47 protein-coding genes and 2 pseudogenes are annotated in these 47,694 nt (G+C 59.8%); 32 read left to right on the top strand and 17 right to left on the bottom strand.

What is annotated here, in order from left to right; all coding sequences use genetic code 11:
• The first annotated feature begins 198 nt into the window (after positions 1-198).
• The 4 genes from CWI66_RS11160 to CWI66_RS11145 all read left to right on the top strand — a co-directional run bounded on the left by CWI66_RS11160 (position 199) and on the right by CWI66_RS11145 (position 1,258).
• Positions 199-444: a type II toxin-antitoxin system CcdA family antitoxin gene (locus CWI66_RS11160; RefSeq protein WP_039180207.1), complete on the top strand. Its 246-nt coding sequence runs from the start codon at positions 199-201 to the stop codon at positions 442-444.
• Positions 444-743 (top strand): CcdB family protein, encoded by a 300-nt coding sequence (locus CWI66_RS11155; RefSeq protein ID WP_100731690.1) that lies wholly within the window; start codon positions 444-446, stop codon positions 741-743. Before CWI66_RS11160 ends, CWI66_RS11155 begins: the two co-directional genes overlap by 1 nt.
• A 75-nt stretch (positions 744-818) precedes the next feature.
• Positions 819-965: a type II toxin-antitoxin system RelE/ParE family toxin gene (locus CWI66_RS11150; protein ID WP_100731689.1), complete on the top strand. Its 147-nt coding sequence runs from the start codon at positions 819-821 to the stop codon at positions 963-965.
• Entirely contained in the window at positions 965-1,258 is a 294-nt protein-coding gene (locus tag CWI66_RS11145) for a HigA family addiction module antitoxin (RefSeq protein ID WP_096922277.1), read from the top strand. The genes CWI66_RS11150 and CWI66_RS11145 overlap by 1 nt, the downstream gene beginning before the upstream one ends.
• Positions 1,259-1,312: 54 nt before the next feature.
• Here the strand turns inward: CWI66_RS11145 and CWI66_RS11140 are convergent, their stop codons facing one another.
• Both CWI66_RS11140 and CWI66_RS11135 read right to left on the bottom strand, forming a co-directional pair.
• Positions 1,313-1,630, bottom strand: coding sequence for a CcdB family protein (locus tag CWI66_RS11140; protein ID WP_100731688.1), 318 nt, complete (start codon positions 1,628-1,630; stop codon positions 1,313-1,315).
• Entirely contained in the window at positions 1,630-1,875 is a 246-nt protein-coding gene (locus CWI66_RS11135; RefSeq protein ID WP_100731687.1) for a type II toxin-antitoxin system CcdA family antitoxin, read from the bottom strand. Before CWI66_RS11135 ends, CWI66_RS11140 begins: the two co-directional genes overlap by 1 nt.
• Positions 1,876-1,998: 123 nt before the next feature.
• Between CWI66_RS11135 and CWI66_RS11130 the strand changes: the two genes are divergently transcribed.
• The 8 genes from CWI66_RS11130 to brnA all read left to right on the top strand — a co-directional run bounded on the left by CWI66_RS11130 (position 1,999) and on the right by brnA (position 7,465).
• The gene (locus tag CWI66_RS11130; protein WP_100731686.1) at positions 1,999-2,970 is read left to right on the top strand and encodes a ribonuclease Z; all 972 of its coding nucleotides are present in this window, start codon (positions 1,999-2,001) and stop codon (positions 2,968-2,970) included.
• 137 nt (positions 2,971-3,107) lie between these two features.
• Positions 3,108-3,731 (top strand): PAS domain-containing protein, encoded by a 624-nt coding sequence (locus CWI66_RS18585; RefSeq protein ID WP_269799702.1) that lies wholly within the window; start codon positions 3,108-3,110, stop codon positions 3,729-3,731.
• A gap of 46 nt (positions 3,732-3,777) precedes the next feature.
• Complete coding sequence (locus CWI66_RS11120) at positions 3,778-4,719, top strand: cation diffusion facilitator family transporter (RefSeq protein ID WP_100731684.1); 942 nt, start codon at positions 3,778-3,780, stop codon at positions 4,717-4,719.
• A 64-nt stretch (positions 4,720-4,783) separates the two neighbouring features.
• Complete coding sequence (locus tag CWI66_RS11115) at positions 4,784-5,437, top strand: DsbA family oxidoreductase (protein WP_100731683.1); 654 nt, start codon at positions 4,784-4,786, stop codon at positions 5,435-5,437.
• Between the two features lie 165 nt (positions 5,438-5,602).
• Positions 5,603-6,076 carry a hypothetical protein gene (locus CWI66_RS11110; protein ID WP_232710860.1) on the top strand — a complete coding sequence of 158 codons (474 nt, stop codon included), beginning with the start codon at positions 5,603-5,605 and terminating at the stop codon, positions 6,074-6,076.
• An 89-nt stretch (positions 6,077-6,165) separates the two neighbouring features.
• Complete coding sequence (locus CWI66_RS11105) at positions 6,166-6,867, top strand: aspartate/glutamate racemase family protein (protein WP_058578260.1); 702 nt, start codon at positions 6,166-6,168, stop codon at positions 6,865-6,867.
• Between the two features lie 75 nt (positions 6,868-6,942).
• Positions 6,943-7,206, top strand: a complete 264-nt coding sequence (locus CWI66_RS11100; protein WP_058578261.1) for a BrnT family toxin — start codon at positions 6,943-6,945, stop codon at positions 7,204-7,206.
• Positions 7,196-7,465 carry a type II toxin-antitoxin system BrnA family antitoxin gene (gene brnA, locus CWI66_RS11095; RefSeq protein WP_058578262.1) on the top strand — a complete coding sequence of 90 codons (270 nt, stop codon included), beginning with the start codon at positions 7,196-7,198 and terminating at the stop codon, positions 7,463-7,465. Before CWI66_RS11100 ends, brnA begins: the two co-directional genes overlap by 11 nt.
• A gap of 32 nt (positions 7,466-7,497) precedes the next feature.
• Here the strand turns inward: brnA and CWI66_RS18380 are convergent, their stop codons facing one another.
• The 3 genes from CWI66_RS18380 to CWI66_RS11085 form a co-directional block, all read right to left on the bottom strand.
• Entirely contained in the window at positions 7,498-7,935 is a 438-nt protein-coding gene (locus CWI66_RS18380; RefSeq protein WP_232710859.1) for a hypothetical protein, read from the bottom strand.
• Positions 7,936-7,978: 43 nt separating this feature from the next.
• Positions 7,979-8,251, bottom strand: a complete 273-nt coding sequence (locus tag CWI66_RS18375; protein ID WP_232710857.1) for a hypothetical protein — start codon at positions 8,249-8,251, stop codon at positions 7,979-7,981.
• 76 nt (positions 8,252-8,327) lie between these two features.
• Positions 8,328-9,500, bottom strand: coding sequence for a UbiH/UbiF/VisC/COQ6 family ubiquinone biosynthesis hydroxylase (locus CWI66_RS11085; protein ID WP_016914877.1), 1,173 nt, complete (start codon positions 9,498-9,500; stop codon positions 8,328-8,330).
• 96 nt (positions 9,501-9,596) lie between these two features.
• Here CWI66_RS11085 and CWI66_RS11080 point away from each other — a divergent pair, with 96 nt between their 5' ends.
• The 5 genes from CWI66_RS11080 to CWI66_RS11060 all read left to right on the top strand — a co-directional run bounded on the left by CWI66_RS11080 (position 9,597) and on the right by CWI66_RS11060 (position 14,398).
• Entirely contained in the window at positions 9,597-10,463 is an 867-nt protein-coding gene (locus CWI66_RS11080) for an NAD-dependent protein deacetylase (RefSeq protein ID WP_100731681.1), read from the top strand.
• 124 nt (positions 10,464-10,587) lie between these two features.
• Positions 10,588-12,081, top strand: a complete 1,494-nt coding sequence (locus CWI66_RS11075; protein ID WP_100731691.1) for a protein adenylyltransferase SelO — start codon at positions 10,588-10,590, stop codon at positions 12,079-12,081.
• A gap of 63 nt (positions 12,082-12,144) precedes the next feature.
• Positions 12,145-13,191 carry a DNA polymerase IV gene (dinB, locus tag CWI66_RS11070; RefSeq protein WP_016914873.1) on the top strand — a complete coding sequence of 349 codons (1,047 nt, stop codon included), beginning with the start codon at positions 12,145-12,147 and terminating at the stop codon, positions 13,189-13,191.
• Positions 13,192-13,318: 127 nt separating this feature from the next.
• Positions 13,319-14,131 (top strand): alpha/beta fold hydrolase, encoded by an 813-nt coding sequence (locus CWI66_RS11065; protein ID WP_100731680.1) that lies wholly within the window; start codon positions 13,319-13,321, stop codon positions 14,129-14,131.
• Between the two features lie 18 nt (positions 14,132-14,149).
• Complete coding sequence (locus CWI66_RS11060) at positions 14,150-14,398, top strand: YkoF family thiamine/hydroxymethylpyrimidine-binding protein (RefSeq protein ID WP_081136504.1); 249 nt, start codon at positions 14,150-14,152, stop codon at positions 14,396-14,398.
• A gap of 189 nt (positions 14,399-14,587) precedes the next feature.
• Here CWI66_RS11060 and CWI66_RS11055 read toward each other — a convergent pair whose 3' ends face one another.
• The 4 genes from CWI66_RS11055 to CWI66_RS11040 all read right to left on the bottom strand — a co-directional run bounded on the left by CWI66_RS11055 (position 14,588) and on the right by CWI66_RS11040 (position 20,016).
• Positions 14,588-16,297, bottom strand: coding sequence for an ABC transporter permease (locus CWI66_RS11055; protein ID WP_198517545.1), 1,710 nt, complete (start codon positions 16,295-16,297; stop codon positions 14,588-14,590).
• Positions 16,297-17,262, bottom strand: coding sequence for an ABC transporter substrate-binding protein (locus CWI66_RS11050; RefSeq protein WP_081195319.1), 966 nt, complete (start codon positions 17,260-17,262; stop codon positions 16,297-16,299). Before CWI66_RS11050 ends, CWI66_RS11055 begins: the two co-directional genes overlap by 1 nt.
• Positions 17,263-17,330: 68 nt before the next feature.
• A complete protein-coding gene (locus tag CWI66_RS11045; RefSeq protein WP_081195321.1) occupies positions 17,331-18,431 on the bottom strand; it encodes an ABC transporter ATP-binding protein in 1,101 nt (366 codons plus the stop codon).
• Positions 18,432-18,549: 118 nt separating this feature from the next.
• Positions 18,550-20,016 carry an OprO/OprP family phosphate-selective porin gene (locus CWI66_RS11040; RefSeq protein ID WP_198517543.1) on the bottom strand — a complete coding sequence of 489 codons (1,467 nt, stop codon included), beginning with the start codon at positions 20,014-20,016 and terminating at the stop codon, positions 18,550-18,552.
• A gap of 194 nt (positions 20,017-20,210) precedes the next feature.
• Here CWI66_RS11040 and CWI66_RS18690 point away from each other — a divergent pair.
• A pseudogene (locus CWI66_RS18690) lies at positions 20,211-20,363 on the top strand (C4-dicarboxylate ABC transporter permease); the annotation flags it as partial.
• 246 nt (positions 20,364-20,609) lie between these two features.
• The gene (gene dksA, locus CWI66_RS11030; RefSeq protein WP_081195323.1) at positions 20,610-21,038 is read left to right on the top strand and encodes an RNA polymerase-binding protein DksA; all 429 of its coding nucleotides are present in this window, start codon (positions 20,610-20,612) and stop codon (positions 21,036-21,038) included.
• Positions 21,039-21,154: 116 nt separating this feature from the next.
• Here dksA and CWI66_RS18370 read toward each other — a convergent pair whose 3' ends face one another.
• The 6 genes from CWI66_RS18370 to csiR all read right to left on the bottom strand — a co-directional run bounded on the left by CWI66_RS18370 (position 21,155) and on the right by csiR (position 26,690).
• Entirely contained in the window at positions 21,155-21,268 is a 114-nt protein-coding gene (locus CWI66_RS18370; protein ID WP_232710864.1) for a ZinT/AdcA family metal-binding protein, read from the bottom strand.
• 368 nt (positions 21,269-21,636) lie between these two features.
• A complete protein-coding gene (gabT, locus tag CWI66_RS11020; protein ID WP_100731679.1) occupies positions 21,637-22,911 on the bottom strand; it encodes a 4-aminobutyrate--2-oxoglutarate transaminase in 1,275 nt (424 codons plus the stop codon).
• An 84-nt stretch (positions 22,912-22,995) separates the two neighbouring features.
• Entirely contained in the window at positions 22,996-23,130 is a 135-nt protein-coding gene (locus tag CWI66_RS11015; protein WP_232710856.1) for a diguanylate cyclase domain-containing protein, read from the bottom strand.
• 349 nt (positions 23,131-23,479) lie between these two features.
• On the bottom strand, positions 23,480-24,694 hold the full coding sequence (locus CWI66_RS11010; RefSeq protein ID WP_100731678.1) for a CaiB/BaiF CoA transferase family protein: 1,215 nt from the start codon (positions 24,692-24,694) through the stop codon (positions 23,480-23,482).
• 27 nt (positions 24,695-24,721) lie between these two features.
• Entirely contained in the window at positions 24,722-25,900 is a 1,179-nt protein-coding gene (locus tag CWI66_RS11005) for an acyl-CoA dehydrogenase (RefSeq protein WP_016914863.1), read from the bottom strand.
• A 100-nt stretch (positions 25,901-26,000) separates the two neighbouring features.
• A complete protein-coding gene (gene csiR / locus CWI66_RS11000; protein ID WP_016914862.1) occupies positions 26,001-26,690 on the bottom strand; it encodes a DNA-binding transcriptional regulator CsiR in 690 nt (229 codons plus the stop codon).
• Between the two features lie 111 nt (positions 26,691-26,801).
• Here csiR and lhgO point away from each other — a divergent pair, with 111 nt between their 5' ends.
• The 4 genes from lhgO (at position 26,802) to CWI66_RS10980 (ending at position 31,726) form a co-directional block, all read left to right on the top strand.
• Entirely contained in the window at positions 26,802-27,995 is a 1,194-nt protein-coding gene (gene lhgO / locus CWI66_RS10995; protein ID WP_081136494.1) for an L-2-hydroxyglutarate oxidase, read from the top strand.
• 131 nt (positions 27,996-28,126) lie between these two features.
• Positions 28,127-29,086 (top strand): TAXI family TRAP transporter solute-binding subunit, encoded by a 960-nt coding sequence (locus tag CWI66_RS10990; protein ID WP_081195331.1) that lies wholly within the window; start codon positions 28,127-28,129, stop codon positions 29,084-29,086.
• A gap of 13 nt (positions 29,087-29,099) precedes the next feature.
• A complete protein-coding gene (locus CWI66_RS10985) occupies positions 29,100-29,621 on the top strand; it encodes a DUF1850 domain-containing protein (protein WP_100731677.1) in 522 nt (173 codons plus the stop codon).
• A 92-nt stretch (positions 29,622-29,713) separates the two neighbouring features.
• Positions 29,714-31,726, top strand: a complete 2,013-nt coding sequence (locus tag CWI66_RS10980; RefSeq protein WP_100731676.1) for a TRAP transporter permease — start codon at positions 29,714-29,716, stop codon at positions 31,724-31,726.
• Positions 31,727-31,829: 103 nt separating this feature from the next.
• Here the strand turns inward: CWI66_RS10980 and CWI66_RS10975 are convergent, their stop codons facing one another.
• Complete coding sequence (locus tag CWI66_RS10975) at positions 31,830-34,358, bottom strand: penicillin-binding protein 1A (protein ID WP_100731675.1); 2,529 nt, start codon at positions 34,356-34,358, stop codon at positions 31,830-31,832.
• Positions 34,359-34,549: 191 nt separating this feature from the next.
• On the opposite strand from CWI66_RS10975, the gene pilM reads away from it, so the two are divergent.
• The 9 genes from pilM to CWI66_RS10930 all read left to right on the top strand — a co-directional run bounded on the left by pilM (position 34,550) and on the right by CWI66_RS10930 (position 47,431).
• Positions 34,550-35,611 (top strand): type IV pilus assembly protein PilM, encoded by a 1,062-nt coding sequence (gene pilM, locus CWI66_RS10970; protein WP_100731674.1) that lies wholly within the window; start codon positions 34,550-34,552, stop codon positions 35,609-35,611.
• Positions 35,608-36,168, top strand: a complete 561-nt coding sequence (locus CWI66_RS10965; protein ID WP_100731673.1) for a PilN domain-containing protein — start codon at positions 35,608-35,610, stop codon at positions 36,166-36,168. Before pilM ends, CWI66_RS10965 begins: the two co-directional genes overlap by 4 nt.
• On the top strand, positions 36,165-36,809 hold the full coding sequence (locus tag CWI66_RS10960) for a type 4a pilus biogenesis protein PilO (RefSeq protein WP_081136480.1): 645 nt from the start codon (positions 36,165-36,167) through the stop codon (positions 36,807-36,809). The genes CWI66_RS10965 and CWI66_RS10960 overlap by 4 nt, the downstream gene beginning before the upstream one ends.
• Positions 36,806-37,324 (top strand): pilus assembly protein PilP, encoded by a 519-nt coding sequence (locus CWI66_RS10955; RefSeq protein ID WP_232710855.1) that lies wholly within the window; start codon positions 36,806-36,808, stop codon positions 37,322-37,324. Before CWI66_RS10960 ends, CWI66_RS10955 begins: the two co-directional genes overlap by 4 nt.
• A gap of 75 nt (positions 37,325-37,399) precedes the next feature.
• Positions 37,400-39,415: a type IV pilus secretin family protein gene (gene pilQ / locus CWI66_RS10950; protein WP_081136476.1), complete on the top strand. Its 2,016-nt coding sequence runs from the start codon at positions 37,400-37,402 to the stop codon at positions 39,413-39,415.
• Positions 39,415-39,981 (top strand): shikimate kinase AroK, encoded by a 567-nt coding sequence (aroK, locus tag CWI66_RS10945; protein WP_100731672.1) that lies wholly within the window; start codon positions 39,415-39,417, stop codon positions 39,979-39,981. Before pilQ ends, aroK begins: the two co-directional genes overlap by 1 nt.
• On the top strand, positions 39,978-41,084 hold the full coding sequence (gene aroB, locus CWI66_RS10940) for a 3-dehydroquinate synthase (RefSeq protein WP_100731671.1): 1,107 nt from the start codon (positions 39,978-39,980) through the stop codon (positions 41,082-41,084). Before aroK ends, aroB begins: the two co-directional genes overlap by 4 nt.
• A 453-nt stretch (positions 41,085-41,537) precedes the next feature.
• Entirely contained in the window at positions 41,538-45,980 is a 4,443-nt protein-coding gene (gltB, locus tag CWI66_RS10935; RefSeq protein WP_100731670.1) for a glutamate synthase large subunit, read from the top strand.
• A gap of 32 nt (positions 45,981-46,012) precedes the next feature.
• Positions 46,013-47,431: an FAD-dependent oxidoreductase gene (locus CWI66_RS10930; protein WP_039180089.1), complete on the top strand. Its 1,419-nt coding sequence runs from the start codon at positions 46,013-46,015 to the stop codon at positions 47,429-47,431.
• 136 nt (positions 47,432-47,567) lie between these two features.
• On the opposite strand, the pseudogene CWI66_RS10925 reads toward CWI66_RS10930, so the two are convergent.
• Positions 47,568-47,694: pseudogene (locus CWI66_RS10925) on the bottom strand (transposase); the annotation flags it as partial.

Genomic DNA, 47,694 nt, shown 5'->3' with positions numbered 1-47,694 from the left:
AGCATCAACAGTTAACAATCGGCTGCACAGCGACCGATTTTCCGCCGCTTCGCGGCTCCAAACCGGCGCATGAGCCGAGCGTTATGCCGCCGCCGTATCATGGGCCCTATAGCGCGAAAAGTCTTACCGTCGCTCAGGCTTGATGTGCAAGTGGTATGCGCATATTGTAGATGCATTGTTCTCCAAGAGGACTGAGCCATGCCTGCTCCTGAAGTGACGAAATCCCTCCGAAAGCCAACCAACCTGTCGCTAGATAGTGCCCTTCTCAAAGAGGCAAAAGCTTTGGGTATCAATGTCTCACGGTCCGCAGAGGCGGGGATTGCGGAGGCTGTGAAACGGCATAAACAGGAGAAGTGGCTGACAGAGAATGCCAAAGCTCTGGCAAGCTCGAACGCATACGTTGAAGCTAACGGTTTGCCTCTCGCGCGGCACCGTCAATTCTGATGGCCCGCTTCGACATCTTCGATAATGAGGGTGGGGGCGGCTATCTGCTGGACGTTCAATCCGACCTTCTCAGCGGCTTGAATACTCGGGTTGTTGTGCCTCTGTTGCCCCAATCTTCTGCGCCGTCCCCAGCCCAGCGGCTGAATCCCGTCTTTAGCATTGAAGGTCAGGGTTTCGTCATGGCCACTCAATACATGGCTGCTGTACCCAAGAGCGAATTGCGTTCTCGTGTTGGTACCCTTGCTGAGCAGCAGGACGAAATCTCCGCAGCGTTGGACATGCTGTTTTTGGGCTTTTGATGCAAGAAAGTGATCATTTTCAGTATGTCCACGGCTTCGCGGTACAGGTAGACCTTCAAGTCAGAGTCTGGGCGAATCATTGACATCCCTGGCTTTAGGCTTCACTCATTGAAAGAGAAAGACAAAGGGCGATGGTCGATTTGGGTGAACGGAAATTGGCGTATGACGTTCGAATTTCAGGACGGCAACGCCTACATTCTTGATTATGAGGATTATCACTAATGACGATGCATAATCCGCCGCATCCTGGTGAATTTATTCGGGAAGTGTATCTGGAACCCTTTGGCATTAGCTCGCGTCAGCTTGCTTCGAGTCTGGGCGTTTCACCGTCCACGTTGTCCCGGCTGCTCAAAGGAGAAAGTGGCATTAGCCCGGAAATGTCGCTGCGCCTTTCCAAAGTGCTGGGGCGTAGCCCTGAGAGCTGGTTGGCGATGCAGGATATGCATGATCTTTGGGTGGCGCGGAGTACGGTCAATCTGGATGGCCTCCATCCACTGGAATTTAACGCCGCTTGATAAGCGTTTGACATGGCGGCTTTGCCTCCATGAGGTTGCCGCACCCTACCAGTGTTAAAAGCCGGTGATCGCCAGGTCCAGAGCCCCGACAATTTGGTCTCTAACATGCGAGAGAGAGCCGATGGGATTCTGTAGATGTTTTTCAGGTACCGACGAAATCTGTGGCGTTAACAGCAATAGCGCCTGATCGCCAAAGCTGATTTCTGGAGTGAGTCCTTGCAGGGTGTCGTTGCCGAAGGTGGAACGGTTGCCCAGCGGGATGACGATGCGAGTGGTCAGTTCGCTTAGCAAACTGCTTTGCACATCCACAAGGTAGGGGTAGTGCGCTTTGCTGGTTTTGCTTGGATTGGGGTATACATCGAACTGTGCCATTAAAATTCCCTGAATTCGTCGCCAAAGCATCCGTGTTGTTCGACAAAATTGTTATAACTTTTTATCGCAGCTCGATTTTCTTCGACCCATCGTTGTGCTTCGCATTTGGCAAGCTCTTCTTTCAGCGCTCGCTCCAGGGTGGCAGACAAGTTAATGTTCAATTCACGTGTCCTGCGCAGCAGGTCGCTATTGATGGAGAGATTCGCTGCTTTTTTGGGTGCGGCTGCATCGTAGAGTTCGGCCATCGTCGTCTCCTGGTGGCTCTTGATGTATCGTCTGATTTTATGCGCATGGTAATGCGCATTCAAGCATGCCTCGTTGCTTCGAACGTCATCCCTTCACGCTCATTGTTGACTCGCCAATAAGATATGAATCTACTCTTCCTCGGCACTTCCGCCGGTGTGCCCACCAAACAACGCAACGTCTCCGCCATCGCCTTGCAAGAGAGCAAGGGCAAGGGCTGGTATCTGGTCGATTGCGGGGAGGGCACTCAGCACCAGGTTTTGCACACCAGGCTGTCGTTTCATTCGCTGAAGGCCATTTTGATTACCCATGTGCACGGCGACCACTGCTACGGGCTGCCGGGCATTCTGGCCAGTGCGGCCATGGGTGGGCGCACGGCGCCGCTGACCCTTGTGGCACCCAAGGGTATCCAAACCTGGCTGGAAGCCACCTGTGCGGTCACCCAACTCTGCCTGCTCTTCGCGCTGGAGTTCATCTGCGCCGATGACCTGCCCAGCATCGAGTTCGAGAACATGGCGGTTGAAACGTGCGAGCTTTCCCATCGCGTGTCGTGCTACGCCTATGCGTTCACCGAGCGCAACGTGGAGGCCGCCCTGGATGTGGATAAATTGGATCGGCACGGCATTCCCAGAGGGCCGTTGTGGGGGCAGTTGAAGCAGGGGAGGGAGGTAGCGTTTGAGGGCAAGCAACTGCGCAGCCAGGATTACCTGCTGTTCAAACACGCCGCCAGAAAAGTGGTGATTGCCGGAGACAACGACCAACCCGGGCTGTTGGCGCAAGCCTGCGCCGGGGCGCAGGTGCTGGTGCACGAAGCCACTTACACCGAAGCGATGGCCGAGAAAGCCGGTGAGGTAGGGCATAGCTACGGCAGGCAGGTGGCGGCGTTTGCCGAGCAGGTCGGCTTGCCCCACCTGGTGCTGACCCACTTCAGCCCTCGCTACCCGCTCATTTCCCATACCGTGCCCTCCATCGCGGACATCCAACGCGAGGCGCAAAGCGTTTTCTCAGGCGCGCTCTTCCTGGCGCAGGACTTTAGCGAGTACCACCTGGATAAAGCGGGCCATGTCTCCGAGCAGACCCGCGAGCCGCCTTGTTAAGCGTTGAGCGGTGGTGAGTTTGGCGTTGGACTTGGCGGTGCGGTCTCGGCATAGTGCTGTGCAGATACGTACGACTTAAGTCGCCGGTGAACAGGCGGGCGTACCCTAGCATTCCACTTTGAAAGGCCATGACCAGCATGTCTGAGCAAGACAGTATCTATGAAAGCATTGCGTCGCGCATGAATGGGTTTCTGTACCGCTGCCGCAACGATGAGCACTACACCATGCTGAACCTGAGTGGCAGGGTTCAGGAACTGACCGGCTATGCCATCGACGATTTGATCGACAACCGCCTGCAATCCTACGTGGCGTTGATCTACGCTGAGGATGCGCCGGGGCTGGATCAGGCCATCGAGCGGGCCATCGCCTCCGACAAGAACTGGCACGCCGATTATCGGGTGCGCTGTAAAGATGGCCGCCTGCGTTGGGTGAGCGAGTACGGCGGTGCCGTGAAAGATGACGAGGGCAACGTCATCTGCCTGGAAGGGGTGGTCACCGACATTCAGCAGCGGCGGCAAAGCGAGGAGCAGCTGAGTGCCATCAGCCGCGACATTGCCACCGAAACCGAGAAAATTGCCCATTCACTGAAGATGCTGCAACTGCTCAGCATCAACGCGGGGATCGAGGCAGGGCGGGCAGGCGAGGCCGGCAAAGGCTTCGCGGTGGTTGCCGAACACGTGCGCCGCCTGGCGGATGACACCAGCAGCTCGGCAAAAGTGATTACGGGATTGATGAAGCAATTGAGAGAGCTGCAGGGTTGAGAGAACGGAAGGATGAGCGGATTTTCGCACTGAAAGGGATAACGTCATGCGTAGTTTCGATCTGAGCGACGAGAGCGGCGTACTGAGAACGTCCATCGCCGTCACGCTGGTGATTGCGGGGCTGGGCATCGGCTTTGGCCTGATGTCCGGGTCGTTTTCGATCATGTTCGATGGCATCTATGCCCTGGTGGATGCCAGCATGAGCCTGCTCTCGCTGCTGGTGGTGAACCTGATTACCTCGTTCGTGTCGTCGAAAGGGCTGTCGCGCAAGCTGAGAGAGCGCTTTTCCGTGGGCTTCTGGCACCTGGAGCCCATGGTGCTGGGGGTCAACGGCACGCTGCTGATTGGCGTGGCGGTGTATGCCCTGGTCAACGCCATCAGCAGCCTGCTGGAAGGCGGGCGCGAGCTGGAGTTTGGCTGGGCAATCGTCTATGCGGTGATCACCCTGGTGGCGTGTGTTGCCACCGCTATCGTGGAGGCCCGTGCCAATCGCCGTATCGGGTCGGACTTCGTGCGCCTGGACGTGCGGGGCTGGATCATGTCGGCAGGCATCACGGCGGCGCTGCTGGTGGCGTTCTCGCTGGGCTATCTGGTGCAGGGCACGTCGTGGGAGTGGATCTCGCCCTACATCGACCCGGCGGTGCTGGCGGTGGTGTGCGTCATCATCATTCCGCTGCCGATTTCCACCGTGCGCCGCGCGCTGGCGGATATCTTTCTGGTCACCCCGAGCGCCTTGAAGCAGCATGTGGATCAGGTAGCACAGGCTTTCGTGCAACAGCACGGGTTTACCACCTACCGCGCCTATATTGCGCGGGTGGGTCGCTCCAGGGAAATCGAGCTCTACTTTATCGTCCCCGCCGATGCGCCCCCGCGCACCATTGGCGAATGGGATGCCCTGCGTAACGAAGTCAGTGACTTGCTGGGCGACGAAGGGCCGCACCGCTGGCTGACGGTCGTGTTTACCGGAGACCTGGAGTGGGCGGATTGAGGCAGTGGCATGGCCATAACTGCCGGATGTTACCCATGATGAATGAACCCAAAGGAGACACCCCATGCAAAAGGTAAGAATCGATCTGGTATCCGATGTGGCCTGCCCGTGGTGTGCGGTTGGCTATCGGCGCCTGGAGCAGGCGTTGGAGGTGCTCGCTGGCGAGATCGAGGTCGAGCTGGTCTGGCAGCCTTTCGAACTGAACCGGGACATGCCGCCCGAGGGCGAGCCGATTCTGGAGCACCTGTGCCGCAAGTACGGCAAGGATGCGGCCACCATGGAACAGTCCCAGCGCGAGATCATGGCCGCCGCCGAAGCGCTTGGCCTGAATTTCCGTGGCGCGCTGGAGCGCCGGGCGAACAACACCTTCGCCGCGCACCGTGTGCTGGCCTGGGCCGGCACGCAGCACCAGGAAACGGCGCTTCAACTGGCGCTGTTCGAGGCCTACTTTGGCGAGGCGAAAAATCCCGCCGATCCCTTGGTGCTTCGCGAAAAAGCTATCGAGGTGGGGCTGGACGGCGACACCGCCGAGGCCATCGCCCGCTCCGACCAATACACCGAAGAAGTGCGTGAAGCCGAGCAGCGCTTCATGGACATGGGCGTCAGTGCCGTGCCGGGCTTCATTCTCGATGGACGCTACCTGATTTCCGGCGCCCAGCCCACCGATGTGCTGGTCGATGCGCTGCGTCAGGTGGCCGAGGAAAACGCCAGCGGCTAATGTGTGGGAAGCGCTGCCTGAAGTATGTGGCATCGGAATCTTGTGGACGACGAAGGTCTGCGCCGCTGGCTGACCGTCGTGTTTACCGGAGATCTGGAGTAGCCAGGTTGAGCTTTCACAACCAACAATGCAACGAGTAAGGGAGTCATGATGCCAAGGATGCAAATGCGCCCGCTGATGGCCAGCTTGTTGGCGCTCTTGGGGCTATGGATGGCGCTACGTCCATTACCGGATGCCGCCGTTTCTCTGTCGATCGCTCTGGCTGGTCAAGAGGACATTTCTTCAAGCGTATTGATGGCTCAATTTGTGCATTTTTTTAGCAATACTCTGATCGGACTGAGCCTTATTCTGTGGCGTGAGGCATTGAGCCGATGGCTGGTGCCGCAAGGGTCAGGTGTATTGGTAAGCCCCCGAGCCTGCATGGCGGTGGGGACAGCGCTCATGGGTATTTATTTTATCGCTGCTGGCACGGTGTTGTTGGGGGAGTTTCTCGCGCAACAGCGGCCAAACGCTAGCGCTTACTTATTAGGGCGTGGGGGGACCTCCGTGGTCGTGGGAGCCGTTTTGCTTTTAAGCTCAGCGGGGGGCAGCCGGTTACGGGCGCTACTGTTAAAACTGCGAAGTGCCGGATGGCGGTAAGCATGTGAGCCTATGATAGCGTCCGAAGCCTTGTCTGCTGCCTTCGCAATACACTCTCTTTCTTGTAACCAAAAGGTGGAAGTGCATCCATGAAAACCATCGGCTTGATCGGCGGCATGAGCTGGGAGTCCACCCAAACCTACTACCGCCTCGTCAACCAGCATGTGCGCATGGCGCTGGGTGGGCTGCACTCTGCCAGGGTGGTGCTGTACAGCGTGGATTTTGCCGACATCGAGGCGCTGCAGCATCAGGGCAACTGGGAGGCGACTGCCGAGATATTGGCAGCGGCGGGCAGCGCGGTGGAGGCCGCGGGGGCCGATTGTCTGGTGCTGTGTACCAACACCATGCACAAGGTTGCCGAGCCGCTGGAAGCGGCGGTCTCCATTCCGCTATTGCATATCGCCGATGCCACGGCCCGGGTGCTGCAACGCCAGGGCATTGCCTGCGTAGGTTTGCTGGGCACCCGGTTCACCATGGAGCAGGCGTTTTATATCGAGCGTTTGCAGCGCCACGGTATCGAGGTGGTGGTGCCTACCGAACCACAGCGCGAGCGTGTGCACACGGTGATCTACCAGGAGCTGTGCCTGGGTGTGGTGAAAGCAGAGGCCAAAGCCGACTACCTGGAGATCATCGAGGCGCTTGCCGAGCGCGGCGCGCAGGGGGTGATTCTAGGCTGCACCGAAATCGGCCTGCTGGTTCAACAGGCCGACACTCCCGTGCCGCTCTTCGATACGACCGAGATCCATGCAGAGCAGGCGGTGCAGTGGGCGCTGGGGCATGGTTTTGTATAAAGCCTGCTGCAGTAACGGCGTTGCTTTCGGCTTTAGAATCTTGTTGAGTGAGTAAAAAAGGAATAATTTATACTCATGAACGAGTTCGAGTTTGACGTCAACAAAAGTCAGGCCAACCTGACAAAGCACGGTATTGATTTTGAAGCGGCACAAGCGCTGTGGAAGGATCCATATCTGCTAGAAATTCGCGCAAAATCCGAGGGCGAACCAAGGTTTTTACTAATCGGTATGATCAGTGAAAAACATTGGTCGGCAGTCGTCACCTACCGAGAAGAGCGTATTCGGCTGATTTCTGTTAGACGCTCCCGCAAGAAGGAGGTAGACATCTATGAAAGCTAAAGAGTTCGATAAAAAATTCGATGAAAATCAAGATGATGTTCTCGATGATCTAGACTTTTCCACTGCTCGACGGGTGAATCAGGAGCAAAAGCGGATTAACGTAGATTTTCCTGCATGGGTAGTGGAGTCACTAGACCGTGAGGCTGCGAGAATGGGTGTTACCCGCCAGTCGATTATCAAGGTTTGGTTAGTGGAGCGTCTGCAAGCTGAAGCGGCTCATAAACCTCATGGCCATAACTCAGTAGGGGGACCTCACTAGCGCTGGCCTCTTGGAGGCCAGCGCTCCACCGCTTACTCCAAAAACGCCCGCAGCGTATCGCTGGCTTGCTCGATGGCCACCACGCCATCCAGGTGACCTCGGTTGCCTTCCAGCGTTTCTAGCGTCACCTCAGTGCCGTCGGCTTCGATCAGCTCGGCGGTGCGGCGTACGCCCTCGGGGGCGAAGACCAAGTCGTTCTCGCTATACAGCATCAATGTGGGGGCTTCGATGGCGGCCAGCCCCGCTTCCAGCGAGTCACCGTAGCCAGCCATGAAGGTCTGGTTGGCGCGCACCAGGTAGAGCAGGTGGTTGGCATCGGAAAGCGCCGCACGGGCGGCGGCGATGTCATCCAGGGTTTGTTCGATGGCATAGCGGGCGGTGATGTCCTGGGCGGGGTCGCGCGCGTCGTCGGCCCAATCGCGGTTGAACGCTTTGTTGGCCCACTGCCAGTGGTTGGCATTGAGCGTCACCAGCTTCAGCGCCTCTTTTAGCCCCTCGGTGGGCGGCTCACCATCAGCCCCATAGCGGCCTGCCGCATGGCTGGTGCCGGAGAAAAAAGTGGGTAATCAGAATGGCGTTATCACGCGCTTCGTTCAGCTCGCCGTAGGCTTCCCAGCCTACCGTCACGTTGGGAATCGTCTCGCCGCCCTGGGTGGTAAAGCTCTCGATCTCGAACCGCTGCTTCTCGACCACGCCATCCCATGCCCATAAGGGCATGGCCAACAGTAGGCCAAGGCCGGTAAACGAGGCGGCCGCCACGAGCGTATCGGGTTGCTTGCATCGCATGCGCTTTCCTTATTTGAGGGTTATTGTGATTGTTTTAGGGCTGCTTTCCGCAGCCACTCCCTCAGCATAGTCAGCTTTAGCCCACCTTGAACGGATTCAACCCATTGGCCTGCTGCATCATCATGCGTTTGGCAAACGGCACTCGCTCGGCGAGGTGCAGGCTGAGATCACCCAGTTGGCGGAGCGGCTTGGCCCCGGTGAAGAGGTGGTGGAAGCTATCGGTGGCGGCGATCATTGCCTGGTTGGCCAGACGCCGGTGGCACTCGAAACGGTGCAGGCTGATATGGTCGCCAGGGTCACGGCCTTTGATGATCAGCTCGGCCAGGGTGTCGGCGTCGTGCAGGCCGATGTTCAAGCCTTGACCTGCCAGCGGGTGCACCACGTGGGCGGCGTCGCCGATCAGCGCGAGCCGTTTGCCGATGTAGCGTTTGGCGTGCTGGCGCTTGATGGGGAAACTGGCCCGTGCCACCACCCGGGTCAATTTGCCCAGCCGTTTGGGGAAGGTGGTTTCTATGGCGTGTTGCAGGGCGTCGTTGGAAAGTTGTTCGCGGGCCTTGGTGGCCTCATCGCTGTCGTACCACACCAACGAGGCGCGGTGGCCGGGCAGCGGCAGCATGGCCAGCGGGCCTTTGGGGGTAAAGTACTGCCAGCTGACATCCTGCTGGGGAAGCTCGGTCTCGACGTTGATGATCATCGCCCGCTGGTGGTAGTCGTAGCTGCTGGTGGAGATGCCTGCCAGCTCACGCAGGGTTGAACGTGCGCCATCTGCGGCCACCATCAACCGGGCGCTGAGGGTCTTGCCGTTGTCCAGCTCCAGCAGCCGATGGGTGCTGGCGGCCAGCGTACTCACCGGGGCACACTGGGTGTAGCAGGTGACGCTGGGAAGCTGCTCCAGGCGTTGCCAAAGGGCGTACTGCAGGGCGCGGTTTTCGATGAAAATACCGAAATCGTTCATGCCGCTGTCGTGGGCCGAGAACAGCGAGTGACCGCTGCCATCCAGGTTGGAGACATCGATGTGCCGGAACGGGCAGCAGCGCTCTCCCGGCAGGACCGCACCGCTGGCTTTCACGAACGCCAGCGAGCGGGCGTTGAGTGATGAAATACGCAGGTCGTAATCGCCGCTGGGGGGCGTGGGAGCGCTGGCGCGCTCGACCAGGCCAACCGACATGCCCGCCTGGCCCAGCCTGGCCGCCAGGGCCGCGCCCACCATGCCGCCGCCAACAATGACAATCTCGTGATCCCACTGCATGAGAGGCTCCTTAATCCGCTATCGAGGGCACATTGCATGTGCTTATATTGTCCTACAGTATCGTTGACTTGTCGCAGTATTGCCTAGGGTGATCCATTGACGCAGGCCGTGGAAAGTGTCGAAAAACGAGAGAGCAGCCAGGTGGCCGGGGAAGCACTGGCCGCCTTTATCAAGCGCTACCCCAAACTCTGGGTGATTACCGGGGCGGGCGTCAGTACCGACAGCGGCATCCCCGATTACCGCGATGCCGATGGCCAGTGGAAGCGCCCGCCGCCGGTGCAGCACGGCGATTTCATGAGTTCCTTCGCCGTTCGTCAGCGCTACTGGGCGCGAGCGCTGGTAGGCTTCAAGGCCATGCGTGAAGCCCAGGTGAGCGGCGCGCATCGGGCGTTGGCGAAGCTCGAGGCCATGGGCCATGTGGAGCTTCTCGTCACACAAAACGTTGACCGGCTGCACCAGCGGGCGGGCTCGAAAAAGGTGATCGATCTGCACGGCAGGGCAGACGTGGTCGCCTGTATGGCCTGTGGCTACCAGATGATGCGCCACGCCATGCACAGTGAAATGGCCCGCATGAACCCCGCCTTCGCCGCGCTGGAGGCCCGCCACGCGCCGGACGGCGATGCGGATCTGGAAACCGATTTCTCCAACTTTAAAGTATTGGACTGCCCGCGCTGCCGGGGCATCCTCAAACCGCAGGTGGTCTACTACGGCGATGTGGTTCCTCCGGCGCGGCGCCTGGCAGCTCAGGAGGCGCTGCAACGTGCCGACGCGGTGCTGGCAGTGGGTACGTCCTTGATGGTCTATTCCGGCTACCGGTTCTGTCGCGATGCCCACGCCATGGGCTTGCCCGTGGCCTCGCTGTCGTTGGGCGTGACCCGCGCCGATGCATTGCTGACCCACCAGTGGCGCGCACCGCTGACGCCGGCATTGGAGCAGGCAGTGGCCTGCTTGCAGCAGGGGTAACACGTGGGCGCCCATGGATTGCCACGCTCACCATGGGGCAAGGCATCGTGCGCCAGGTGATCGCCCATTACTTGAGTAGGCTTAGGGTATTCTGTAGGCCATTCATTGAACAGCGGAGTTGCCCGTGCTGACTTTCGAACACCAGTTCGCCACCTTGCCAGAACCGCTCTGGGCGGACTGCCAGCCCACGCCCGTGGCGCAACCCACCCTGATCGCATTCAACGAACCCTTGGCCGTGGCGCTAGGCATGCAAACGCGGCCCGACGATGCCACGCTGGCCCAATGGTTCAGCGGTAATCGGCTACCGCCAGGGGCCGAGCCTAGAGCGCTGGGCTATGCCGGGCATCAATTCGGTAATTTCGTGCCTCAGTTGGGAGATGGTCGGGCGCTGCTGCTGGGGGAAGTGGTGGATCAGCAGGGCCAGCGGCAGGACGTGCAGCTCAAGGGCAGTGGCCGCACGCCGTTTTCACGGGGCGGGGATGGACGCTCGCCGCTTGGCCCGGTGCTGCGGGAATATCTGGTGAGTGAGTTCATGGCCGCCGTGGGCGTGCCCACCACTCGGGCGCTGGCGGCCGTGACCACGGGGGAGCGCGTGGTACGCCAGATGGCCGAGCCGGGGGCCATCCTGACCCGCGTGGCTCGCAGCCATATCCGCGTGGGCACGTTCCAGTTTGCTGCCGTGCGTCGCGATGAAGCCGCGCTGAAAGCGCTGGCCGACCATGTGATTGCTCGCCACTACCCAGAAACGGCCAATGCTGACGATCCGTACCTTGCCCTGCTGGAAGCCGTTACCGCCCGTCAGGCGGCGCTGGTGGCACGCTGGATGAGCCTGGGCTTTATTCATGGCGTGATGAATACCGACAACTGCAGCATTGCTGGCGACACCATCGATTACGGCCCCTGCGCGTTTATGGAACAGTTCGACCCGCAAAAGGTCTTCAGCTCCATCGATCAGGGCGGGCGCTACGCTTTTAACCACCAGCCGGGCATCGCCCAGTGGAACCTGGCCCGCTTTGCCGAAACCCTGCTGCCGCTGATGGGGGAAGAGGGCGAGGCCGTTGTAGAGCAGGCCACCGAGGTGCTTCGCGGCTTTACCGCTCGTTTTGGCGCCGAACAGCGCCGCCTGCATGCCGACAAGCTGGGCCTTGCCCCGGAAAGCGATCACGCCGTGGCGCTGATGGAGGCATTGGAAACCCAGATGCATCAGGGCCGCATGGACATGACCGCGACGTTCGACGCGCTGACGCACTATGCCAAAACGCTGGGTGCCCAAGCCTTGAGCACGGACACGCCAGCCCACTCCCAAAAAGAGGCGCTGCTGGCGCTGACCACTCAGCCAGATGGCCTTGCGGCTTGGCTGGCCGACTGGGAGAACGCCCAGCAAGCCAGCCGAAAGAATGAGCGCCTGGAGGCCATGCGCCGCGCCAACCCGGTGGTGATCCCCCGTAACCACCGCATTCAAGCGGTGATCGACGCGGCAACAGAAGGTGATTTCGAGCCTTTCCACACGCTGCTCGCGGCGGTCACTCAGCCCTTCGATGAATCTGAAGCCGCGCGCCAACTGGCAGCCCCTGCCACGGCCAGTGAGCAGGTGCTGCGCACTTTTTGTGGTACGTGACGGCGGCACACCCTGTGATAAACTGTGCTTTTTTACAGGTAAGGGCGGAGGCAAGGTCGGCCTGTGCGCAAAATCATTCACTGCGACTGTGACTGCTTCTATGCGGCGGTCGAGATGCGCGACAACCCCGCGCTGGCGGAGATTCCCATTGCCATTGGCGGCAGTGTGGAGCAGCGCGGGGTGGTGGCCACCTGTAACTATCCTGCCCGCGCGTTTGGCATCCACTCCGCCATGCCCATGGCTCAGGCGCTCAAACGCTGTCCTCACCTCACGGTGATTCGTGGCGATATGGCTAAGTACAAGGCCGTGGCACGCCAGGTGTTTGCCATCTATCGCGATGTCACCGAACTGATTGAGCCGCTCTCGCTGGACGAAGCCTTTCTGGACGTCTCGGACGTCACGCAGTATCACGGCAGCGCCACCCGCATGGCAGAAGCCATTCGCCAGCGGGTGAAAGAGCAAGTCGGCATTACCGTGTCGGCGGGGGTGGCACCCAACAAGTTTCTCGCCAAGATCGCCAGCGACTGGCGCAAGCCCGATGGGCTGTTTGTCATCACGCCAGACGATATCGACGCCTTCGTGCAGCAGTTGCCGGTGAAAAAAATTCATGGGGTGGGGCCGCGCACCGCTGAAAAGCTGGCCGAACTGGGGATTCAAACGGGGGCGGATCTGCGCGCCCGGCCGCTGACCGAGCTGGTGGAGCGCTTTGGTCGCTTCGGCCATCGGCTGCACGAGCTTAGCCACGGGCGAGATGAGCGACCGGTCAAGACCCACCGCGAGCGCAAGTCGATCAGCACCGAACAAACCTACTCTCGGGACTTGCCGACCCTCGACGCCTGCCGCCATGAGCTGCCAGAGCTGATCAGCGATCTGGAGCGCCGCTACGCACGCCTCGACCCGGCCCCCGCCGTGCGCGGGCTGATGGTGAAAGTGAAGTTCAACGACTTCACTCAAACCACTGTCGAACACGCCGACCCGGCGCCCGATCTGGAGCAGTTCGAAACCTTACTGAACGTGGGCTGGGCCAGAGGTGAACGCCCCGTGCGCCTGTTGGGGGTGGGGTATCGGTTGGCGGAAGAGACGGCTGCCCAGCAGCTCTCGCTGTTTTAATTAGCAGGTTAACCCTTGGGTGGATTGACGGGTACTCGGGCTCGCGTTAAAACAGTTGTATGATAGGGCTTACGTGATAGTTCTTATGTGATAGCCCCCGAACCGCCAGATGACCCACGAGCCCGCCATGCCTGCCGATGCCACCCAACGCCCCCGCTTAGTGTTTGCCCATGCCAACGGCTTTCCCGGCTTGAGTTACCGCAGCCTGTTAGACCCGCTGGCGGAATCGTTCGATGTTCACCCGCTGGACCGCTTGGGCCACCACCCGGATTACCCGGTGAACCACAACTGGGGCAACCTGGTAGAGGAGCTGTTGAGCTACCTGCCCGACACCGATGCACCGCTCTTGGGGGTGGGGCATTCACTGGGCGGCACGCTGATGGCCATGGCTGCCGACAAGCAGCCGGAGCGTTTTCGCGGTGTGATCATGCTCGACCCGCCGCTGATGCTGGGGCCGGATGCCTGGGCTATGAAAGCGGCCAAGCGCTTTGGGTTCATGGACCGGATCACCCCCGCGGGTAAAACCAAGGGGCGGCGCACGGTGTGGCCCAGCCGTGAGGCCATGGCGACCTCGCTGCGGCGGCGAGGGCTGTTTCGTCGCTTTACCCCCGAGGCACTCAACGACTACATTGAAGCAGGCACACGGCTGCTGGACGATGGCAGTGCCGAGCTGACCTTCGACCCGCGCATCGAGCTGGAAATTTTCCGCCACCTGCCGGATCACCTCTCCGGCTTGCCCCAACGGGTAGGCGTACCCGTTCAGCTAGTGGCCGGGCTGGAGTCGCACTTGATGACGCCATCGCGGGTCAAGCGCATCGCCCGCCGGGGGTTGCCGGTCAGTACGGTGCCGGGCACCCACATGTTCCCCATGGAGCACCCGGAGGAGACCCGCTCGGCGATCCTGGCCGCGTGGCAGCAGTTTCAAACAGCGCCATCATAGGGCGCTCAAGGAGTCGATATGTACCTTTCCGTACAGCTGAGCTACTACCCGCTGGCCGATGATTTCAAGCCCGTGGTGAAAGAGGTCGTCAAACGCCTGGAGGCCACCGGGCTGGAGGTTCATCCTAACCGCATGAGTACCCAGCTATTCGGTGAGTTCGATGAGGTGATGGCGGCACTCGGCGAGGTGATGAAGTGGTCGTTCGAGACCCACGGCAAAGCCGTGTTTACCGCCAACTTTTTGGAAGGTGATCGGCGGCCCCGTTAAATGAAGCCACCGAGCCAAACCAGGCTGGCGCAGCCGTTGTCAAGTTTTCTGGTGCTCAAGGCTTGATAGTTGTGGCTGTTCAATGGCGTCTTCCACTAAGGAGGGCCAAGAGGCTTTTAGATATTTGTTCAATATCTTGAACTTTTCGAACTCGGGTTGTTGCGTGCCAAGCTTAATAAATCAATACCCCTAGCTCGCAGCCGGAAGCTGCTTGCGGCTGAATGCCGTGAGCGCTACCAGCAGTGCTGTAGTGGTAAGAATGGCCACTGCGCTCATGGCCATACCGACCCCGGGAGAGCCCTGCTCAAATTGACCAAAAACGAAGGTTGAGACTGTGCGCATGCCCGCTGGTGCAACCATCAATGAGGCCACTAGTTCGCGGGAAGCAATCGCGAACACCAGCAGCATCGAAACGAGCAAACTGGGTGCCAATGCAGGCAGCAAAATTCGGCGAAACGTCGTGAAAAAGCCCGCACCACAGACTCGTGACGCTGCTTCCAAGCTCTCGCCCATCTGCCGAAAGGCCGCCGAGGCGTAGCGCACCGGATAGGGCAACAGTAGGCATGCGTAGGCTAGTAGTAGCATGGCGCCCGTGTTGTAAATCTGTATCGGCCACCAGCTCTGATTCCATGCCAGAATTAGCCCCACTGCCACCACGATGCCCGGCATAGTATTGGGCAGTAGTGAGAGCAGATCTAGCAGCCCCTTTCCACGCAGATGAGCACGCACCACCAAATAGCCCACCAGGGCACCCAGCACACCGGTCAGCAGTGCTGTTCCGATGGCCAGCCCCAAGCTGGTAGAGAGCGCCTGCAGTGCCCCACCGCGATTGGCGAAGAGTGCCTCGAAGTGACGAAGAGAGAGATTGTCCCAGGCAATTCCACCAGAAAGAGTGCCAGTGAAAGCGGTGGCCAGCACTGCGAGGATCGGTATTGCCACGGCGGCCAGCCCCACTAGGCTAAACAAACCTAGCACTGGCCAACGCCATGGGCCTAGCTCGATACGCTCAATTGGCGCTGGTTTTCCAGTCTGGCTGACGAAAGAACGACGCGTTACCAACCAGTGTTGTAGGTAAAAGGCCGCCATGGCAAGCATTACCAGCAGCAGTGACAGTACCGCTGCTCCTGGAATATCGATGGGCCAGTCGGCAAAGCGCTCATGGATGCCCGTTACCAGCACTTTATAACCGGCTTGGGCGCCCAAGGTAGCGGGGGTGCCGAACTCTTCAATAGTTAGGGCGAACACCAGCAGCAGACTGGCAGCGATACCAGGGGTTGAAAGCGGCAGCGTGATACGCCAAAAGGCTCTCCAGCCACCCGCACCACTCACTCTTGCGGCAGCAGCATAGCGCCCGCCGATACTCATCATCGTGCGCGATACCGCGAAGTAGACTACTGGAAAAACGTTGAGCACCATCACGAATACAATGCCCGAAAAAGAGAATAGAAAAGCGCTGGCAGAGAAGCCGCTTAACTGCTCGGCGTAACCGCTAGGCTGAAGGGTCAGCATCCACGACAAAGCGGCAATATAGGGTGGAATCATAAAGGGGATCAAAAAGATCAGATCCCAGGCGGCACCGCCGGGTATCCGGGTCAAGGCGCGCAGCGCACCTAGTGGTATGGCAAGTAGGGCGCAGCTCACGACTACGGCAATGCCCAGGCTCAGCGTATTGCCTAGCAGCCCGAGAAGCTCCGGATCCGAGAACAGCGGCACAAACAGGCTGAAGGCCCCGGTTAGCTCGCCACGCGACCAACCGGGGAAAATGGCCTGCAGTAACACGTATAGCAGCGGCAGCCCGACCAAAATCAACAGGGTCGCCGCCGTCAGCAGCATAACAACACCCGCTCCGGTGACACGGGGCAGGTGTTGGGGAAGGCGCAAGTAGAGACGAGCCAACATTAGGTACCTGTGGCCTCACGGAAGTGATTAATAATAGCCTCGCGCTGGGCGTTCATGGCTTCGCTGTCTACATCGATCAACGTCAGCTCTTGGATAGTGGGGCGCAGCGCCTCAATATCGGTGCGCGACGGCATCAGGTAGCGCTCGGCAACACGCGCCTGGCCCTGCTCGGAAAGCACGAAGTCGATAAATTGCTCAGCCTCGTCGGGCATTGAGGTGGATGACAGGATCATCATCGGCCGTGGAGCAATCACCGTACCGCTCTTGGGGAAGATCACCTCAATGGCCTCACCTTCGGCTTGCTGACCCAGGGATATGTAATCCACCGCGCCGAATACCACCGACTTGGCCCCTTGTAGCACCGGATTGAGGGCACGAGCATTGGGGCCGGGCACGATCATACCGTTGTCGGCGAGGTCTGCCATCAACTGCCAGGTGGCCTCCTCACCCATGGCAGTCAGAAGACCGCTTACCAGTTCGAAGGCAGCGCCAGACTGAGCCGGGTCGGGCATGGTTATCTGGTCACGATAGGCCGCACCAGTGAGGTCGCTCCAGTCAGTTGGTTGCGGAACGTCGGTATTGCTGTTCCACACTAAGGCTAGGGCCGAAACCCCTTGAGCGACATAGTGATCGGTCTTGAGAAAGTCGGGCACCGTTTCGGCGTTGGGTGAGAGATACTGATGCAGAAGGCCGTCTTCATGCAGCGACTTGGCGCTGTCCCAGGAGGCGGAGATCACCACATCGGCTAGCGGGTTGGACCGTTCGGACTCCAGGCGAGCCATCACTTGCCCTGTAGTACTTTGGAAGACATTAACCTCAATGCCAGTCTCTTCAGTGAAGTCGTCGGCCAGATTTTCAATCAGAGCACCTGGGCCTACGGAGTAAACGGTCAAGGCACTCGCCGAGGCCAAACCCGGCAGCGCAAACAAACAAGCACCTAGGGTAAGGGGTTTCAAACCGTACATAATAGACTCCTGTTAATAAAAGCAACTTACGAAGAAAAACACATGTTAAAAAAACACGCCCCGTTTGGTCAGGCACTGGCTTTAATGGCTGCGTCTGTGCGTGGTATTAAATCCAGCAGGCGCCCCTCTGCATTCCAGGCGCGCAGAGCGCTGAAGTCGATGTCAATACCCGCTTGGCAGCCCCGCTCCGGTGCATGAGGCGCGTGCAGCTTGATCGAACTACCATCAGCCAGGGTGAGTTGAAGCGACAAGTGCTCGCCCTGGAACAGGCGTCCGGTGATTAGCCCACGCAACACACCGTATTCTGGCGCGCAAAGCCGAATTGCGCGGCGTGGCAAGAGCAGGTGAATATCACCGTGGTGCCCGCAGGCTGCGCCCAGCGGTAGGCTGGCATCGCCAAGTGCCAAACCCTGGTCATTGAGCCGACTACTGAGCAGAGTGCCAGCATCTACGAAATCGGCGATATCGGGCGTGGCTGGTGTATGAAAAAGTGATTCCGGCGAATCAACTTGCTGTAGGCGACCCTGCTGGAGTACGGCAACACGATCAGCTAAGGCAAACGCCTCGTGTTGATCATGGGTAACGAACACTGCCGTCAAATTGAGCTCCTCAATAAGACTGCGAATCTCGAGTGCGAGATTCTCGCGCAGCCCCTTGTCGAGGTTGGAGAGCGGCTCGTCCATCAGCAGTAGCCTTGGCTTGGCAACAATGGCCCGTGCTAGAGCAACCCGCTGCTGCTGGCCGCCAGAAAGGGCGCCAGGTGCACGCTCAGCAAAATCGGCAAGCCCTACTAAAGAAAGCGCCCACTCCACCTGAGGGCGTCGTGCGTTGGCTCTTACCCCTTGCATCTCCAGCGGGAAAGCCACGTTTTGATAAACGCTCATATGGGGCCATAGAGCGTAATCTTGGAAAACCATTCCCAAGCGGCGTTCATCTGGGCTCAGATGACGGCCTGGGGCGGCGACACACTCATTGTCGAGGAGAACCTCGCCTTCATTGACGTCTGACAGGCCGGCAATGCAACGCAGAAGTGTTGTTTTGCCGCAGCCGGAGGGCCCTAGCAAAGCCAGCACCTCACCTCGCGGTAAGGCTAGATCAATGCCATCAAGCGCGACAGTATTGCCAAAGCGCTTGTGTAGGCGTTTGATTTCGAGTGCATGAGTGGACATTACAGACTCTTCTCTCGCATAGACACTCAACCGTAGCACGGAAATATGTCAGTGATGTGACATGCGGATATTGGATATATTCGGGCGCTTCCCTGTGCCCAAACCGTCGTATCAGTGATCAGAACTCGTACTGCAAACGAGCCCCCAATACCCAGCTGTCCCACTCTTTTACGCCATCATCAAGACTGGTGTCGCCAGCTTCTGCATCGATATACATTAGATTGAATTTGGCGATGATTTCAGGCTGCATGTACCAGTTGAGACCCAGAGTCCAGTGATCCACCTGCTGCTTGCCGCGAGGGGCGTGATGATCTGTATGATCCGCAGTAGCGTAGCGACCGAGCAATTCAAAAGCGCCCCAGTTACCCTGTGACGGGCTAAAAGGCCGATTGGGTGTGATGCGTCCAAAATCACCGCTAAATGCGCGGTAGTTACGCGATTCACCGGTAAGAAAAACTCCTGCCTGGGCGTACCAGCCATCCATGGTCATACTGTCCACTTCTCCTTGGGAGAAGTTGGGGTCGTTAACGTCACGGTTGAGATCTTGGCGAATGTATTCTGCCTGAACCGAAAATGGGCCATGACCAGCAGCGAACTCTAGGTTGCTAGTAGTGAAATCGCTAACAGCCTCCATGTCGCGACGGCCAATAATGCGTCCGTCTACGGCACGTGTACCAAGACGGCTGCGCATACGTACATCTTCATATTCGCCGCTGTCCTCATCGCGAGCGTTCTTACGGTAGTTACCAGAAACGCCAAGATGTAAAAAAGCATTGTCTTCGTTAACAGGAGCAATGCTTGCTCGACCAGAAAGGGCATAGCCTTCGGAAACTTCACGGTTGCTACCTACTCCGTCACCGCCAAAGGCACCGATAGCCCCATACCAGTCTGGCTGCAGCGTCTCGTACATAACACCAAGGTTTCGACTGGGTCGATAGGCATCAATGGGAGTTGCCCGTTCAAGGAACGATATACGACGTGAACTGGTGGAACTTTCCAAGCTAAAAGGCTCTTTGAAATGCCCAAACGCCAAACGCCCGTTATCCATTAGATAAGCAATATAGGCGTTGGCAAAGCGCACCTCTTCGTCGCGGAAATCCGCCTCCAGCTGCCACTCCCAGTTATCGTGGAAAAGACCCAAGGCACCGAGGCGGGCACGCCGAATGATGGTGCCTGTCTTGCCCAGATTACCTTCGCCAACTCGGTGGTCGTCGGTGGTATCATCATTGTCATCTACATATGCCGTATCAAGCATCAAGCGACCTCGGATACGGAAGCGGTCACTACCGTCAGCGGTCTCAACACCAAAACGACGCACCTGGACATTAACGTCATCCTGCTGCAAGCCTTCTTGTGGTTCGTACTGTAGACCGTCATCACGGGTCGGTTGCTGGGCAGCGGCCTGGTTGGCCTGGGATTCGGCACGCAGCTCATCGACATCCTGCTGGGTGAGTACACCACGCTCAAGTAGACGCTCCAACAGAGCGTCCTCGTTAGCAGTCGCTATTGAGGAAACAGAAATGCCCGCTAGGGCCGTGAACATAGCCACGGAATGGGCTAGAGGAATTTTTTTGGACATGTACATAAGTATTGCCTGTCTTTATGGATTTTTTCACCAATCCGTGGCGAGGTGAAGTTTCTCTTTGTACGTCGGCAAATTCGACAGGAACTACTCTAATGGGCGCATGTTTCCCGATGATTACATGTATATTTTCCTGCTCATGTGGTCTATGACATATTCGCACTGCCACCACTAAGGTGCGTGACGGAATGATTGCTAACCTGTTCGTTCTACAGAGCCTGACAGGCGAAAGCAGAGGACGCGTTGCCTGGGCATCACTGCTGTTTTTCTTGCTAATGTGCCTGGCGGCCGTGATCGTCAGTGTCTGGCCTGCGCTGGTGCTTTGGCTGCCTCGCGTCATGGCAAACTAAGATCGTTGGTAACTGAGCTCCCCGGTCTGTTGGCCAAGCGTTCTTGCCGATGTGCGTAAAAAGGCGTGATCGACGAGTATCGCCTGTCTTTACATTATTTGTTATAATATAACAAATTGATTGGCAGTGGATGCAGATGATGTCACAGGCATCTTCTCCCCGTGCCGATGCGGTACTCAGCGTGCGTCAATTGAACGTTCGCGCAGGTGAGCATCAGTTTATCAACACCCACACAGGGCATAACGGATGACGACGAATAGCGCGTGGGCAGAGCGTCTATTGCAGATGCCTGACAGTGATTATATGAATGACGAACAGCTCGCTTTTTTCCGCCAGCGACTGCTCAATGAGCGCGATGAAATAGAGGAGCATTTAAAGGAAATAAGAGGCGTCATTGCTTCCCACGAGCGTGATAGTGACGAAGCTGATCAAGCGGCGTTCGAAGAGGAGTTGCGCTTGGCCTTACGTCAAGCCGACCGTGAGAGCCGTCTGCTCAACAATATTGCTGAAGCGTTAAAACGTATCGAAACCGGCGACTACGGCTACTGTGACGAGACCGGTGAACCTATCGGATTGGCTCGGCTAATGTTTCGTCCCACCGCCAAGCTCTGTATCGAAGCGAAAGAGCGTCAGGAGCAACAAGAGCACCATTACCGCAAAGCAAGATGGGGATAGGCAGGATTCAGCGTCACTTGCATCAAGTAGTTGATCCTTTTGATAAGCGTGTGGTGAGAGCGCTGGCGGGTCGCCAGCGCTCGAAGAAGCTAGGTTCATGGCGAGAGTGAAAGAGATCAATGGGACAGTATCTCAACGATGATCTCTTCGCCGTAGTCTTTGTACTCTTCGGCCGTTTTGTCGCCTTGTTCGGTTTTATGGGCGGATACGGGGTCTAGAGTTCCATCCAGCAGATAGGGTAGAGGGACTGTCAGTCGCCTTCTCAGTCGGAAAGCGAGCGATCAGCAATTTGTTTATCGTCGAAGTAGCCCGCAAAATATCGTGATCATGTTTGGCTATGGCGAACGACGCGCATGCCAGGACTGCAGAGCTCAGTGCCAGCGTGCTGGCTGTCTTGATGACGAGTACTGGCATGGCTAAATATTATTTGCTTTTTAATAAGGTGTCATATCATATTTTTAAGGGGCTGCAATGTAGCCGCGCCGATGATTGAGGCCTGTATCAGAAGAGGATGTCGAGCGGATGCAGTGACGAAACATGCCGCGTAAAAACGGCAGCGCCGCCCTGTGGGGCGGCGCTCTAGCGGGTGCGGGATGGCTTAGATCAGCGATTCCAGGCAGGACTCGATGATGTCTAGGCCTTCGTTCAGCACGTCGTCTTCGATGGTGACGGGCATCAGGAAGCGGATGGTGTTGCCGTACATGCCGCAGGAGAGCAGGATCAGACCCTCTTCACGGGCTTTTTTGCACAGCGCTGCTGCCAGCTCCGGGTCCGGGGTGCGGTCGGTCTTGTTGTTCACCAGTTCGAAGGCGGCCATGGCACCCATGTTACGCACGTGGTCGATGCAATCGAACTTGCCTTGCCACTCGTTGAAGCGCGCCGCCAGCTTCTCGCCCAGCGCCTGGCTCTTCTCGAGGATGTTCTCCTCTTCGAAGATTTCCATGACGGCCAGCGCTGCGGCACAGGCGGTGGGGCTGCCGGTGTAAGTGCCGCCCAGGGAGTTGGGGCCAGAGGCGTCCATCACCTTGTCGGTACCGACGATGGCCGAGATTGGCATGCCGTCGGCCATGCTCTTGGCCATGGTCATCATGTCCGGCTCGACGCCGCTGTGCTCGATGGCGAACATCTTGCCGGTGCGGCCAAAGCCCGACTGCACTTCGTCGATGATCATCAGCATGCCGTGCTCATCGCAAATTTCGCGAATCTTCTTCAGGAAGCTGGTCGGGGCGGGGTAGAAGCCGCCTTCACCCAGTACTGGCTCAAGAATGATGGCGGCAGTGTCTTTGGGGTTGGCGTCGGTTTTCAGCGTCATCTTCAGGCCGCGAATGGCCTCGTCTTCGCTGACGCCGTGGTAGGGCACCGGGTAGGGCGCGCGGAATACGGTGCCGGGCATCGGGCCGAAATCGGTCTGGTAGGGCGCGACCTTGCCGTTCATGGCCATGGTGTAGAAGGTGCGGCCATGGTAGCCGCCATCGAAGCAGATCACGTTGGAGCGACCAGTGGCGGCGCGAGCGATCTTCACCGCGTTTTCCAGCGCTTCGGCACCGGAGTTGGCCAGCATGACTTTGGCATGGCCACGCACGGGAACGATGTGGCTCAGCTTTTCGGCGACCTTGACGTAGCCTTCATAGGGCATGACCGTTTGGCAGGTGTGCATGACCTTGTCGAGCTGGGCTTTTACCGCGGCCACGACCTTCGGGTGGCGATGCCCCACGTTCAACACGCCAATACCGCCCGCGAAGTCGATGAAGCGGTTACCGTCGGCGTCCCAGATCTCAGCGTTTTCGGCGCGGTCCGCAAAGGCGGTAGCGGGGCTTGCTGCACCTGCCGCGACGTATTTCTGCTTTAGTTCGTTTAGCTCGGCATTGCTCATGGCTCAACTCCTTTGGGTTGGGGTGTGCTTGTCAGCATCTTGTAAGCATAGTGCGCATCTCAACATCGTGTGCATTAGCGTGTATCACATAGATGACGGTGCGATGACGACGCGATTGCGTCCAGCCTGCTTGGCCTGATACATGGCCTTGTCTGCCTGATCCAGCATCCGAGTGCTGGAGCCTTTACTGTAACATGCGATGCCCGCCGACAGCGTCACGGTGAGCTGGTGCTGGGAATAGGTGTTTGTGCCACCTCACAGCGCTTACACACTCCGTTCACTCGCGCACAGTTGGCCATGCCGTTACCCCATGTCGTCTTTCATTCGGCCAACGGGTCATGTCGCCTGGATTGGAAATCGTCGCAAAGCACGTGCTCGGATTAGCCACGAGCTGCCAAGAGATAAGCTTAGTCTAGCGACAACGGTACTGCCTGTGTAGGTTTTGTATAGGGTAGTGATGGCAGGCAAAAAAAACGCCCGGCTGGGCGTTTCAAGGGGTACTACATCGACATGGGTTCATGGTTAAAGTGGGTAGTAGTTGAAGTGGGTCATATTCGCAAGAGAGCAATTAGATGATGCCTGCCGCGCGAAGCGCCGCGCGCTGCTCATCACTAATACCGATGGCATCCAGCACGCTATCGGTGTGCTCGCCCAGGGTCGGGGGAGCGCTCTGGGCACTCAGTGACTGCCCGTTGATACGAATCGGGTTGGCGACGAGATTGACCTCGCCTGCCAGTGCATGGGGCAGCGTCTGCTTGAGCCCGCGTGCCTTGACATGAGGATCGTCAAACACGCGATCCAGGGTATTGATAGGCCCGCAGGGCACACCGACCGCTTCGCAGGCTGCCAGCCAGGTGTCGGTAGGCTGTGCTGCCAGGGCGAGCGCCAGGGTCGGCACCAGCGCTTCGCGATGCTGTACACGACTGCCGTTGGTGGCAAAGCGTTCGTCCTGTGCCAGCTGCGGCTGGTCGATGACCTGGCAGAAGCGCTTGAACTGTTCGTCGTTGCCGACGGCCACGATCATGTGACCATCGGCGGTAGCAAACGCCTGATAGGGCACGATGTTCGGGTGCGCATTGCCCAGCCGCTGGGGTACCTGGCCGGAGGTCAGGTAATTGAGTGCCTGGTTGGCCAGCACACCTACCTGTACGTCCATGAGCGCCAGGTCGATATGGCAGCCTTCGCCACTGTCGCGGCGCTGGTATAGCGCTGCCAGCACCGCATTGGCGGCATACAGGCCCGTGAAAATATCGGTAATGGCGACCCCCACCTTGACTGGGCCACCGCCAGGTTCACCGTCGGGTTGGCCGGTCAGGCTCATGAGGCCGCCCATGGCCTGAATCATGAAGTCGTAGCCCGCCCGGTGGGCGTAGGGGCTCTGCTGGCCAAAGCCGGTAATGGAGCAGTAGACCAGGCCAGGGTTGAGTGCCTTCAGGCTCGCGTAGTCCAGGCCGTACTTTTTCAGCCCGCCGACCTTGAAGTTTTCCAGCACCACGTCCGATTGGGCCGCCAACTGCTTGATCAGTGCCTGGCCTTCGGGCTTGGCCATATCGACCGTCACCGAGCGTTTGCCGCGATTGGCGCACAGGTAGTAGGCAGACTCGTTGCTGCCGGAGAGCCAGGGTGGCCCCCAGTGGCGCGTGTCATCGCCGCTTTGGGGGCGCTCTACCTTGATCACCTCGGCACCCATGTCGGCCAGCATCTGCCCGCACCAGGGGCCTGCCAGCACCCGAGAGATATCGAGTACCTTGATGCCTGCCAGGGGCTTTGCGACTGTGCTCATGGGGTGCCTCGCTGAGTGATGACGACGTTAGAAGAACGACTGAATGCCGGTTTGTGCGCGGCCCAGAATCAGGGCGTGCACATCGTGGGTACCTTCATAGGTATTCACGGACTCCAGGTTCACCATGTGGCGAATCACGCCGTACTCGTCGGAGACGCCATTGCCACCGTGCATGTCGCGGGCCACCCGGGCGATGTCCAGCGCTTTGCCACAGTTGTTGCGTTTGATTAGCGAGATCATTTCCGGCGCCCAGTTGCCGCTGTCCATCAGGCGGCCCACCTGCAGGGCGGCTTGCAGGCCCAGCGTGATTTCGGTCTGCATGTCGGCCAGCTTCTTCTGGATCAGCTGGTTGGCGGCCAGCGGGCGGCCAAACTGCTTGCGGTCCAGGGTGTACTGACGGGCAGCGTGCCAACAGAACTCAGCGGTGCCCATCACGCCCCAGGCGATGCCGTAGCGTGCCTTGTTCAAACAGCCGAAAGGACCTTTCAGACCGCTAACGTTGGGCAGCAGGTTCTCTTCAGGCACGAAAGCGTTGTCGAGGACGATTTCGCCGGTGATCGATGCACGCAGAGAGACCTTGCCTTCGATTTTCGGGGTGGAGAAGCCTTCGGTGCCGCGCTCGACGATGAAGCCTTTGATCTGGTTATCGTGAGCGGCGGACTTGGCCCAGACCACCGCGATATCGGCAATCGGGCTGTTGGTGATCCACATTTTCGCGCCGGTCAGGCGGTAGCCACCATCGACTTTTTCCGCACGGGTGATCATGGAGCCCGGGTCGGAGCCATGGTCGGGTTCGGTCAGGCCGAAGCAGCCCACCATCTCGCCACTGGCCAGCTTGGGCAGGTATTTGTGTTTCTGCTCTTCGGAGCCATACGCTTCGATGGGGTACATCACCAGCGATGACTGCACGCTCATGGCCGAGCGGTAGCCGGAATCGACACGCTCCACTTCACGGGCGATAAGGCCATAAGCCACGTGGTTGACGCCCGCGCCGCCGTATTCCGGGGAAACCGTGGCGCCCAACAGGCCCAGCTCGCCCATCTCGGACATGATGTCACGATCGAAACGCTCTTCGCGGAAAGCGCTCAGCACACGTGGCTGCAGGTTTTCCTGGCAGTAGTCGTGGGCGGCGTCACGAATCTGGCGCTCTTCATCGGTGAGCTGGTGTTCGAGAAGCAGCGGGTCGTCCCAGTTGAAGCGTGTCATGGCGTTGAACTCCGAAAGATGATCTTGTTGAGCTCAATGTATCGCCGTTATTTAAAAATATCTACATTTTTTTAAAACGCAGAATTTAATCGCCCGGCATTCAATCGATGCCGCGGGCTTGCAGTACCCGTGTGATGATAGGCACCGGGGTCATCAGGTGGTCGCGCATCAGATCGGCCGCCTGCTCGGTGTTGCGGGCGAGAATGACGTCGACCAGCGCCGCGTGCTCCTGGCGCTTGATGTCCAGCGCCTGGGGCGACATGACGGTCTCTTGCAGCCACAGGTGGCGATAGCGCTCTACCTGATCGAACAGGGTGTTGCGCATCTGCAGCAGGTGGGGGGAGTTGCAGCCGCTGGCAATGGCGGTATGGAACGCCTTGTGGCGTAAATCCCAGCCGTCCAGCAGTTCGTCGGGGGAGCTGACGTCGGTGACTTTGGCCAGGCGGTGTGCCGTGGCCAGCACGTTGGCTTCCCAGTCGTCGTCGCCACGTTCGATGGCGAGGCGCAAAATCAGCCCTTCCAACTGAGCGCGAGCGTCGTAGATATCGTTCAGTTCGGCCAGCGACATGGCCGCCACCCGGTAGCCCCGTTGGCTGATGGCCACGACCAGTCGGTCGGCGACCAACTGTGACAGCGCTTCACGCAGGGGGCCGGTGCTCACGCCGTAATACTCTTTCAAACGGCTCATCAAGAGCTTCTCTTCGGGGGCATAGCGGCCACGAATGATGTCCTGCTTGAGCGCGTGGTAAGCGCTAATTGCCAGGTTCTGGCGCGGTGCATCGTGCTCCATGGGGACTCCTTGGATCAGTGTGGCTTAGACCAATGTAGGGGCATGGCGGTCAACGTAGAATAACGGCTATTATCAATAAATTTTGAAAATTTGGCACAGGTAACGACATTCATGTGGGATTTCATCATTGTCGGCGGCGGCATACTGGGTTTTTCCACCGCCATGCAGCTGCAACAGACCTACCCGGACAAACGCTTGCTGGTGTTGGAAAAGGAAGCAGGCCCCGCTCAGCATCAAACCGGCCATAACAGCGGCGTGATTCATGCCGGGGTGTATTACACGCCGGGAAGCCTGAAAGCGAAGTTTTGCCTGGAGGGGAACCGTGCGACCCGCGAGTTCTGTGACCAGCATGGCGTGGGTTACGACATCTGCGGCAAGCTGCTGGTGGCCACCAACCCGCTGGAAAAGCAGCGTATGGAAGCGCTCTGGGAGCGCACGGCGGCCAACGGTCTGGAGCGGGAGTGGCTGGAGGCTGCGGCGCTCAAGGAGCGAGAGCCCAACATTACCGGTGTGGCGGGCATTTTCGTGCCTTCCAGCGGCATCGTGAACTATGCCGAAGTCACCCAGGCGATGGCCGCCGAGTTCACCCGGCTGGGCGGCGAGATTCGCTTCGAGCACTGCGTGACGGGCCTTGACGAGCGGGCCGATGAGGTCGTGGTGACCACCGAGCATGAGACCTTCACCAGCCGCTACCTGGTCTCCTGCTCGGGGTTGATGGCCGACAGGGTGATCCGCATGCTGGGCAAGGACCCCGGCTTCACGATTTGCCCCTTCCGTGGCGAATACTACCTGCTTCCCGAGCGCCACAACCGCATCGTCAACCACCTGATCTACCCGATTCCCGACCCTGCCATGCCTTTTTTGGGTGTTCACCTGACCCGCATGATCGACGGGACGGTCACCGTTGGGCCCAATGCGGTGCTGGCGCTCAAGCGCGAAGGGTATCGCAAGCAGGACATGTCGCTACGCGATATGGGGCAGATGTTCAGCCACCCAGGCATCCTGAAAGTGCTGGGCAAGCATCTCAAGCCTGGGCTGGTGGAGATGAAAAACTCGCTCTACAAGCGCGGCTATCTGGAGCTGGTACGCAAGTACTGCCCGAGCCTGACCCTGGAGGATTTGACCCCTTACCCGGCGGGCGTACGCGCTCAGGCGGTCTCCAACGATGGTCGGCTGGTGGATGACTTCCTGTTCGTAAATACTCCGCGCACGGTCAACGTGGGCAATGCGCCATCGCCTGCGGCGACCTCGGCGCTACCCATTGGTGCGCATATCGTGGAGCAGGTGAAAACGTTGTTGGATTAGTATCTAACGCAACTGCCGTGCTAACGTTTAAATACCGTTCTCGGCGCCGCTGACGGCGGCGAGAAACTGGCTCCTTACCTCCTTTACGTCAACCATAATCAATAAGTCCAAGCAGGACGGAGGCAATTCCAATGAAAAAACTAAAATATGCCGTTGCAGCGACCATGATGGCGGCTGCTCTGCCCGCCAGCGCTCAGCAGCTCTCCATCGCGACCGGCGGTACCGGCGGCGTTTACTACCCGATCGGTGGTGGCTTTGCCGAAATGATCAACAACCATATCGATGGTGCTCAGGCGACCGCCGAAGTGACCGGCGCTTCCGTCGAGAACATGGGGCTGATCATGCGCGGTGATGCCGATCTGGCCTTGGTGCTGGCCGATACCGCTTATCAGGCCTATACCGGTACGGGTGATTTTGAAGGTCGTCAGATCGAGAATACCCGCGCACTGGCCTCGGTCTACCCGAACGCGGTGCAGCTCGTGACGCTGGCCGAGTCGGACATTCACAGCATTGCGGATCTGGCTGGCAAACGCGTTTCCGTGGGTGCGCCAGGTAGCGGCACCGAGCTGAACGCGCGTGCTCTGCTGGAAGCCAACGGCGTCAGCTACAGCGACTTCACTCCCCAGCGGCTGAACTTCAACGAAACCGCCGATGCCATCCGTGATGGCGATATCGACGCCGGTTTCTGGAGCGTTGGTCCGCCCACCAGCTCGATTCTCAACCTTGCTGCCACGCGCGACATCCGCCTGATCGGCCTGTCCGATGAAGAGATTGCCAACGCCCAGGAAGTGGAAGCGGTGTTTGCGCCTTATGAACTGGCCGCAGGCATGTACGACGGCATGGACGAAGCGGTCCAGACCATTGGTATTCCCAACGTGCTGGTCGTCAATGCCGATATGGACGAAGAGCTGGCCTACCAACTGACCCACCTGCTGTTCGAAAACATCGATGAGCTGATCGCCGTTCACCCGGCAGCCAACGACACTACCGTCGAGTTCACCATGGGCTCTACGCCAGTGCCGCTGCATCCGGGTGCTATCCGCTACTTCGAAGAAGCCGGTGCGGATATTCCTGACAACCTGCGCCCGTAATCGCGGAGCCGCTATGCGGTGGTATTTTCCACTGGTGGCGCTTCTCACGATGAGCGGCATGTGCGCCGAAGCGGGGGCTACCCCTGCTTCGGCGTCGCAGCGTCTGATCGTTACGACCGCAGATCATCAGGCGCTGCTGGATGTCGCGGCACCCAGCGGTAGCCGCTGGTGCATCCAGTGGCAGCACTCGGTAAAGCATTTCACGGTTCTGGACTGCTACCGTAATGCGGCAGGAACGCTGCAGCTGGAGCGCAGCCATCAGCCGGATTTTGCCGCTGGGCTCGGGCATGTCCTTGGACGTGGCGAGCAAGTGTCGGATGGGGAGGGTGGCTACTGGATCAATGAGATTAACGAATCGGTGCCCAATAACCGCTACGCGCTACGGGTGGGGGCTCTCGCGGTAAACCATCAGGTGGTCTGGCCCGATGGTGAGCATGCCGTGTGCAGCTTGAGCGAGCGGGTGGCCGGGCAGCGTGTCACGATTCAACTGATGGAGGCTCGCGACGTTTTGCCCCATGACGATATCTGTCAATGAAAGCCGTTGCCAAGCACATCACATAAAGCCGGGTGTACCACGCCTGGCGCTATTACATAACGTATAAGTTAGCTAACGCTTCCGAGGACTTCATGAACGAATCCACTCCACCGCCGGTCATCATGCCGGGCGGGAATGCGATTCAACCCCGCATCGTGCTGTGGTGTATCACCATTGTTGCCGTGGGGCTTTCGTTATTCCAGCTCTATTCTGCGGGTATTCAACCCCTGGGTCTCTTCTATCAGCGTAGTATCCACCTTGCGCTGATCATGCTGTTGGCGTTTCTGATGTTTCCTGCCTTTGGCCCTCACCGTAAACGCGGTGTGCTGGGCTGGGGGATCGATTTTATCTTTTTTGCCGGGGCGCTGATCACCGGGGGGTATCTGGTGCTCAACTTGGACGCCATTTTCAGCCGCGCCGGGTTCTGGAACGAGACGGACATTCTGGTGGCCTGTATTGCCACGGTGACCGTACTGGAAGCCAGTCGCCGTGCGGTGGGCCTGGGCATGACGATCATTGGCCTTCTGGCGATCATCTATGCCTTTGCCGGGCCAAGGGGCGAGCTGCCTTGGCTGGGCGAGTGGATGCCCGGCATTCTGGCCCACCGTGGCTACAGCCTCGACCGCGTGGCGGGCCAGCTTTATCTGGGGCAGGAAGGTATCTTCGGCCTACCGCTGGGCGTGGCGGCAACCTATATCTTCATTTTCGTCCTGTTTGGCGCGTTCCTGGAAAGCACGGGGGCGGGCAAGTTTTTCATCGATATGGCGTACGCAGCCACGGGCAGGCAGCGTGGTGGCCCGGCGAAGGCGGCGGTGCTGGCATCTGCGGGCATGGGGTCGATTTCTGGCAGTGCCATCGCCAACGTGGTGACCACCGGAGCGTTCACCATTCCGCTGATGAAAAAGCTGGGCTATAAGCCGAAGCAGGCGGGCGGCATCGAGGCGGCGGCCTCTACCGGTGGGCAGATCATGCCGCCGCTGATGGGGGCCGGGGCGTTCCTGATTGCCGAGTACACCAATACGCCGTACCTGGAAATCGTCAAGATCAGTATTCTGCCGGCCATCATGTACTTTGCCACGGTGTATCTCTTTGTCCACATCATCGCCTTGAAGCAAGGCATGCAGGGCATGCCCAAGAGCGAGCTGCCGCAGATGCGCCAGGTAATGAAGGATGGCTGGCATTTCCTGCTGCCGCTGGCGGTGCTGGTATGGCTGCTGGCCATGAGCATGTCGCCCATGCGAGTGGGCTACTACGCGGTGGTGACCATGATTGCCGTGGCGGTGATTCGCTACGCGCTGTGGTACTTCTTCGTGGCCCCCAAACAGGGCCAGCCCGTGACCCTGGAGCGCACCAGGGGCGTGCTGTGGGCAGGGTTGGTGAAGCTTGTGCAAGGGCTGGAGCTGGGCGCGCGCAATGCCGTGGCGGTTTCCATGGCCTGTGCCGTGGCGGGCATCATCGTAGGTGTCGTAGGGCTGACCGGCCTGGGGCTCAAGTTCTCCTCCATGATGCTGGCCTTCTCTGGCGGTAACCTGGTGCTGGCGCTGGTGATGGTCCTGCTGGCGAGCTTGATTCTGGGCATGGGGCTGCCCGTAACGGCCAGCTATATCGTGCTGATCGTACTGGTTGGTCCGGCCTTGACCGCCGAGTTCGGCGTGCCGCTGCTGATCGCTCACCTGGTGGTGTTCTGGTACTCCCAGGACTCCAACGTGACGCCTCCCATCGCCCTGGCAGGCTTTGCCGGGGCAGCGATTGCGGGCAGTAAACCCATGGAGACCGGCGTGCAGGCGTGGAAGTTTGCCAAGGGCCTCTACCTGATTCCGCTGTTCATGGTGTTCAACCCGGAAATCATCGTGGGTGGCCCGGTGCCGGTGGTGATCTGGAACGGGGTCATTGCCATCCTGGCGCTGGGGGCGTTTGCCGCTTCGCTGGAGGGCTATCTGTTTACGCGCATGTCATGGCTGTCGCGTCTGGCCATTGGTGGCGCGATCTTCGCGGTGTTCTACCCCAGCCTGTGGACAGAAGTCGTCGGCGTGGTGGTCATGAGCGTGGTCATCGCAGCCAACTGGCAGGCCAGCCGTCGTGAAGTTCTGAGCGTACCGAGCTAACGGCCATCCCCAAAAGAAAGCCCGGAAACCTTGAGAGGTTCCCGGGCTTTTTCATGCCTGCGGTTCAGGCCAGGCTATTTCGCAGCGCGGCCCTGACGGGCGGTTAGAAGATCGACTCTGCCGCGCCTGACCCCTGCGAGCCGCTGGCTTCTTCCAGCTCCTGGCTGATGCCTCGGGCCTGATAGTCCGGCAAGTGGTCGCGGTGGAACAGCTCGGAAATACCGCCAGGCTGGTCATCGTGCAAGCGTCGCCCAGTGGAGGCGTCCACGCGTGCCGATATGACCGTGGAAGGCCGCTCGGGGATCGCTGAGGGCGAGCCTGCCAGGGCATCCCCCATGAACTCTATCCAGATGGGCAGGGCGGCATTGGCACCGTACTCGGCGATGGTTTCATTGCTGTCCTTGCCCACCCAAACGGTGGTCACCAGCGCGCTGTTGAAGCCCGCGAACCAGGCATCCCGTTGGCTGTTGGTGGTGCCCGTCTTGCCCACTATGTCATCGCGGTTCAGGCTGAGCGCTGCACGGCCAGTGCCCGAGGTAATGACGTCGCGCAGCATGTCACGCAGGATATACACCGCCGCCGCATCGGCCACGCGGGGAGCAACGGGGTAGGTCTTGCCATCGATTTCCACGGTTTTCTGGCCTTCGGCACAGTTGGCACAGGCCACTTGTGGGGTGGCTTCGTCGATCAACTCGTTGTCGTCATCGCGGGTAATCCGGTCGATGAACCAGGGGGAGACCTGGAAGCCGCCGTTGGCAATCACGGCGTAGGCATTGGTCATTTCCAGCGGCGTCAGGTCGGCACTGCCCAGCGCCAGCGACAGGCCACGTGGCAGGCGCTGGGGCGCAAACCCGAACCCTTCCAGGTACTGGATGGTGTGATCCAGCCCCATGGTCTGCAGCACACGAATGGTGACCAGGTTGCGAGAGCGAGCCAGCGCAGGGCGCAGGCGCATGGGGCCCTGGAAGTCACGGCTGGAGTTCACCGGGCGCCACAGGGCATTGCTGCCGTCGTCCAGCACGACCGGCGCGTCATTGACGACGCTGGCGGCGTTCATTTCACCATCTTCCAGGGCCGCCAGATAGATGAATGGCTTGAAGATGGAACCCGACTGGCGCTGCGCCTGCACGGCTCGGTTGAACTTGCTGGCGTTGAAGTCGAAGCCACCTTGCAGGGCCAGAATCGCGCCGGTAGTCGGATCCTGAGCTACCAGTGAGCCTTCGGCGTCCGGGCGCTGGGAAAGGCGCAGGGAGCCGTCGTCGTTCTCGATGACGCGAATCAGGTCGCCACGCTCGGCAATCTGGCTGGCGCTGCTGGGTTCGGCACCGCGGCTGCGCGGGCTGAGGTAGGGGCGCGCCCAGCTCAAGCCGCTCCAAGTGATGGTGTGCAGTTCACCGCCACGGGTGAGTACCTGCATTTCACGGCCACTGCTTTCGACCACGATGGCGGGGCGCAGCAGGCCGTAGTTGGGCGTACGCTCGAGTACCTGCAGCCAGTTACTCACGTCGCCATCGACACCGTCCACTTCCGTCTGGCTGCGCTGGGCGGCCTGGCGGGCGGTCTGGCGAATTTCAGGAGACTCCGAGAGCTCTTCTTCTAAGCCCTGGGTGTTGGTCTGTTCCTGGGCTTCGACCAGACTGGACGCAATTTCACGCTGCTCGGCACCACGCCAGCCGTGACGCAGGTCATAGGCAATCAGGCCGTTGGCCAGCGCCTGACGGGCGAAGGGCTGCATGGTGCTGTCGATGGTGGTGTAAATGCGGTAGCCGCCGGTATAGGCCGCATCGCCAAAGCGCTCGATGGCGTACTGGCGCGCCATCTCCGAGACGTAGGCGGCATCCACTTCGGTTTGGGTGAAGTGACGACGGGCGGTGACCGGGGCCTGCACTGAGGCCTGGTACGCTTCGTTATCGATGTAGCCCAGTTCGCGCATCCGGAACAGGATCCAGTTACGGCGAATCAGCGAGCGCTCGGAGTTGGCCAGCGGGTTGAAGGCAGACGGCGCCTTGGGCAGGCCTGCAATCATGGCGGTTTCGGCCAGGCTCAGCTCGGCCAGCGGCTTGTTGTAGTAGGTTTCCGCTGCCGCGGCGATACCGTAGGCGCGGTTGCCAAGGAAGATCTTGTTGACGTAGAGCTCGAAGATCTCCTCTTTGCTGAGCACTTTTTCCATCTGCAGGGCCAGCAGGATCTCGCGTATTTTGCGCGTGAACGTCTGATCCAGCGTCAGCATGTAGTTACGTGCCACCTGCATGGTGATGGTGGAGCCACCGGACTGAATGGCACCACCGCTCTGTACCAACTCGACCGCTGCCCGGGCCAGGCCGCGAGGGTCGACACCGGCATGGTTGAAGAAGCTGGCGTCCTCGGCGGCAATCAGCGCGTTGACCATGTTGTCCGGGATGTCATCGAAGTCGATCGCTATGCGGCGCTCTTCACCAAACTCGCCAATCAGCTTGCCGTCATTGGTATAGATACGGAGCGGTGTGTGTAGCTCGAAATTCTGCAGTTGCCGAACGTCGGGCAAACCCGGAGAGAAGTAGATCGCCGCGCCGATGACCGCCAGTACCGTGGCGCCCATCAGCGCAACGACCAGCGAAAATAGCGACAGCACTAGAGTTCGTAAAAACGTCATGAACAGTGGGCACCCATGAAAAGAGAGTAGGTATGGTGGTGTAACCGCCATAGCGCGCAATGGCTGCCATTATAGGAAGGGGAAGCAGCGGCCACCAGTGTTGATATGGCGTAGAGGCATCGGCGTGTGCCCCAGGCAAAAATCATGTAACCTCGAAACTTGCACGATAGGCAGGCGGAGCCGAACTCAACATGCGCTTACTAACACCCAGTAAAGGGTTGATTGGTGTCGATATTGCCTCGGCGACCGTCAAGCTGCTCGAACTCAAGCAGAGCAATGACAACTTTCAGGTAGAAAGCTACGCCGTGTGCCCTCTGCGTGAAGGCGCAGTGGTCGAGCGGCGTATCCGGGATATCAACGATGTGGCCAACGTGTTGAGTCGGGCAGTGGAGCATGCCAAGCCTTCGACGCGTAAGGCCGCCGTCGCTGTTCCCGCCAGCGCCGCGATTACCAAAACACTTCAATTTCCCGTCTCGCTCAGCGAAGACGAAATAGAAGAGCGGATCATCGCCGAGTCTGACCGCCATATCCCCTTTCCGTTCAGTGAAGTGGCGTTCGATTTTCACTGCCTGGGCCCTGCGCCTTCCGATGAAGAACAGCAGCAGGTCATCCTGGTCGCTTGCCGCCAGCAGGATGTCTCCCAATTGACCGAAACCCTGGAGCGTGCAGGGCTCGAACCCGCTGCCGTCGACGTGGAAACCTTCGCCATGGAGCGCTCGTTGGCCGAGCTGCGCCGTCAGTTGAAGGTGGATAGTGACCCCAGCGCCTGCGTGGGGCTGGTGGATATCGGTGCCAATATGAATGCCTTCCATGTGGTGCGCGGTGGCCATATCGTCTATAGCCGCGACACGGTCTTTGGCGGGAAGCAGTTGACCGATGCCATCCGCGATCACTATTCGCTCAGTATCGAAGAAGCCGGATTTGCCAAGAAACGCGGCGGCTTGCCCGATGACTATCAGGAGAGAGTGCTCAACCCGTTTCTCGATACGGTCGTGCAACAGGTAGGGCGCTCTCTGCAGCTTTACTACACCGCTGGCCGCCAGCACGAAGTGCAGCATATCGTTCTGGCTGGCGGGTCCAGCGTGATTCCCGGGCTGGCAGAACGCATCGCCGACGATAGCGGCATGCCGGTGACCATTGCCAACCCGTTTCAACGCATGCGGATCAACAAACGGCTTAACATCGAAGGCCTCACCAATGATGCGCATACCATGCTGACCGCCGGTGGGCTGGCCATGAGGGCCGGGCGATGAGTATTACCATCAACCTGCTGCCCTGGCGTGAGTCGCGCCGCCAGCGCCGAACACAGCGCTTTTACAAACTGTTGATCATGATGGTGCTGCTGGCGGTGGGTCTGGGGCTGGGCGCGTCACAGCTCTATCAGCAGATGCTGACGGCGCAGCAACAGCGCAACGCTTATATTGCGCAGCAGATCGAGCGCCTGAACAGTGAAATTGCCGATGTGCAACGCTATCAGGCCTCAGTGGCCCGGCTGGGTGAGCAATTGACGCTGTTTCAAACGCTGCAGGGCGAGCGGGCCAGCACGGTCAAGTTGTTCAATGACATCGCCGCCAGCGTGGTCGATGGTGTGGTGTATCAGCGTCTGGCGCGCAGTGGTGACCGTGTCAGTATTTCGGCCATGGCCGGTAACGAGTGGCAGGTATCTGAGCAGCTTCGTCAAATCGCCGACATGCCAGGCTTGGGAGTGCCGCTGTTGTCGGAAGTTGCCAGCGGCCAGGATGGCACCAGCCGGGTTTTTCAGTTCGAGGTGGTGCAAGTGCTGCCTGGTAGCGAGGAGTCAGCGCCATGATCTGGAGCCGACAGCGGTGGCGTGACGAGTGGCAGCGTCTGCAGAGCGTCGATTGGCAAGCGCTGAATATAAAAGAGGCGGGCGAGTGGCCCACCTTGTTGAAAGGCCTGTGCTGCTTGCTGGCATTCGTCATCGTGTTCGGTGGTCTGAGCTGGTGGCTGCTTGGCGAGAAACGCGCCGCGTTGGAGGCGGCGCAGCGCCAGGAAGTGCGCCTGTTGGGGGAGTATCGTGGCAAGGTCGGCGAGGCCGCGTTCTTGCCGGAAGTGCGCGACCAGTTGATGTTGCTGGAAGAGCAGATTGCCTCGATGCGCGCCATGCTGCCCACCAGTGCGGAAATCCCGACGCTGCTGGACGGCATCAGCGATGCCGCGGTGAGCAATAACCTGACCATCGAGACCATTCGCCTACGGCCTACGGTGCGTAATACCCACTATGTAGAGCATCCGTTCGATATTCAGGTCAGGGGCGGGTATCACGAATTGGCGCGCTTTGCGGCAGATATCAGCCAGCAGGCGCGGATCATTACCCAGCAGGATGTCACGCTGGTGCCGGTCGAGCAGGGCAGCGATACGCTACGTATGTCGTTACTGGCGCGTACGTATAGCTATATAGAAGATGCGCAGCAGGGGGGCACGCCATGAGGCGGTGGCCAGGCATGGTAGGGGGACTGTTGCTGCTGGCCGGGTGTGGAGAAGCCAACCTTGGCGAGCTGGACGAACAGCTCAGCGACATCCGGCGCAGCCCAGCGGGGCAGCCGCCGGTAGAAATACCGACGATCCCCGATTACCGAGCCGTCGCTTACCGTTATAGTGATGCGCGAAGCCCTTTTTTAGCGCCCGAGAGCATTCGTACCCAGGCCGCGACGGCTCTGTTGGAAAGTGCGTTGGCCCCCGACCAGCAGCGTTCTCCCGAGCCGCTGGAGCAGTTTCCTCTGTCATCGCTGCGCCTGGTGGGTACGCTGCGTATGGGCGGTCAGCAGGTGGGCATGATCGCTGCTCCGGATGGCAGCGTGATCCGTGTCAGGGTGGGTGACTACCTGGGCACTGACCATGGCCGCATTACGGCCATAGCGCCGCAGGAAGTGCGTCTGGCCGAGCGCGTTTTCGATCAGCAGCAAGGCTGGCAGGAGCGCCCGGCGGCGCTGACGTTGGAGTAAACCGCCCCGCGTCTGCTGCCCAATAGTTTCGCCCTTACAATAGTGTCGACCTTTTTCAGTTACTGGATGACTTTTATGGCCATCGCGCTCCGCCAAATAACGCTTTCCCTGTTTACCATGATGCCTGCGCTGGCCTGGGGTTCCGTGCTCACGGCGCTGGACGTTCGAGAAACCTCGCGTGGCGATGTGGAGCTGCTGCTGCAGTTCAGCGGTGGCGTGGCGGAGCTGAGCGGCTATCGCCTGGATGCGCCGCCGCGTCTGGCGCTGGACTTGGCCGATACGCAAAGCGGCTTGGCACAGCGTCGCATCAATGTCGGCAGTGCAGGCGTCGAACGCATCACGGCGCTGGAAGGCAATGGCCGAACGCGGCTGGTGGTCGACCTGAGCCAGCCGTTGGAGTACACCTCGCGGGTTGATGGGGATCGGTTGAGGATTACGCTCTCGCCTGATGCCTCGCCTCAAGGAGGCCTGGCAACCGCTCAAGGCCCTCAGGTCAGTAACATCGACTTCCGCCGGGGTACGGATGGCTCGGGGCGTTTGTTGGTGACCTTCGACCGTGACGGGGTGGTGACACAGGTGCGAGAAGGCAGCGGTGGCCGCGTGATTGCCGAACTGCGTGACGTGGACATCCCCGATGCCTTGAACCAGATTTACGATGTCACCGATTTTGCTACGCCGGTTACCCGCATCACGCCCCGTTCCGGGCAGCGTGACACGCTGCTGGAGCTGCAAACGGAGGGCCCTTACGCCATGTTGTCCTCGCAGAGTGGCCGCACGCTGACCATCGAGGTCCAGCCGGCCAGCCAAGCGCCTCAACAGCAGCGCGAGCGCGAAGGGCAGTCGTTCACTGGCGAGCGCTTGAGTCTCAACTTCCAGGATATCGAAGTGCGTGCCGTGCTGGCGACGCTGGCCGAGTTTACCGGCCTGAACCTGGTGGCCAGCGACAGCGTGACGGGGCGCGTCACCTTGAACCTGAACGACGTACCCTGGGATCAGGCGTTGGCGCTGATCCTGCAAAGCCAGGGGCTCTCCAGCCGTGAGCAGGGCAATGTCATCGTGGTGGCCCCCGCCAACGAGCTGGCCGACCTGGAGCGGCAGGAGATCGAGGCGCGCAACCAGCAGCAGACCCAGGCCCCGTTGATTACCGAATTCGTCGAAGTCAAGTATGCGCGGGCAGAGAACCTGGCGCAGCTGTTGCGTGGCGGTGACGGATTTGGCTTGCTGACCGACCGCGGCCGTGTCAGCGTAGACCAGCGCACCAATACGCTGCTCATTCAGGATACCGCGGAACAGGTACGCGACATCATGCGTACTTTGGACAGGCTGGATGTGGCCGTGCGCCAGGTGCAGATCGAGGCGCGTATCGTGATAGCCCGAGACACCGCTTCCCGGGAGCTGGGCGTGAACTGGGGCGTCTCCAGCACGCGAGGCTTCATGGAAAGCGATGCTGGGCAGTTCGTGCCGCGTAACATCAACCCAGGAGGGCTCAACCGTGCCCAGGGCGGACTGGCGGTGGACCTGGGCTCTGCCTCCGCGGCCAGTACCGGTTTCAGCTTTGGTTATCTCTCCGGGGATATTCTGCTCGACCTGGAGCTGCGTGCCCTGGAAAGCGAAGGCAAGAGTCAGACCATCTCGCAGCCACGGGTGATTACCGCCAACCAGCGCACGGCCACCATTCGCCAAGGTGAAGAGCGTGCTTTCCAGAGCGTCGATGCACAGGGTAACCCGGATACCGAGTTCAAGGAGGCGGAGCTGTCGCTGGAAGTCACGCCGCAAATTACCCCAGATAACCGTATCATCATGGATCTGGTGATCAAGAACGATAGTTTCCGGGAAAGCGAGTTTGGCGGTGAGCCGCCCATCGACACCAATCAGATCGAAACTCAGGTGTTGGTGGACAACGGTCAGACGGTAGTGCTGGGTGGGATTCTGACCACCGAGCAGCTGAGCCAGATGGCCAAGACCCCGCTGCTGGGTGATTTGCCCTTTATCGGTCGGCTGTTTCGCTATACCGAAGAGAGCAATGAAAAGGTAGAGTTACTGGTCTTTATTACTCCTCGTTTACTTGATGATGGTTTGGCGGTTCGCTAATGCAGGATTTACCCAATATTTTTTTGATCGGCCCCATGGGGGCTGGCAAGAGCACGATAGGCCGCCTGCTGGCGGCGGAGCTGTCGCGCACCTTTCATGATAGCGACCATGCCATCCAGGATCGTTGCGGTGCCGATATCCCGTGGATTTTCGACGTGGAAGGGGAGCCCGGTTTTCGTCAGCGCGAAATCCAGATGATCGACGAGCTGACACGGCTTTCTGGCGTGGTGGTGGCCACCGGAGGTGGGGCGGTGCTGCGTGAAGAGAATCGCCGTGCACTGCGTGAACGCGGTACCGTGGTATACCTGATGACCACCGTGGAGCAACAGCTCAAGCGCACGGCCAAGGACCGTAATCGTCCGCTACTCCAGTGTGCCGACCGGGAGCAGGTGCTCAACGACATGTTCGCCACCCGTGACCCCCTCTATCGCGCCACGTCCGATATTACCGTACGTACGGATCGACGCAGTCCGCGCGCCGTGGTCAATGAAATTCTGCGCCGGGTCCACCGGCTGGTCGACCCGCTGGAAGCAGCCGGCACAACGCAAACAAAGGTATCGTCATGACACAGCCTTCAGGCATAGAACGCACCCTGAACGTGGATCTGGGTGAGCGAAGCTACCCCATTCATATCGGCGTGGGGCTGTTGAATCGCGCTGAGAGTTTCGTGCCTTACCTGGCGGGCGGGCAGGTGATGGTGGTCACCAACGAGACCATTGCGCCGCACTATCTCGACGCGCTGTGCCAAAGCTTGCCTGACCACCTTGATGTACGCACGCTGGTGCTGCCCGACGGTGAGCAGTACAAGAGTATCGAACAGGTCAGCCGCATCTGGGATGCCTTGCTGAAAGCTGGGTTCAATCGCCGCTGTACGCTCATTGCGTTGGGTGGTGGCGTGATTGGCGACATGGTGGGCTATGCGGCGGCCTCCTATCAGCGTGGCGTCGCGTTCATTCAAGTGCCGACGACCCTGCTCTCGCAGGTGGACTCCTCGGTGGGCGGGAAGACCGGGGTGAACCATCCGCTGGGCAAGAACATGATTGGCGCTTTCTGGCAGCCCAAAGCCGTCATCGTCGATATCGATACCCTGGCCACGCTGCCGCCCCGGGAGCTATCGGCGGGCCTGGCCGAAGTCGTGAAGTATGGCTTCATTCGTGACGAAGATTTTTTGGGCTGGCTGGAAGCGCGCATGGATGCCCTGCGCCAAGTGGAGCCAGGTATCGTGGCCGAGGCGATTGCCAGAAGCTGCCAGATCAAGGCCGACATCGTGGCCGAAGACGAAACCGAGCAGGGGGTTCGCGCACTATTGAACCTGGGGCACACCTTTGGCCATGCCATCGAAGCGCATCAGGGGTATGGCAACTGGCTGCACGGTGAGGCAGTAGGGGCGGGCATGGCCATGGCGGCCACGCTGTCTTGTCAGCTGGGCTGGATCACGGAGGATGCGCTGGCGCGCACTCGCTCGGTGATCGAAAGTGCCGGGCTACCGCTGGCCGCGCCGCGCGATATGAGTGCAGACGACTTTCTGGTGCGCATGCGCCTGGACAAGAAAAACGTCGATGCGCGCCTGCGCCTGGTGCTGCTCAAGGCGCTGGGGCATGCCTGCGTCAGCGATGCCACGCCCCCGGAACTGCTAACCGAGCTGCTGACCGGCTACCCTCGCGCCTAGCGAAGTAGCGTCGGATGCTGACCATGCGTCAGTCATGATATTGGCAAAGCCCGCCCACGCCACGGCGGGCTTTTTATTGGCTGTTAGTATCCAATTAGCATGGCTTATGCGCTATCGGCATGGGTTTTTTGCTTTAATTTAGACCAAAGTCTAATGCTTTTTGGGTAGCGTTTAAAAATCGTTCAATGGCTGTGCAAGTGCTTGAAGTGTATGTATTTTTTTGTGGTTAGGGCATGCAACTGCAGGATTTGGCAAGGTTTTTTTGCGGTTGGCGAGTTCTGGGTGATTGCGCTACGCGACTGCAAATCGCTATGCTGAGCAACCATTTTCTTGCAGCAGCGGATGCGGGAAAGCCCTTATTGTAGGCGGGTAATAAGAGCTATAAAAAAGAAAAACCCGGAATAATACCATAAAAACGCTGCTGGTAAAATACGCTGACTAGAGGCACGCCCAATGAATAGAGGTCTTCACCAGCCTGGCGAGTTTCGCGATAACTGTGGTTTTGGCCTGATTGCCCATATGGAAGGGCAGGCCAGTCACGACTTGCTGAAAACGGCCATTGAATCACTTACCTGCATGACGCATCGCGGTGGTATCGCGGCAGACGGTAAAACCGGCGACGGCTGTGGTCTGCTGCTCAAGATGCCAGCGCAGTTCATGCGCGCGGCAGCTCAAGAGGCGCTCGGTGTGGCGCTGGGCGAGCGCTTTGCCGTGGGCGTGGTATTCCTGCCTGACGACGATGCGCGTGCCAGCAAGGCCAGGGAAACCCTGGTCGGCGAGCTGAGCGCCCGCGGCCTGGACGTGCTGGGCTGGCGAGTGGTGCCCACCGACTCAAGCGTCTGTGGCCCCATGGCACTGGACTGCCTGCCGCGTATCGAGCAGCTGTTCGTGGCGCCCGGCAGCAGCGACAACTTCGATGTCGACCTGTTCATGGCGCGCCGCTATGCCGAGCAGGCCCTGCGCAGTGATGAAGACTTCTACGTGGCGTCGCTTTCCAGCGAAGTGGTCTCCTATAAAGGCTTGGTAATGCCGGAAGACCTACCAGCCTTTTACAAGGACTTGAACGACCCGCGCCTGGAAACCGCCATTTGTGTTTTCCACCAGCGCTTCTCGACCAACACGGCGCCGCGCTGGCCCCTGGCGCAGCCGTTCCGCCTGCTGGCACATAACGGTGAAATCAACACCATCGAAGCCAACCGCGGCTGGGCGAACTCGCGCAAGGCGAACTTCGTCAACGAGCGTCTGCCCGATATCGCCAAGCTGGATGAAATCGTCAACACCACCGGCTCCGACTCCTCCAGCATGGACAACATGCTGGAAGTACTGCTGACCGGGGGGATGGAGCTGCACCGAGCCGTGCGCATGATGGTGCCACCTGCCTGGCAGAACGTGGAGACCATGGATGCCGAGCTGCGGGCGTTCTACGAATACAACTCCATGCACATGGAGCCCTGGGATGGCCCCGCTGGCGTGGTCATGACCGACGGCCGTCAGGCCGTGTGTATGCTCGACCGTAACGGGCTGCGCCCGGCGCGCTGGGTGATCACCAGGAATGGCTACATCACGCTGGCGTCGGAAATCGGCACTTACGGCTATCAGCCGGAAGACGTGGTGGCAAAAGGTAGAGTCGGCCCTGGTCAGATGCTGGCCGTGGATACCCACACCGGCGAAGTGCTGCACACCCAGGACATCGATGACCGCCTGAAATCTGCCTACCCCTACAAGCGTTGGCTGAAGCAGGAGGCCAGCTACCTGGAGTCGGCATTGACCGAGCTGGCGCGGTTCCAGACCATGGATACCGACGCCCTGAATGTGCAGCAGAAGATGTTCCAGGTGACCTTCGAAGAGCGCGACCAGGTGCTGCGCCCGCTGGCAGAAAGCGGCCAGGAAGCCGTCGGGTCCATGGGCGACGATACACCCATGGCGGTCCTGTCGAGCCGTCCGCGCCTGCTGACCGACTTCTTCCGCCAGAAGTTTGCTCAGGTCACCAACCCGCCCATCGACCCGCTGCGCGAAGCAATCGTCATGTCGCTGGAAACCTGCTGCGGTGCCGAGCTGAACGTCTTCAAGGCCACGCCGGAGCACGCGCACCGCTTGATCCTGACCACGCCGGTGCTGTCGCCACGCAAGTTCACTGCGCTGGTGAGTCAGGACGACCCGGCATTTGCCAGCCATCTGCTGCCGCTGGGCTACGACCCGGAAAGCACCAGCCTCCAGCAAGCCATTGTGGCGCTGTGCCAGGAAGCCGAAGCGCAGGTCAAGGCGGGCAAGGTAATTCTGGTACTGAGCGATGCCGAACTGCCCAAGGGCCAACTGCCCATCCAGGCAGCCTTGGCCGTGGGTGCCGTGCACTCGCACCTGGGGCGTCTGGCGCTGCGCCCGAATGCCAACATCGTGGTCGAAACCGGCTATGCCCGCGACGCCCACCAGATGGCCGTACTGTTCGGCGTGGGCGCCACGGCGGTCTACCCATGGCTGGCCTATCAGGTGATGGCCGACATGCACCGCACTGGCGAACTCACCGGTAACCCGGCAGATGCCCGCGAGAACTACCGCAAGGGCCTGCAGAAGGGGCTGTTCAAGATTCTTTCGAAGATGGGTATCTCGACGCTGGCGTCCTACCGTGGCTCCATGCTGTTCGAAGCCGTGGGCCTGGCCGATGAAGTGATGGATACCTGTTTCGTCGGCATGGCGTCGCGCATTCAGGGCACCGGCTTTGCCGAGCTGCAGCTGCAGCAGGAGCTGCTGGCCAAGGATGCCTGGATTCCGCGCAAGGGCATTTCCCAGGGCGGTATGCTCAAGTACGTGCATGGCCACGAGTATCACGCCTATAACCCGGATGTGGTCAAGGCGCTGCAGGCGGCGGTGCAAGAGGGCAGCTACACCAAGTGGAAGAAGTTCGCGCAGCTGGTGAACGAGCGCCCCGTGGCCACCATTCGTGACCTGCTGAAGCTCAAGCCTGCGGCCACGCCGATTCCGCTGGAAGAGGTCGAGCCCATCGAAGCGCTGATTCCACGCTTCGACAGCGCAGGCATGTCGCTGGGCGCACTCTCCCCTGAGGCCCATGAGGCGCTGGCCCAGGCCATGAACGAGGCCGGTGGTCGCTCCAACTCCGGTGAGGGCGGTGAAGATCCTGCCCGTTACGGCACCATCCGCAGCTCCAGGATCAAGCAGATCGCCTCTGGCCGTTTCGGCGTGACGCCTGCCTACCTGGTCAATGCAGACGTACTGCAGATCAAGGTTGCCCAAGGGGCCAAGCCCGGCGAAGGCGGCCAGCTACCTGGCGGCAAGGTCAATCAACTGATTGCCCGCCTGCGTTACTCGGTGCCCGGCGTGACGCTCATTTCGCCGCCGCCGCACCACGACATCTACTCCATCGAAGACCTGGCGCAGCTGATCTTCGACCTGAAGCAGGTCAACCCTGATGCCCAGGTGTCGGTGAAGCTGGTCTCCGAGCCCGGCATCGGTACCATTGCCACCGGCGTGGCCAAGGCCTACGCGGACCTGATCACCGTCTCGGGCTACGATGGCGGCACGGCAGCGAGCCCGCTCACCTCCATCAAGCACGCCGGTTCCCCCTGGGAGCTGGGTCTGCCGGAAGTGCATCAGGCGCTGCGCATCAATGGCCTGCGCGACAAGATTCGTCTCCAGACCGACGGCGGTCTGAAAACCGGACTGGACGTGGTCAAGGCGGCCATTCTCGGGGCCGAAAGCTTCGGTTTTGGCACCGCGCCCATGGTGGCGCTGGGCTGCAAGTTCCTGCGCATTTGCCATCTCAACAACTGTGCCACCGGTGTCGCTACTCAGGACGACTTCCTGCGCGGCGAGCATTTCCGCGGCACCGTGGACATGGTGAAGAACTACTTCCGCTTCATTGCCGAGGAAGTGCGCGAGCTGATGGCCATGCTGGGCGTGAGCAAGCTCACCGACCTGATTGGCCGTACCGACCTGCTGGAAGTGCTGGAAGGCAACACCGCGTCGCAGCGCAAGCTGGACCTGACGCCGCTGCTGGCCAACGATTTCGTGCCCGTCGACGCGCCGCAGTTCTGCGTGGTCAGCCGCAATGTGCCCCACGACCCCGGTGCCAAGAACCAGGAAGTGCTGGCGGCGCTGAAAGAGGCTATCGACACCCGGTCCGGCGGCACCTTCGACTTCACCATCACCAACTGCGACCGCAGCGTGGGCGCGCTCACCTCGGGGGCGATTGCCAAGCGCTACGGCGAGGATGGCCTGGAAGCGGCGCCGGTCACCGCGCGCTTCAAAGGGGTGGCGGGCCAGAGCTTTGGTGTCTGGAACGCGCGTGGTTTGAATCTCTACCTGGAAGGCGACGCCAACGACTACGTGGGCAAGGGGATGAACGGTGGCAGCATCGTGATCGTGCCGCCCAAGGTCAGCCAGTTCGAAAGCCACAAGACTGCCATCCTCGGCAACACCTGCCTCTATGGTGCCACCGGCGGCACGCTGTTTGCGGCGGGTACGGCAGGCGAGCGCTTTGGCGTGCGTAACTCTGGTGCTACGGCGGTGATCGAAGGCGCCGGGGACCACTGCTGCGAATACATGACCGGCGGCCTGGTCTGTGTGCTGGGTGAGACGGGTGTCAACTTTGGGGCAGGCATGACCGGTGGTTTTGCCTACGTACTGGATGAAGATCGTACCTTCGTGGACAAGTACAACCACGAGCTGGTCGAAATCCACCGGGTGAATACCGAAGCGATGGAAGCCTATCGTCGTCACCTGCGCGAAATGATCGAAGCCTACGTGGCGGCGACCGGCTCTGCGCGTGGTGCGGCGATTCTGGAAGACTTCAGCGACTACGCACGCCACTTCTGGCTGGTGAAGCCCAAGGCCGCCAGCCTGGGGAGTCTGCTGGACCAATCCCGGCGTCAGCCGCAATAACCGTCCGCGCCTACGCTTCGAGGAGAGAGATCATGGCCAACCGTTTGAATAACGATTTTCAGTTTGTCGACGTGGGTCGTAAAGACCCCGAGAAAAAACCGGCGCATACCCGCGCCAAAGAGTTCGCGGAAATCTACGAGCCCTTCAAGCCCACCGATGCGGCCAGTCAGGCGCATCGCTGCTTGCACTGTGGCAACCCGTACTGCGAATGGAAGTGCCCGGTACATAACTATATTCCCAACTGGCTGCAGCTGGTGGTGGAAGGCAACATCATCGAAGCCGCCGAGCTGTCCCACAAGACCAACTCGCTGCCGGAAGTGTGTGGCCGCGTGTGCCCGCAGGATCGTTTGTGCGAGGGCGACTGCACCTTGAACGATGGCTTTGGTGCCGTCACCATTGGCTCTGTAGAGAAGTACATTACCGATACCGCCTTTGCCATGGGCTGGCGCCCGGACATGTCCAAGGTGGTCTGGACCGACAAGAAGGTCGCCATTGTAGGGGCGGGGCCTGCGGGCCTCGGCTGTGCCGACATTCTGGCGCGTAACGGCGTCAAGCCCGTGGTGTTCGACAAGTACCCGGAAATTGGTGGCCTGCTGACCTTCGGTATCCCGGAGTTCAAGCTGGAAAAGAACGTCATGGAGCGCCGCCGCGCGGTCTTCGAAGAGATGGGCGTCGAGTTCCGCCTGAATACCGAAATCGGCACTGACATCGAGTTCGAGACGCTGCTGCAGGAGTACGATGCCGTGTTCCTGGGCATGGGCACCTACAAGTACATGCAGGGTGGCTTCCCCGGCGAAGACCTGCCCGGTGTCTACAAGGCGCTGGACTTCCTGATTGCCAACGTCAACCGCCGCCTGGGCTTCGAAAAAGACCCCAGCGACTTCATCTCCATGGAAGGCAAGCGGGTCGTGGTGCTGGGTGGTGGCGATACCGCCATGGACTGTAACCGCACCTCGATTCGTCAGCGTGCTGCCAGTGTGACCTGTGCCTATCGCCGCGACGAAGAGAACATGCCGGGTTCGCGCCGTGAAGTGGCCAACGCCCGGGAAGAGGGCGTCGAGTTTCTGTTCAACCGCCAGCCGGTAGCGGTGGTCGGGGACGACAAGGTTGAGGGTGTGAAGGTCGTGCGGACGCGCCTGGGCGAGCCGGATGAAAACGGACGCCGTCGCCCGGAAGTGGTGCCCGGCTCCGAAGAGATCATTGCCGCTGATGCGGTGGTGGTGGCCTTTGGCTTCCAGGCAAGCCCGGCCCCATGGTTCAAAAGCGCCAATATCGAGGTCAACGACTGGGATCTGGTCAAGGCACCCGAGCATGGCCAGTATGCGTTCCAGACCAGCAACGAGAAAATCTTTGCCGGTGGCGATATGGTGCGCGGTTCGGACCTCGTGGTGACGGCCATTTATGAAGGCCGCCAGGCCGCCGAAGGCATTCTGGACTACCTGGGCGTTTAAGCGTGTAACGAGGTGGCAAAGGGGTGCCTGAGGCACCCCTTTGCCCGATAAATCGGCCTCCCACTGCTTATCGAACATCGCGAAAAACCTCGTACTTCTAGTGCGAGGATGGATAGCGAGGGGCGCGAGAGCGCCCCTAGTTCGGCCTCGATTGTTGCTCAATATACTGCTTGACCATGCTCAGGGGGGGCGCCTCCGACACTTCCCGCAAAGTAGCTTGGACTCCACAGCGAGTTCTTCCGGTAGGCGGGCTGCACCAGTTC

Source organism: Halomonas sp. 141 (genome assembly GCF_002810305.1).
In the GTDB taxonomy this organism is placed as follows: Bacteria; Pseudomonadota; Gammaproteobacteria; order Pseudomonadales; family Halomonadaceae; genus Vreelandella; species Vreelandella stevensii.
Note: the sequence above shows the minus strand (reverse complement) of the source record. Positions and strands in the feature narration are given on the sequence as shown.

What these genes read in the sequence shown, in the direction of transcription:
- CWI66_RS10985 (WP_100731677.1), top strand. Translation starts at nt 29,100, where the DNA reads ATGCGGTGGTATTTTCCACTGGTGGCGCTTCTCACGATGAGCGGCATG.
- CWI66_RS11065 (WP_100731680.1), top strand. Translation starts at nt 13,319, where the DNA reads ATGCCTGCCGATGCCACCCAACGCCCCCGCTTAGTGTTTGCCCATGCC.
- CWI66_RS11140 (WP_100731688.1), bottom strand. Translation starts at nt 1,630, where the DNA reads ATGGCACAGTTCGATGTATACCCCAATCCAAGCAAAACCAGCAAAGCG.
- CWI66_RS11100 (WP_058578261.1), top strand. Translation starts at nt 6,943, where the DNA reads ATGAACGAGTTCGAGTTTGACGTCAACAAAAGTCAGGCCAACCTGACA.
- dksA (WP_081195323.1), top strand. Translation starts at nt 20,610, where the DNA reads ATGACGACGAATAGCGCGTGGGCAGAGCGTCTATTGCAGATGCCTGAC.
- gltB (WP_100731670.1), top strand. Translation starts at nt 41,538, where the DNA reads ATGAATAGAGGTCTTCACCAGCCTGGCGAGTTTCGCGATAACTGTGGT.
- CWI66_RS18585 (WP_269799702.1), top strand. Translation starts at nt 3,108, where the DNA reads ATGTCTGAGCAAGACAGTATCTATGAAAGCATTGCGTCGCGCATGAAT.
- CWI66_RS11145 (WP_096922277.1), top strand. Translation starts at nt 965, where the DNA reads ATGACGATGCATAATCCGCCGCATCCTGGTGAATTTATTCGGGAAGTG.
- pilQ (WP_081136476.1), top strand. Translation starts at nt 37,400, where the DNA reads ATGGCCATCGCGCTCCGCCAAATAACGCTTTCCCTGTTTACCATGATG.
- CWI66_RS11010 (WP_100731678.1), bottom strand. Translation starts at nt 24,694, where the DNA reads ATGAGCACAGTCGCAAAGCCCCTGGCAGGCATCAAGGTACTCGATATC.
- CWI66_RS10965 (WP_100731673.1), top strand. Translation starts at nt 35,608, where the DNA reads ATGAGTATTACCATCAACCTGCTGCCCTGGCGTGAGTCGCGCCGCCAG.
- CWI66_RS11050 (WP_081195319.1), bottom strand. Translation starts at nt 17,262, where the DNA reads ATGTACGGTTTGAAACCCCTTACCCTAGGTGCTTGTTTGTTTGCGCTG.
- lhgO (WP_081136494.1), top strand. Translation starts at nt 26,802, where the DNA reads ATGTGGGATTTCATCATTGTCGGCGGCGGCATACTGGGTTTTTCCACC.
- CWI66_RS11110 (WP_232710860.1), top strand. Translation starts at nt 5,603, where the DNA reads ATGCGCCCGCTGATGGCCAGCTTGTTGGCGCTCTTGGGGCTATGGATG.
- CWI66_RS11135 (WP_100731687.1), bottom strand. Translation starts at nt 1,875, where the DNA reads ATGGCCGAACTCTACGATGCAGCCGCACCCAAAAAAGCAGCGAATCTC.
- CWI66_RS11040 (WP_198517543.1), bottom strand. Translation starts at nt 20,016, where the DNA reads ATGTACATGTCCAAAAAAATTCCTCTAGCCCATTCCGTGGCTATGTTC.
- CWI66_RS11115 (WP_100731683.1), top strand. Translation starts at nt 4,784, where the DNA reads ATGCAAAAGGTAAGAATCGATCTGGTATCCGATGTGGCCTGCCCGTGG.
- CWI66_RS18375 (WP_232710857.1), bottom strand. Translation starts at nt 8,251, where the DNA reads ATGCGATGCAAGCAACCCGATACGCTCGTGGCGGCCGCCTCGTTTACC.
- CWI66_RS11055 (WP_198517545.1), bottom strand. Translation starts at nt 16,297, where the DNA reads ATGTTGGCTCGTCTCTACTTGCGCCTTCCCCAACACCTGCCCCGTGTC.
- CWI66_RS11045 (WP_081195321.1), bottom strand. Translation starts at nt 18,431, where the DNA reads ATGTCCACTCATGCACTCGAAATCAAACGCCTACACAAGCGCTTTGGC.
- CWI66_RS10955 (WP_232710855.1), top strand. Translation starts at nt 36,806, where the DNA reads ATGAGGCGGTGGCCAGGCATGGTAGGGGGACTGTTGCTGCTGGCCGGG.
- CWI66_RS11105 (WP_058578260.1), top strand. Translation starts at nt 6,166, where the DNA reads ATGAAAACCATCGGCTTGATCGGCGGCATGAGCTGGGAGTCCACCCAA.
- CWI66_RS11005 (WP_016914863.1), bottom strand. Translation starts at nt 25,900, where the DNA reads ATGACACGCTTCAACTGGGACGACCCGCTGCTTCTCGAACACCAGCTC.
- CWI66_RS10975 (WP_100731675.1), bottom strand. Translation starts at nt 34,358, where the DNA reads ATGACGTTTTTACGAACTCTAGTGCTGTCGCTATTTTCGCTGGTCGTT.
- brnA (WP_058578262.1), top strand. Translation starts at nt 7,196, where the DNA reads ATGAAAGCTAAAGAGTTCGATAAAAAATTCGATGAAAATCAAGATGAT.
- CWI66_RS11085 (WP_016914877.1), bottom strand. Translation starts at nt 9,500, where the DNA reads ATGCAGTGGGATCACGAGATTGTCATTGTTGGCGGCGGCATGGTGGGC.
- CWI66_RS10980 (WP_100731676.1), top strand. Translation starts at nt 29,714, where the DNA reads ATGAACGAATCCACTCCACCGCCGGTCATCATGCCGGGCGGGAATGCG.
- gabT (WP_100731679.1), bottom strand. Translation starts at nt 22,911, where the DNA reads ATGAGCAATGCCGAGCTAAACGAACTAAAGCAGAAATACGTCGCGGCA.
- CWI66_RS11155 (WP_100731690.1), top strand. Translation starts at nt 444, where the DNA reads ATGGCCCGCTTCGACATCTTCGATAATGAGGGTGGGGGCGGCTATCTG.
- pilM (WP_100731674.1), top strand. Translation starts at nt 34,550, where the DNA reads ATGCGCTTACTAACACCCAGTAAAGGGTTGATTGGTGTCGATATTGCC.
- CWI66_RS10930 (WP_039180089.1), top strand. Translation starts at nt 46,013, where the DNA reads ATGGCCAACCGTTTGAATAACGATTTTCAGTTTGTCGACGTGGGTCGT.
- aroK (WP_100731672.1), top strand. Translation starts at nt 39,415, where the DNA reads ATGCAGGATTTACCCAATATTTTTTTGATCGGCCCCATGGGGGCTGGC.
- csiR (WP_016914862.1), bottom strand. Translation starts at nt 26,690, where the DNA reads ATGGAGCACGATGCACCGCGCCAGAACCTGGCAATTAGCGCTTACCAC.
- CWI66_RS10960 (WP_081136480.1), top strand. Translation starts at nt 36,165, where the DNA reads ATGATCTGGAGCCGACAGCGGTGGCGTGACGAGTGGCAGCGTCTGCAG.
- aroB (WP_100731671.1), top strand. Translation starts at nt 39,978, where the DNA reads ATGACACAGCCTTCAGGCATAGAACGCACCCTGAACGTGGATCTGGGT.
- CWI66_RS11120 (WP_100731684.1), top strand. Translation starts at nt 3,778, where the DNA reads ATGCGTAGTTTCGATCTGAGCGACGAGAGCGGCGTACTGAGAACGTCC.
- CWI66_RS11060 (WP_081136504.1), top strand. Translation starts at nt 14,150, where the DNA reads ATGTACCTTTCCGTACAGCTGAGCTACTACCCGCTGGCCGATGATTTC.
- CWI66_RS10990 (WP_081195331.1), top strand. Translation starts at nt 28,127, where the DNA reads ATGAAAAAACTAAAATATGCCGTTGCAGCGACCATGATGGCGGCTGCT.
- CWI66_RS11160 (WP_039180207.1), top strand. Translation starts at nt 199, where the DNA reads ATGCCTGCTCCTGAAGTGACGAAATCCCTCCGAAAGCCAACCAACCTG.
- CWI66_RS11130 (WP_100731686.1), top strand. Translation starts at nt 1,999, where the DNA reads ATGAATCTACTCTTCCTCGGCACTTCCGCCGGTGTGCCCACCAAACAA.